Source organism: Novosphingobium gossypii, from assembly GCF_050433305.1.
In the GTDB taxonomy this organism is placed as follows: domain Bacteria; phylum Pseudomonadota; class Alphaproteobacteria; order Sphingomonadales; family Sphingomonadaceae; genus Novosphingobium; species Novosphingobium gossypii.
Genome location: NZ_JBNPXM010000010.1, coordinates 1 through 57,161 on the forward strand (window position 1 = coordinate 1; position 57,161 = coordinate 57,161).

At 66.1% G+C, this 57,161-nt stretch carries 50 protein-coding genes and 1 tRNA gene (1 of these 51 running past the window's edge); 28 read left to right on the plus strand and 23 right to left on the minus strand.

Annotated features, from left to right (window positions below):
• Positions 1-17: 17 nt before the first annotated feature.
• Positions 18-94 (plus strand) — tRNA-Met (locus GGR40_RS16725).
• 102 nt (positions 95-196) lie between these two features.
• Here the strand turns inward: GGR40_RS16725 and GGR40_RS16730 are convergent.
• The 6 genes from GGR40_RS16730 to GGR40_RS16755 are packed head-to-tail and all read right to left on the minus strand — an operon-like array spanning position 197 to position 7,838.
• The gene (locus GGR40_RS16730) at positions 197-2,323 is read right to left on the minus strand and encodes a bifunctional glycosyltransferase/UDP-glucuronate decarboxylase (protein WP_429277390.1); all 2,127 of its coding nucleotides are present in this window, start codon (positions 2,321-2,323) and stop codon (positions 197-199) included.
• Positions 2,320-3,405: a CgeB family protein gene (locus GGR40_RS16735; RefSeq protein ID WP_429277391.1), complete on the minus strand. Its 1,086-nt coding sequence runs from the start codon at positions 3,403-3,405 to the stop codon at positions 2,320-2,322. The genes GGR40_RS16730 and GGR40_RS16735 overlap by 4 nt, the downstream gene beginning before the upstream one ends.
• A complete protein-coding gene (locus GGR40_RS16740) occupies positions 3,402-4,511 on the minus strand; it encodes a CgeB family protein (protein WP_429277392.1) in 1,110 nt (369 codons plus the stop codon). Before GGR40_RS16740 ends, GGR40_RS16735 begins: the two co-directional genes overlap by 4 nt.
• Positions 4,508-5,644, minus strand: coding sequence for a glycosyltransferase family 4 protein (locus GGR40_RS16745; protein ID WP_429277393.1), 1,137 nt, complete (start codon positions 5,642-5,644; stop codon positions 4,508-4,510). The genes GGR40_RS16740 and GGR40_RS16745 overlap by 4 nt, the downstream gene beginning before the upstream one ends.
• Positions 5,644-6,726, minus strand: coding sequence for an SDR family NAD(P)-dependent oxidoreductase (locus tag GGR40_RS16750; protein WP_429277394.1), 1,083 nt, complete (start codon positions 6,724-6,726; stop codon positions 5,644-5,646). Before GGR40_RS16750 ends, GGR40_RS16745 begins: the two co-directional genes overlap by 1 nt.
• Positions 6,723-7,838, minus strand: coding sequence for an NAD-dependent epimerase/dehydratase family protein (locus tag GGR40_RS16755; protein ID WP_429277395.1), 1,116 nt, complete (start codon positions 7,836-7,838; stop codon positions 6,723-6,725). The genes GGR40_RS16750 and GGR40_RS16755 overlap by 4 nt, the downstream gene beginning before the upstream one ends.
• A gap of 211 nt (positions 7,839-8,049) precedes the next feature.
• On the opposite strand from GGR40_RS16755, the gene GGR40_RS16760 reads away from it, so the two are divergent.
• Positions 8,050-8,631: a histidine phosphatase family protein gene (locus GGR40_RS16760; protein ID WP_429277396.1), complete on the plus strand. Its 582-nt coding sequence runs from the start codon at positions 8,050-8,052 to the stop codon at positions 8,629-8,631.
• Here GGR40_RS16760 and GGR40_RS16765 read toward each other — a convergent pair.
• Both GGR40_RS16765 and GGR40_RS16770 read right to left on the minus strand, forming a co-directional pair.
• On the minus strand, positions 8,609-9,031 hold the full coding sequence (locus GGR40_RS16765) for a DUF6165 family protein (RefSeq protein ID WP_429277397.1): 423 nt from the start codon (positions 9,029-9,031) through the stop codon (positions 8,609-8,611). The two genes, GGR40_RS16760 and GGR40_RS16765, sit on opposite strands and share 23 nt — an antisense overlap.
• Before the next feature lie 4 nt (positions 9,032-9,035).
• Positions 9,036-9,926 (minus strand): glycosyltransferase family 9 protein, encoded by an 891-nt coding sequence (locus GGR40_RS16770; protein ID WP_429277398.1) that lies wholly within the window; start codon positions 9,924-9,926, stop codon positions 9,036-9,038.
• A gap of 220 nt (positions 9,927-10,146) precedes the next feature.
• Here GGR40_RS16770 and GGR40_RS16775 point away from each other — a divergent pair, with 220 nt between their 5' ends.
• The 5 genes from GGR40_RS16775 (at position 10,147) to GGR40_RS16795 (ending at position 15,146) form a co-directional block, all read left to right on the plus strand.
• Positions 10,147-10,962, plus strand: coding sequence for a TIGR04290 family methyltransferase (locus tag GGR40_RS16775; protein ID WP_429277399.1), 816 nt, complete (start codon positions 10,147-10,149; stop codon positions 10,960-10,962).
• The gene (locus GGR40_RS16780) at positions 10,959-11,969 is read left to right on the plus strand and encodes a glycosyl hydrolase (RefSeq protein ID WP_429277400.1); all 1,011 of its coding nucleotides are present in this window, start codon (positions 10,959-10,961) and stop codon (positions 11,967-11,969) included. The genes GGR40_RS16775 and GGR40_RS16780 overlap by 4 nt, the downstream gene beginning before the upstream one ends.
• Positions 11,969-13,069 carry an inositol-3-phosphate synthase gene (locus GGR40_RS16785; protein ID WP_429277401.1) on the plus strand — a complete coding sequence of 367 codons (1,101 nt, stop codon included), beginning with the start codon at positions 11,969-11,971 and terminating at the stop codon, positions 13,067-13,069. Before GGR40_RS16780 ends, GGR40_RS16785 begins: the two co-directional genes overlap by 1 nt.
• 89 nt (positions 13,070-13,158) lie before the next feature.
• On the plus strand, positions 13,159-14,115 hold the full coding sequence (locus tag GGR40_RS16790) for an MDR/zinc-dependent alcohol dehydrogenase-like family protein (RefSeq protein ID WP_429277402.1): 957 nt from the start codon (positions 13,159-13,161) through the stop codon (positions 14,113-14,115).
• Positions 14,112-15,146, plus strand: coding sequence for a Gfo/Idh/MocA family protein (locus tag GGR40_RS16795; protein ID WP_429277403.1), 1,035 nt, complete (start codon positions 14,112-14,114; stop codon positions 15,144-15,146). Before GGR40_RS16790 ends, GGR40_RS16795 begins: the two co-directional genes overlap by 4 nt.
• A 49-nt stretch (positions 15,147-15,195) precedes the next feature.
• On the opposite strand, the gene GGR40_RS16800 is transcribed toward GGR40_RS16795, so the two are convergent.
• The 3 genes from GGR40_RS16800 to GGR40_RS16810 form a co-directional block, all read right to left on the minus strand.
• Entirely contained in the window at positions 15,196-16,311 is a 1,116-nt protein-coding gene (locus GGR40_RS16800; protein WP_429277404.1) for an alkaline phosphatase, read from the minus strand.
• 94 nt (positions 16,312-16,405) lie between these two features.
• Positions 16,406-19,327 (minus strand): TonB-dependent receptor, encoded by a 2,922-nt coding sequence (locus tag GGR40_RS16805; protein ID WP_429277405.1) that lies wholly within the window; start codon positions 19,325-19,327, stop codon positions 16,406-16,408.
• A 312-nt stretch (positions 19,328-19,639) separates the two neighbouring features.
• Positions 19,640-20,119 carry a MarR family winged helix-turn-helix transcriptional regulator gene (locus GGR40_RS16810; protein WP_429277406.1) on the minus strand — a complete coding sequence of 160 codons (480 nt, stop codon included), beginning with the start codon at positions 20,117-20,119 and terminating at the stop codon, positions 19,640-19,642.
• Positions 20,120-20,235: 116 nt separating this feature from the next.
• Between GGR40_RS16810 and GGR40_RS16815 the strand changes: the two genes are divergently transcribed.
• Genes GGR40_RS16815 through GGR40_RS16825 form a run of 3 tightly spaced genes read left to right on the plus strand, consistent with a single transcriptional unit; the run spans position 20,236 to position 24,400 of the window.
• Positions 20,236-21,399, plus strand: a complete 1,164-nt coding sequence (locus GGR40_RS16815; RefSeq protein ID WP_429277407.1) for an HlyD family secretion protein — start codon at positions 20,236-20,238, stop codon at positions 21,397-21,399.
• Positions 21,396-22,940: an MDR family MFS transporter gene (locus GGR40_RS16820; RefSeq protein WP_429277408.1), complete on the plus strand. Its 1,545-nt coding sequence runs from the start codon at positions 21,396-21,398 to the stop codon at positions 22,938-22,940. Before GGR40_RS16815 ends, GGR40_RS16820 begins: the two co-directional genes overlap by 4 nt.
• Before the next feature lie 8 nt (positions 22,941-22,948).
• Positions 22,949-24,400 carry an efflux transporter outer membrane subunit gene (locus GGR40_RS16825; RefSeq protein ID WP_429277409.1) on the plus strand — a complete coding sequence of 484 codons (1,452 nt, stop codon included), beginning with the start codon at positions 22,949-22,951 and terminating at the stop codon, positions 24,398-24,400.
• Here GGR40_RS16825 and GGR40_RS16830 read toward each other — a convergent pair.
• Together GGR40_RS16830 and GGR40_RS16835 are read right to left on the minus strand one after the other, a co-directional pair.
• Positions 24,397-25,296: a ribokinase gene (locus GGR40_RS16830; protein WP_429277410.1), complete on the minus strand. Its 900-nt coding sequence runs from the start codon at positions 25,294-25,296 to the stop codon at positions 24,397-24,399. The two genes, GGR40_RS16825 and GGR40_RS16830, sit on opposite strands and share 4 nt — an antisense overlap.
• A 30-nt stretch (positions 25,297-25,326) precedes the next feature.
• The gene (locus GGR40_RS16835) at positions 25,327-27,714 is read right to left on the minus strand and encodes a TonB-dependent receptor (RefSeq protein WP_429277411.1); all 2,388 of its coding nucleotides are present in this window, start codon (positions 27,712-27,714) and stop codon (positions 25,327-25,329) included.
• Positions 27,715-28,176: 462 nt separating this feature from the next.
• Here GGR40_RS16835 and treF point away from each other — a divergent pair, with 462 nt between their 5' ends.
• Positions 28,177-29,874, plus strand: coding sequence for an alpha,alpha-trehalase TreF (gene treF / locus GGR40_RS16840; RefSeq protein WP_429277412.1), 1,698 nt, complete (start codon positions 28,177-28,179; stop codon positions 29,872-29,874).
• On the opposite strand, the gene GGR40_RS16845 is transcribed toward treF, so the two are convergent.
• A complete protein-coding gene (locus tag GGR40_RS16845) occupies positions 29,849-31,477 on the minus strand; it encodes an AMP-binding protein (protein ID WP_429277413.1) in 1,629 nt (542 codons plus the stop codon). The genes treF and GGR40_RS16845 overlap by 26 nt on opposite strands.
• A gap of 153 nt (positions 31,478-31,630) precedes the next feature.
• On the opposite strand from GGR40_RS16845, the gene GGR40_RS16850 reads away from it, so the two are divergent.
• From GGR40_RS16850 to GGR40_RS16860, 3 genes are read left to right on the plus strand one after another with little or no spacing between them, the layout of a single operon-like run.
• The gene (locus GGR40_RS16850) at positions 31,631-32,809 is read left to right on the plus strand and encodes an aromatic ring-hydroxylating oxygenase subunit alpha (protein ID WP_429277414.1); all 1,179 of its coding nucleotides are present in this window, start codon (positions 31,631-31,633) and stop codon (positions 32,807-32,809) included.
• Between the two features lie 8 nt (positions 32,810-32,817).
• Positions 32,818-33,609 carry a sugar phosphate isomerase/epimerase family protein gene (locus GGR40_RS16855; RefSeq protein ID WP_429277415.1) on the plus strand — a complete coding sequence of 264 codons (792 nt, stop codon included), beginning with the start codon at positions 32,818-32,820 and terminating at the stop codon, positions 33,607-33,609.
• Complete coding sequence (locus GGR40_RS16860) at positions 33,606-33,980, plus strand: EthD domain-containing protein (protein ID WP_429277416.1); 375 nt, start codon at positions 33,606-33,608, stop codon at positions 33,978-33,980. The genes GGR40_RS16855 and GGR40_RS16860 overlap by 4 nt, the downstream gene beginning before the upstream one ends.
• Here GGR40_RS16860 and GGR40_RS16865 read toward each other — a convergent pair.
• The 5 genes from GGR40_RS16865 to GGR40_RS16885 form a co-directional block, all read right to left on the minus strand.
• Entirely contained in the window at positions 33,972-34,259 is a 288-nt protein-coding gene (locus tag GGR40_RS16865; protein WP_429277417.1) for a hypothetical protein, read from the minus strand. The two genes, GGR40_RS16860 and GGR40_RS16865, sit on opposite strands and share 9 nt — an antisense overlap.
• Positions 34,260-34,414: 155 nt before the next feature.
• Complete coding sequence (locus tag GGR40_RS16870) at positions 34,415-34,918, minus strand: VOC family protein (RefSeq protein ID WP_429277418.1); 504 nt, start codon at positions 34,916-34,918, stop codon at positions 34,415-34,417.
• A gap of 23 nt (positions 34,919-34,941) precedes the next feature.
• Complete coding sequence (locus GGR40_RS16875) at positions 34,942-35,748, minus strand: SDR family oxidoreductase (protein WP_429277419.1); 807 nt, start codon at positions 35,746-35,748, stop codon at positions 34,942-34,944.
• 37 nt (positions 35,749-35,785) lie between these two features.
• On the minus strand, positions 35,786-36,604 hold the full coding sequence (locus GGR40_RS16880; RefSeq protein WP_429277420.1) for an SDR family oxidoreductase: 819 nt from the start codon (positions 36,602-36,604) through the stop codon (positions 35,786-35,788).
• The gene (locus tag GGR40_RS16885; protein WP_429277421.1) at positions 36,601-37,380 is read right to left on the minus strand and encodes an SDR family NAD(P)-dependent oxidoreductase; all 780 of its coding nucleotides are present in this window, start codon (positions 37,378-37,380) and stop codon (positions 36,601-36,603) included. Before GGR40_RS16885 ends, GGR40_RS16880 begins: the two co-directional genes overlap by 4 nt.
• Before the next feature lie 158 nt (positions 37,381-37,538).
• Here GGR40_RS16885 and GGR40_RS16890 point away from each other — a divergent pair, with 158 nt between their 5' ends.
• On the plus strand, positions 37,539-38,981 hold the full coding sequence (locus GGR40_RS16890; protein WP_429277422.1) for an aromatic ring-hydroxylating oxygenase subunit alpha: 1,443 nt from the start codon (positions 37,539-37,541) through the stop codon (positions 38,979-38,981).
• Complete coding sequence (locus tag GGR40_RS16895) at positions 38,978-39,751, plus strand: ThuA domain-containing protein (RefSeq protein WP_429277423.1); 774 nt, start codon at positions 38,978-38,980, stop codon at positions 39,749-39,751. Before GGR40_RS16890 ends, GGR40_RS16895 begins: the two co-directional genes overlap by 4 nt.
• A gap of 66 nt (positions 39,752-39,817) precedes the next feature.
• On the opposite strand, the gene GGR40_RS16900 is transcribed toward GGR40_RS16895, so the two are convergent.
• Positions 39,818-40,939, minus strand: coding sequence for an acyl-CoA dehydrogenase family protein (locus tag GGR40_RS16900; RefSeq protein WP_429277424.1), 1,122 nt, complete (start codon positions 40,937-40,939; stop codon positions 39,818-39,820).
• 199 nt (positions 40,940-41,138) lie between these two features.
• Here GGR40_RS16900 and GGR40_RS16905 point away from each other — a divergent pair, with 199 nt between their 5' ends.
• Positions 41,139-41,912, plus strand: coding sequence for a helix-turn-helix transcriptional regulator (locus GGR40_RS16905; protein WP_429277425.1), 774 nt, complete (start codon positions 41,139-41,141; stop codon positions 41,910-41,912).
• A 350-nt stretch (positions 41,913-42,262) separates the two neighbouring features.
• Here GGR40_RS16905 and GGR40_RS16910 read toward each other — a convergent pair whose 3' ends face one another.
• Complete coding sequence (locus tag GGR40_RS16910; RefSeq protein WP_429277426.1) at positions 42,263-43,918, minus strand: GMC family oxidoreductase; 1,656 nt, start codon at positions 43,916-43,918, stop codon at positions 42,263-42,265.
• Positions 43,919-44,042: 124 nt separating this feature from the next.
• Here GGR40_RS16910 and GGR40_RS16915 point away from each other — a divergent pair, with 124 nt between their 5' ends.
• From GGR40_RS16915 to GGR40_RS16965, 11 genes are all read left to right on the plus strand, one after another.
• Entirely contained in the window at positions 44,043-44,441 is a 399-nt protein-coding gene (locus GGR40_RS16915) for a Zn-ribbon domain-containing OB-fold protein (RefSeq protein ID WP_429277427.1), read from the plus strand.
• Positions 44,438-45,613 (plus strand): thiolase family protein, encoded by a 1,176-nt coding sequence (locus GGR40_RS16920; RefSeq protein ID WP_429277428.1) that lies wholly within the window; start codon positions 44,438-44,440, stop codon positions 45,611-45,613. Before GGR40_RS16915 ends, GGR40_RS16920 begins: the two co-directional genes overlap by 4 nt.
• A complete protein-coding gene (locus tag GGR40_RS16925; protein ID WP_429277429.1) occupies positions 45,613-46,821 on the plus strand; it encodes an acyl-CoA dehydrogenase family protein in 1,209 nt (402 codons plus the stop codon). Before GGR40_RS16920 ends, GGR40_RS16925 begins: the two co-directional genes overlap by 1 nt.
• Positions 46,822-46,858: 37 nt before the next feature.
• Positions 46,859-47,848: a thiamine pyrophosphate-dependent dehydrogenase E1 component subunit alpha gene (locus tag GGR40_RS16930; RefSeq protein WP_429277430.1), complete on the plus strand. Its 990-nt coding sequence runs from the start codon at positions 46,859-46,861 to the stop codon at positions 47,846-47,848.
• A gap of 16 nt (positions 47,849-47,864) precedes the next feature.
• Positions 47,865-48,878: an alpha-ketoacid dehydrogenase subunit beta gene (locus GGR40_RS16935; protein WP_429277431.1), complete on the plus strand. Its 1,014-nt coding sequence runs from the start codon at positions 47,865-47,867 to the stop codon at positions 48,876-48,878.
• A gap of 12 nt (positions 48,879-48,890) precedes the next feature.
• Entirely contained in the window at positions 48,891-50,318 is a 1,428-nt protein-coding gene (locus GGR40_RS16940) for a 2-oxo acid dehydrogenase subunit E2 (RefSeq protein ID WP_429277432.1), read from the plus strand.
• A gap of 24 nt (positions 50,319-50,342) precedes the next feature.
• Positions 50,343-50,903, plus strand: a complete 561-nt coding sequence (locus GGR40_RS16945; protein ID WP_429277433.1) for a VOC family protein — start codon at positions 50,343-50,345, stop codon at positions 50,901-50,903.
• Complete coding sequence (locus tag GGR40_RS16950) at positions 50,903-52,132, plus strand: acyl-CoA dehydrogenase family protein (protein WP_429277434.1); 1,230 nt, start codon at positions 50,903-50,905, stop codon at positions 52,130-52,132. The genes GGR40_RS16945 and GGR40_RS16950 overlap by 1 nt, the downstream gene beginning before the upstream one ends.
• On the plus strand, positions 52,129-53,208 hold the full coding sequence (locus GGR40_RS16955) for a phosphotransferase (protein WP_429277435.1): 1,080 nt from the start codon (positions 52,129-52,131) through the stop codon (positions 53,206-53,208). Before GGR40_RS16950 ends, GGR40_RS16955 begins: the two co-directional genes overlap by 4 nt.
• Before the next feature lie 180 nt (positions 53,209-53,388).
• Positions 53,389-53,733, plus strand: a complete 345-nt coding sequence (gene rpoZ / locus GGR40_RS16960; RefSeq protein WP_429277436.1) for a DNA-directed RNA polymerase subunit omega — start codon at positions 53,389-53,391, stop codon at positions 53,731-53,733.
• Positions 53,734-53,899: 166 nt separating this feature from the next.
• Positions 53,900-54,625, plus strand: coding sequence for a ParA family protein (locus GGR40_RS16965; RefSeq protein ID WP_429277494.1), 726 nt, complete (start codon positions 53,900-53,902; stop codon positions 54,623-54,625).
• 298 nt (positions 54,626-54,923) lie between these two features.
• Here GGR40_RS16965 and ftsH read toward each other — a convergent pair whose 3' ends face one another.
• Together ftsH and GGR40_RS16975 are read right to left on the minus strand one after the other, a co-directional pair.
• Positions 54,924-56,852 carry an ATP-dependent zinc metalloprotease FtsH gene (gene ftsH, locus GGR40_RS16970; protein ID WP_429277437.1) on the minus strand — a complete coding sequence of 643 codons (1,929 nt, stop codon included), beginning with the start codon at positions 56,850-56,852 and terminating at the stop codon, positions 54,924-54,926.
• A 121-nt stretch (positions 56,853-56,973) separates the two neighbouring features.
• Positions 56,974-57,161, minus strand: partial view of a sensor histidine kinase gene (locus tag GGR40_RS16975; protein WP_429277438.1) — the 3' portion only. The gene runs 859 nt beyond the window's last position; 188 of the gene's 1,047 nt are visible here — the last part of the coding sequence; its start codon lies off the right edge, out of view; the stop codon is at positions 56,974-56,976.

A 57,161-nucleotide genomic window follows, 5' to 3' on the forward strand; every position in this document is an offset into this window, starting at 1 on the left:
AAGACGCAAATCAGTGACGCGGGGTGGAGCAGCCCGGTAGCTCGTCAGGCTCATAACCTGAAGGTCGTAGGTTCAAATCCTACCCCCGCAACCAAGCCAAACAATGATTTAGACGCCAAAAGCCCCAGCGCAGTCGCCAGGGCCATCGGCGCCTTAGACTCAGGACAATCGCCAAGGCGTTGTCCCGAGCCTCATCCTACTCCGCCGCCACCGAAATCGTCGCAGGAACCTGGTCGCCCGGTCCCGCAATCTCTTCGGCAAACCAGGCGCAAGTGCGCGCCAGCCCCTCGGCCAAAGGCATTCTGGGCATCCAATCCAGCAGTGCCTGCGCACGGGTGATGTCCGGGCGGCGACGGCGAGGGTCGTCGATCGGCAAGGGGCGGTGCACCACGCTGGCAGGACGGCCAACGAGATCGAGGATAGCGTCCGCCAGTTCGCTGATCGTGCGTTCTTCCGGATTTCCGAGGTTGATCGGCTCCATCTGGTCGAGATCGCTTTCCATGAGCCGGATCAGCCCGTCCACCATGTCCGAGACGTAGCAGAAGCTGCGCGTCTGGCTGCCGTCTCCGTAGATCGTCACCTCCCGCCCCGAGAGCGCTTGGCAGATCAGGTTGGAGACGACGCGCCCGTCATCGGGGTGCATGTGCGGGCCATAGGTGTTGAAGATGCGGGCGACCCGCACTTCGGCGCGGTTCATGCGGGCAAAGTCAAAAGCCATCGCCTCTGCCGCGCGTTTGCCCTCATCATAGCAGGCGCGCGGGCCGGTGCAGTTGACGAAGCCGCGATAATCCTCGCGCTGGGGGTGCACCTCGGGATCGCCGTAGACTTCGCTGGTGGAAGTCAGCAGAAATCGCGCGTCAGCCATCTCGGCAAGCCGCAGCAGGTTGTCCGTGCCGACCACGCAAGTGAGCATCGTGTGCTCCGGATCGGCCTGGTACTGCGGCGGCGATGCAGCACAGGCGAGGTTGTAGACGCGCTCGAACCTTGCGGCGTGTTCCAGCACGGCGTCCGGCAGGGCGTTGACGATGTCCCCTTCGATGAAGGTGAAGCGCGGGTGCTTTTCCAGCAGTCGCAGGTTGGTGGGCCGCGCCGTCTGGAGGTTGTCGAGGCAGACCACATGCTTGCCGCGCGCCAGCAGTTCAGCACACAGATGGGAGCCGATGAAGCCTGCGCCGCCCGCAACCAGGGTCAAGGGAGCTTGCCCGAAGGAGGGGGGGATGCGCGTGTTTCCGTCTACGATCATCATGCGGTTCCTCTCATCGTGGCCGGGTTTGCGAGCCATCGCTTCGGTCAGGTAGGTTTCGAGTTGGGCCGCACGGTGAGGGGCGGTGTGCGCGGCGAGCACGGCGGCGCGGGCCGCGTCTCCGATCGCCGCGGCGGAGCGGTCCAGCGCGGCGAGGGCGTCCTCGGTGGTGTCGGCAATAAGGATTTCGCGGTCGGGCACGAACAGGTCGTCGATGCCGTCCCAGCGGTCTGACAGGATCGGCGTGCCGCAGGCCCCGGCTTCGAACAGGCGTACAGAGGGCGACCAGCCGGCGGCGATCATGTCGGCGCGGGTGACGTTCAGCGTCATGCGCGATGCGCTGTAGAACGCGGCGTGCCGGTCCGGTGGAAGATGCTCCATGCGCTCGACATTGGCCGGCCAGTCGATGTCGTCGGGGTACTGTGGCCCAGCCACTGCCATGCGCAGGTCCGGGCGGCGGCGTGCGGGTTCCAGCAGCAGCCGTTCCAGCGTGGGCTGCCGGTCAGGGCTGTAGGTGCCGAGATAGGTCAGATCCCAGTCCTTGGGGACCGGCAGCGGCTGATAGGCAGCGTCGTCCACCGAGCAGTAGAGCGCGCGGGCGGCCCGTGCCCCGAACTGCGTCTCCAGCCGCTGAAGGGTGGGTCCGCCGGTGAAAGACAGGTAGACGTCGAAGCCGGGGATGACTTCGGGCGACAGGTATGTGCAGGCGCCGCGTTCCAGCGCCGCGAGGGTGACGGGCGTGTCGATATCGTAGAACGCGGTGACGCCGCGTGCATGGTGCTGAACGAAGCGGCTGACTTCGACGCCGTCCGGCACGTAGGAGCCGACGATGACGGCATCGGCGCCTGCGATCTCTAAACGGTGGGAGCCGAGGTCTTCAAGGTCGCGGTAGTATTGCAGGCGGCAGAATTCGGGGTCGGTCAGATCCCTGTGCGCGCCCGCATACCATGGCACTTCGCGTTCGAGGAACAGCACGTCGTGCCCGCGTGCGGCGTAGGCTTTCAACAGGGCGCGGAAGGTTGTGGCGTGGCCGTTGCCCCATGACGAGCCAAGGCTGAGGCCGAGAACGACGAGCTTCATGCAGGCTCCCTTGCTTGCTGGAATTCCTGGAAGAGGCGATGCACCTGATCGCCGCGCAGGTCGTAAGTGTGTTCGGCGCGGACGCGGCGCAGCGCCGCTTCGCCGATGGCGCGGGCGCGCTCTTCGGTCAGCGCCTCGATGTGGTCGGCCACGTCCTGTCCGTCGCGCGCGACGAGGACTTCCTCATCGGGCTTGAGGAACAGTTCGATCCCCTCCCACGCATCGGTGATGAGGCAGGCGGCGGCACCGGCGGCCTCGAACACGCGGGTGGCGGGGGAGAAGCCGATCTGCGCCATGGAATCGCGCGCCACGTTCAGCACGGCGCGTGGGGTGCAGTTGAAGGCGTTGTGATCGCCGGTGCCGACATGGCCGACTGCGGTGACGTTCGCGGTCATCGGCTTGTCGTGCCAGCCGTTGCCGCCCAGCAGGAACCGGCGGCCCGGCACCTGCGCGGCGGGGCGCAGGAAGAACTCCTCGATCCGCGCTTCCCGGTCCGGCAGGCGGTTGGCAAGCAGCCCCAGATCGGCAGCGAAGCGCGGATCGCGCGGGGCCGGATGGTGCGTGTCGGGGTCGAGGGCGTTGTAGATGGGCGCACATAGCCGGGCGCCAAAGCCGGTATAGGCATCGACCACCGGCGGGCCGCCGCCATACGTCAGCACCATATCCAGATCGGGCAGCGCGGCGAGCACGGGGTGCGATGGATCGCCGCGCATTTCGTCAAGAGTGGCGGCGGCGTCCACGTCCCAGAAGATGCGCAGCGCATCGGGGCGGCTCTGCGCGATCACGCCTTCCAGCAGTTCGCGGTCGAACACGCCGACGCCGTTGGCCTTCACCACTATGTCTGCCCCGCCCGCCTCGGCCAGCACGGTGCGCAGGCCCTCTTCGGTGGCCGGATAGACGATCGAGCGGGCCCATTCGGGCGGCTCTATGTCGCGGTGCTGCTGACGGTCGAAAGCGTCGGGTTCGTAAAATGTGATATCGTACCCGTGCGCGGCCAGCGCCTTCAGGATGCCGCGATAGTATGTGGCCGCGCCGTTCCAGTAGGACGACAGCAGGCTCGATCCGTAGAAGGCGATCTTCATGCGGCATCCTCTTCGAAAGCAGGGTGAAGCGAGGCGACGATGGCCAGCAGTTCGTCGACGCGGTGCGCGCAGGTGTGGCGGGAGCGGATCGCCTCGATGCCGCTGCGGACAAGTGCGGCGCGCAGGTCGGGATCGTCGCGCAGGGCGGCAAGGTGGCGTGTCATCTCTGCGCCGTCGCGCGCGACGAGGTAGTCCAGGCCGGGGCTGAACAGGCGCTCCGCATCGTCCCACGGCGCGGAGACGAGCGGGATGCCGCAGGCCAGCGCCTCGAATACGCGGATCGTCGGGATGCCGGGCAGGATCGTTGCGTAGTAGCGGCGCGGCACATGCACGGTCGCCATATGCCGGGCGAAGATCTGCGGCGCGCGCGCATTGGGTGCCCAGCCGTGATACTGGACGCCATAACGCGCCAGCGTCGCCTTCGCGTCATCCGGATAACGCACGCCATAGATGTCGAGCGGGAGCGCGGCCTGCCGGGCGGGCTGGAACAGGAACCGTTCAAGCTCGTCCGTCCGTTCCCCGTCGCCCCAGTTGCCGATCCATACCAGACCGCTGCGCTCCTCCTCCTGCACCGGCGGGTGGAAGCGGCGGGTGTCGGCGGCTTCGTGCCAGGTCCAGACGCGGCTGTTCCAGCCCCAGCCGCGGTAGACCTCGCTCAGCGCCTCGCCAAAGGCCAGCACGCCGTCGTAGCCGGACAGGTCGTAGGCGCGCATGGCTTCTGGTTCGCTGACCGCGCGGTGATGCGTATCGTGGAACAGCAGCCGGAAAGGGGCGCCCCGGCGGCGCAGGCGGCCCACTTCGGCGACGATCTGCGGGTCGTTCCATTCGTGGACGATGACCAGATCGGCGCCCTCCACCATCGCTTCCACCGCGTCCGAGGGGGCGTAAGTGGAAGAGGAGAGTTCCGGGTAGGCCGTCCGATAGGGGACAAGGCCCGCGTCGCCGTGATCCGTAAGAAGGTTGGACAGGCTCCATGCGCCCTGCGGTTCCCACACGGCCACATCGTGCCCGCGCGCGATCAGCTCGCTCAGGACGCCGCGCAGGAAATGGGCGTTGCCGTGGTTCCAGCACGATGCCAGCGAGTGGGTGAAATAGACGATCTTCACGCTGCGACCTTTCCGCTGGATGATCGGGCGCCGTGTCCAAGGACGTCGGCGTAGATGGCGAGCATCCCGTCGGCCATCGCCTGCGGGGTGAAGCGGCGGGCGCGGGCGCGGGCCTTTTCACCCAGTTCCAGCCGCCAGTCCGGATCGCGCAGCAGCGCGCCGATGGCGTGGACGTAGGCGGCGTCCTTGTCGTGCGGCACGAACAGGGCGGCGTCGTTCCAGAGTTCGCCGAAGGTATCGATGTCGGACAGCACGAGCGCGCAACCCGCCTGCGCCGCTTCCAGCACGGCGAGGCCGAACGGCTCGAACGACGCGGCGGAGACGAAGACGGGGCGGCGCGCCAGATGGCGGCCCAGATCTTCGCCATCCAGTTGCCCCAGTTGGACAAGATGGCCCAGCTGTGCGCGCTCGCCATGCGGCCCGGTGACTGCGCCTGCGGCATCGAAGGGAACGTCAAGCCGGGCGGCCACGCGGTCCAGCAGGTCGGCCTGCTTCACGTGATCCCACAGCCGCCCGACGGTCAGCGCGCGCGGGGTCAGGCGCTCCGCTGAAACGGTGGCGATGGGGCTGCGACCGTTGTGGACGACGCAGGGTTTCGTGCTGAGGTCATAGGCCTGCGCTATCGTGCGCGCATAGCTGGCGGACGGGGCCACCACACGGTCGGCGGCGCGCAGCCCTTCGCCGGTCATGGTGCGATGCCAGCCGAACTGCCGGGCCAGCGGCTCACCGGGCCGGGCGGCGGCCCACCATGTGGAGACGCAGCCGTGCGTCACTGCGACGATCGGCGTCAGCACCGGCATGGCGGCGGCCAGCGTCGGCATGTTGGCCTGCACGATGTCGGCTCTGATGTCCCCGGCGATGCCAGCGACGACCTTTGCCGCCTTCGCGATCGGTTCCGGCCCTTCGCAGAGCCAGTCCAGCGGCAGCCCGGTATCTATCAGGCGGGCGCCGCTGATTGCCTCGGCCTCGGCACGCTGGGCGGCATCGGGCGATGGGCCGAGCACGACCAAGACCGGTTCCGCGCCGCGCGCCGCCAGTCCGCGTGCAAGGTCGAGACCATATTGCCAGACGCCGCCCACGGCATCGACCGTAAGCAGGACTCGCAGGCCCCGTGCAACCGCGCTTCCGGCCATCACAGGGCCGCAGCCCGCGCCGTTGCATCCAGCGCGGTGTCCAGCCCGCGCTCTGCGGCCAGCCAGCGGGCGAGTTGCTCCACCCCGGTGCGCCACGGCGTGGGGGCGGGCAGGCCCAGCGCTTCTGCCGCCGCGCGCGTATCTGCCACGAAATAGCGCTGGTCGCCCGCGCGCCAGTCGTCGAACTGGACGTCCAGCTCGCGCCCGACCAGAGCGCCAAGATAGCCCAGCAGCGTGCGCAGGCTGACCGCGTTGGCCGCACCGCCACCGAGGTTGAAGGCGCGCCCGGCGATAACGTCGATGCGATGCCACGCGGCAAGGTAAGCCTCCACCGCATTGCCGACTTCCAGAATGTCGCGCACCTGATGGCCGTCGCCGTATAGGGTGATTGGCTGGCCTTCCAGCGCGCGGATAAGGAAGTGGGCGACCCAGCCCTGGTCCTCGGTGCCCATCTGCCGCTCGCCGTAGATGCAGCTCATCCGCAGGACCGTGGCGGGAACCCCGAAACTGCGTGCATAGTCCAGCACGTACTGGTCCGCCGCGCCCTTGGAACAGCCGTAGGGCGTGTGGAAGTCCAGCGGGCGGTCCTCGCCGATCCCATGCGCGCGCAAGGTGGCGTCCGCAGGCAGGTAGCCGTCGTCGGTCAGTGCGAAATCGACGTCCGCCAGATCACCGTAGACCTTGTTGGTCGATGCGAAGACTACCGGCACGGGATCGGCCCGCAGTGCCTCCAGCAGGTTGAAGGTGCCGCCGATGTTGATCTCGAAATCCTCCCGCGGGTCGGTCATGCTGGTGGTGACGGCCACTTGCGCCGCCATGTGGAAAACCGCTTTCGCCTCGCGCGCGACTTCGGCCAGCAGCGTGCCGTCGCGCACGTCGCCGCGCACGAAGCGGATACGCTCGCCGTGGCGGGTCTGCAGCCACTCCAGATTGCGCTCCACGCCTGAGCGCGACAGCGCATCGTAGACGATCACGCTTTCTCCCGATGCCGCCAGCCGGTTCGCAAGGTTGGAGCCGATGAACCCGGCCCCGCCGGTGACCAGAACGGGGCGGGCGTCGGCAGCGTCGCTGGCCGCGTTCATGCCACCAGCCCCCGCGCTTCCAGTTCCGCCCGCGCCTGCTGCACGCGGTCTTCCGCCGTCTGCCGGTGAACCCACTCGGCCAGTTCGGCCAGCCCCTGCTCGAAATCCTGCCGGGCGCTGAAGCCCAGCTTTTCCGCCGCCAGGCTGGTGTCGCAGAAGCAGTGGCGAATGTCGCCGATCCGCGCCTTGCCGACGATTTCCGGCTCGATCTCGTTCTTGTTCATCGCGCGGGCCAGCGCCTGCGCCACCTGCGTGACGGAGCGGTCATTGCCGGAGCCGATGTTGAAAGTCTGTCCGGACGCCTGCGGCAGGACCAGCGCATCCGCAAAGGCGCGGGCGACGTCGCTGACATGCACGAAATCGCGGCGCTGCTCGCCATCCTCGAAGATCATCGGCTGCTGGCCGTTGAGCAGCCGCGCCGCGAAGATCGCCAGCACGCCGGTGTAGGGGTTGGACAGAGCCTGTCCCGGACCATAGACGTTGAAGAGGCGCAAGCACACGCTTTCCATACCGTAAGGCGCGCCCATGATGTGCGTGGTGCGTTCCTGCACGTACTTGTTGAGCGCATAGATGGATGCCAGGCTGGGTCGCTTCCATTCGGGCGTGGCGACCGGCGACAGCGGGCGTCCTGCGGCGTCCAGCGGATCCCACACCTTCTGCCCATCGCGAACGGTGCCGCGCTCCGCGTCTTCCACCAGCGCCCCGTCGGCGTCGCGATAAAGCCCTTCGCCATAGATGCTCATCGAGGAGGCGGTGACGACGCGGCGGACGGGATCGTCGATCAGCCGCTCGAACAGGACGGCGGTGCCGACGTCGTTGGTGGAGGTATAGCGCTCCACTTCGTACATCGACTGCCCGACGCCGACTTCCGCGGCAAGGTGGACGACGCTGTCGACACCCTTCAGCGCGCGGCTGACCGCGTCGCCATCGCGGATGTCGGCAACAACCAGTTCGGCTTCGGGGTCCAGTCCTTCGGGGCGACCGGCGCCACCGTGCACCTGGTCGAGCAGGCAATCCAGCACGCGTACCGTGTTGCCGCGACGGAGCAACTCGGCGGTTACCTGCCGCCCGATGAAGCCCGCGCCACCGGTAATCAGAACGTGCTCTGCCATGAACTATCCCCGCATCCAGGTTGTTGCTGAGTGGACCGGGACATGCTTCAAACAGGTGAAGCAAAGTTCCTTGTCCGATGCCGGGGTGAACAGCTACTTGTTCATCTTGTTCCTGAAAGTGCCGTATTCAACATATATCAATGATCGACATTACTATAATCGTTGATTGAAGTATTTTGAGATACGGCGACTAATATAGATTAGGATGGTCATGGCGCTTATTTACCTGGCTCGACATGGGGAGCACGATGAAGTCGGCCACCGGCTAAGCGGTCGCAGCGATATTGGCCTGAATGCGCGGGGCCGCGCGCAGGCGCGGTCGCTGGTCGATCTGCTGGACGGCTGCCCCATCATGGCCATGCACACCAGCCCACGGCAGCGCGCGCGCGAGACGGCCGCACCTTTGGCGAAGGCACTCGGAACGCCGGTGGCGGTGGAGCCAGCGCTGGATGAGATCGACTTCGGATCGTTCACCGGCCGATCCTTTGCGGAACTGGACGCGGCTACCGACTGGCAGCGGTGGAATGCGCAGCGCGATCATGCCCGCTGCCCCGGCGGCGAGACGATGGCCGAAGCGGTGGATCGCGCGCTGGCTTTCCTGTTTTCGCTGGGCGACGGAGCGGTGCTATGCACCACGCATTGCGACGTGATCCGGGGTGTGGTGACGCGGCTGCTGGGCCTGCCGTTTTCGCGGATGTTCATGCTGGATTGCGAACCGGGCTCGGTCACGACGCTGTCGGTCGAGGACGGCGCGGTACGGCTGGTGGGCCTCAACCGGCGCGTTCGGCTATGATCGGCAGGGCAACGTCCGCAGCATAGCTCTTTTCCTCAACCAGTTCGCTGTCCAGCAGCAGGTTGAGTTCGCGCTTGATTGCGGCGCGGGTGTCGTTGGTCTGGTAGACGGAGCGGGCTAGCGCCACGAAGCGGGGACCGAAGCGGGCCTCCGCCTCCTGTTCGCGGATCGCGTCCTCGACGTCCCACAGGGTTTCGTTGACCCGGCGCAGCCGGTCGATGAGCGCAGCCACGCCCGGTGCCTGCAGCGCTTCCCGAGCGCTTGCGACCAGCAGGGTGTGTTCCTTTTCAACATTGGCCAGCCCGACGCCGTTGGATAGGCGCGCGCGCTTGATTTCCAGGATGGTGATCTTGTCGAGCAGTTCGCCCCAGGAAACCGGGACGGAAGGAACTGATGCCATCGCGCTACCTCTTCATGAATTGGCCGGTGCCGGGGGCCAGATCGCGTTCCACGGCCTGGATCACCGGTTCCCAGGCGCCCTGTTCCGGCTGGGTGTAGAGCCGGGCGCCGGGATACCATGGGCTGGTCCTGCTCTTCGGGGACCAGCGCCAGTCGGGCTCGTGCTTCAGCAGTACCCAGACGGGCTTTCCCAGGGCGCCTGCCAGATGCGCGATCATCGTATCGACGGTGATCACCAGATCGGCGGCGGCGACGAGCGCTGCGGTGATTTCCATGTCCATCGGGCAACCGCCGGGGTTGCGCACCGGCAGGGTGGTGGGCTGCGTCACCAGCGTGATGCATGGTCTTAGCGCACACAATCCGGCGAAGTGTTCGGGCGCGATGTCACGCTCCGCATCCCATCCGCCGGAGGTGTGGCACAGGGCGATGGTCCCCTTGGGCACAATCGCGCGCGGGGCCTTGAGATAGGGCGCGGCCACCGCAGGGGGCGGGATTCGCAGCGCAAGGTCGAGTTCGGTGATCTCAAGATCGCAGGCCGATGGCGGCAGGGGCTGCGCGGGATCGAAGGGCACCAGCCGGTCGATGCCGGGAATGCCGGACAGCAGCGGCAGCAGGGCCGGTTGCGCCTCCACCGTGAGCGATGCGGCGCGGCGCGCCAGCGCGGGCAGGTAGCGGGCGAACTGGATCGTGTCGCCAAGGCCGTGATAGCACCGCACCAGCACGTCCACGCCGTCGAACGGCTTTCCGTCCCAGACCCAGCGCTGGTGATAGGGCCGGGTGGGATCGTCACGCGTGGCCGGATCGCGGGCGCGCAGGCTGGCCTCGGCGATGTCCCATGCCTTTTCCCACTGCGCGGCGCGCATCGCCTTTATCCAGAGCTGCAGGGGATCGTTCATGCCGGCGTAAATGCGCAGAGGGCTGGCAGTATCCCGGCAGTATCAAACAAATACAAAACCTGATTCACATCAATACTACGGCATAACATGAATTAGAGTAACGCCGACTTTGTAGATGCTTGGGAACGGTCTGTAAAAACGCACGTTGCGGCGTGGAACCTACATGCCTGCCCATGCCTCCTTTGGCGGACAAGAGCAGTCGTGCCATGCGGAGAACGGCGTGCCCCAGGGCGTAACATCAATTCGGCAGAGCGGCCAGGCGGACCTGCTTCAGCGCATCGACGGGCTGGCGCCATGGTTCCACAACATTGACCTTGGCAATGGCGTGACCACCGCGCCAGATCACTTCCTGGGCGATTACCCCGGCTTCAAGTTCGACACCTTCGCCGACGCCCTGCCCGAAGACCTTACCGGCAAGTCCGTCCTCGACATCGGGTGCAACGCAGGTTTCTACACCGTGGAGATGAAGCGCCGCGGCGCAGAGCGGGTCGTCGGCATAGACAGCGACGATCGCTATCTGGAGCAGGCCCGCTTCGTGGTTGACGAACTGGGGTTCGACGGCATCGAACTGCGCAACCTGTCGGTCTACGACGTCGCGGAACTGGGTGAGCGGTTCGACCTCGTGATCTTCATGGGCGTATTGTACCATCTGCGCCACCCGCTGCTGGCGCTGGACCTGATCCGCGAGCATGTGGCCGGCGACATGATGCTGTTCCAGACGATGCAGCAGGGTTCGGACGACATCCTCGACGTGCCGCAGGACCATCCCTTCTTCATGCCCGGTACGACCGAGCCGCCCACCTATTTCGACGATCCCGGCTATCCCAGGATGCACTTCATAGAGCGCGAGTTCGCGCATGACTGGACCAACTGGTGGGCGCCCAACGCCGCCGGCAGTCAGGCGATGCTGCGCGCCGCCGGCTTCCGGATCGAGGCGCAGGTACAACCCGACGTCTACCTGTGCCGCACCGCAGAGGTGCCTTACGCCGGACTTGGCCCGGCGGCCGTCTATCCGAAGAGAGGGGGAGCGCTGTGATCGAAGCGGCGATGATCTGGAACGAGCCGAACAACAAGTCGCACTGGGATCCGGCGATCGATCCCGACTGGAGCCTGTTCGCGCAGCACGTCATCGCGGCGGGCGATGCCATCCGCGACGTCAATCCGCACATGACGCGGGTGTTGGGCGGCATGTCTCCCATCGATCCGCACTGGCTGCGTCGGATGGAGGACTACGGCGCGCTCGACGCGGTGGACGTAGTGGCCGTGCATGGCTTCCCGCTCGACTGGAACCTGTGGCCGCTGGCTGCATGGCCCGACAAGATCGCCGAGATCAAGGCCGTCACCGATAAGCCGGTATGGGTGACGGAAGTGGGCGTGAGTTCGTTCGGCGCGGAGGAAGTGCAGGCCTTTGGGCTGGAGCGCACCGCGCAACTGCTGAAACCTCATGCAGAGCGTGTGTTCTGGTATTCGCTGTTCGACCTTCCGGTCAGCTGGGGGGCGGAGACGCGCCACCGCGAGGCGGAAGGGTCTTCGTATTACCGCCACTTCTACCTTGGCCTCATTCGCGAGGACGGCACGCCCAAGCCCGCGCTGGACACGTATGCGCAGCACGCGGCGGACATCGGCCTGATGCAGTGGTTCCACTTCGAGGATCCGCGGCTGGACGAAGCGGTGGAATGGATGAAGCGCCTTGGCACGCGCCGCATCCGCACCGGGCTTTCGTGGGCGGACAGCTTCAGGTCCAACGCCGTCGACTGGTTCGACCGGCAGATGGAGGCGCTGGCCGACTTCGACGTGACGGTGACGTTCTGCTTCACGCCGCAGCATCTGGGCGTGGCCCCGCACCATACCAGCCCGGCGCGCGACCCGCAGGGCTTTGCCGATTTCTGCGCATGGATGATCGACCGCTATGCCCCCGCCGCCAGCGGTACACGCATCGCCGCGCCGGTCGTCGATGGCACCGCATTTGCCGCTCCCGCCGAGCTGTCGACGCTCCACTTCGACCGGGACGAACGCCTGAGCGCTGAACGGAGTGTGGCCTGATGCTTTCTCCTGATCGCCATGGCATCAACGTCGCCATCGCCGGCATCGGCAACTGCGCCAGTTCGCTGGTCCAGGGCATCGCGCATTACCGGACCGGCGCAAACGACATGGTCGGCCTGTCCCACTACGACATCGGCGGGTATGCGCCGGGCGACATCCGCGTGGTGGCCGCCTGGGATGTGGACGAACGCAAGGTGGGGCGCGACGTGTCGGAGGCGATCTTCGCCAAGCCCAACTGCACCGCCGTCTTCTGCGACGACGTGGAGCCCAGCGGTGCGCAGGTCCGCATGGGCCGCGTGCTGGACGGCGTGGCGGATCACATGGCCGATTACCCGGACGATCGCACGTTCCGCCCTGCTTCCGCGCCCGAACCGTCAAAGGAGGATGTCGTTGCCGTGCTGCGCGAAACGCAGGCCGACGTGCTGATGAACTACCTGCCGGTCGGATCGCAGAAGGCCACCGAGTTCTATGCCGAATGCGCGCTGGAAGCGGGTGTCGCCTTCGTGAACAACATCCCGGTGTTCATCGCCAGCAACCCGGAATGGGCGGCGCGTTTCGAGGCGGCGGGCGTTCCCATCATCGGTGACGACATCAAGGCGCAGCTGGGCGCCACCATCGTCCATCGCGTGCTGACCGACCTTTTCAAAAAGCGCGGCGTGAAGCTGGACCGCACGTACCAGCTCAACACCGGCGGCAACACCGATTTCCTCAACATGCTCAACCGCACGCGGCTGGCCTCCAAGAAGGAGTCCAAGACCGAGGCGGTGCAGTCCGTCGCGCAGGTGCGGCTGGAGGATGAGAACATCCACGTCGGCCCCAGCGACTATGTGGCATGGCAGAACGACAACAAGGTCTGCTTCCTGCGGATGGAGGGACAGCTGTTCGGCGGCGTGCCGATGAACCTGGAGCTGCGCCTGTCGGTGGAGGACAGCCCGAACAGCGCCGGCGTGGCGATCGACATGATCCGCTGCGCCAAGCTGGCGCGCACGCGCGGGCTTGGCGGGCCGATCCATCCGGCGGCGGCATGGTTCTGCAAGCATCCTCCAATGCAGATGCCCGATGACGAGGCCCATGCCGCGCTCGAAGCGTTCCTGCGGTGACAGAAGTCACAGCACCCGGCTGCACTATTCCTCTTTCTGCTGGTAACGACCATGATGATGACCACCAATCTGCGAATTGCCCGCCCGTGATGCGCGCAGCCATATTGGAAGGCCCCGGCGCCATCCGCATCGCTGAGGTATCCCGCCCCGAACCAGGCGAGGACGAGGTCCGCATCCGGGTGGAAGGCTGCGGTGTCTGCGCGTCCAACCTGGAACCCTGGGCCGGGCAGGAATGGATGACCTACCCCGGCGAGGCGGGCGGGCTTGGCCATGAGGCGTGGGGCCGCATCGACGCAGTAGGTCCGGGCGTGGTGGGGCTAGAGCCGGGAGACCGGGTGGCCGCCTATTCGTTCCGCGCCTTTGCCGAATACGACATCGCCGCCGCTGCCATGACCATCCGTCTACCCCCGCAGCTGGACGGGCAGCCTTTCCCGGGAGAGCCGCTGGGCTGCGCGTTCAACATCTTCCGCCGCAGCGATATCCGGCCCGGCCAGACGGTGGCGATCATCGGCATCGGCTTTCTGGGCGCGGTGCTGACCCGGCTGGCGAGCGATGCCGGCGCGCGCGTCATCGCCATCTCGCGGCGGCAGGAATCGCTGGATCTGGCCCGGCACTACGGGGCGGCGGAGACGATCCCAATGCACGATCACTACGCCATCATCGATCAGGTGAAGCAACTGACCGGAGAAGCGATGTGCGAACGCGTGATCGAATGTGTCGGCAAGCAGTGGCCGCTCGACCTTGCAGGCGAGCTGGTGGCGTTCGGCGGCAGGCTGATGGTGGCGGGTTATCATCAGGACGGGCCTCGACAGGTGTCGATGCAGATGTGGAACTGGAAAGGCATCGACATCATCAACGCCCATGAACGCGATCCTGCCGTGCAGATGCAGGGCCTGCGCGAAGCGGTGGAGGCCGTCGCCTCCGGCAGCTTCGACCCGACGCCGCTCTATACGCACCGCTACACGCTGGACCAGCTGGGCGAAGCGCTGGAAGCGACGCGGGACAAGCCGCAGGGCTTCGTGAAGGCACTGGTGACGTTCGCATGAAGGGTGAGCCGCAGATGGAGCTGGACCTGATCGAACGCAGCGCGCCCACCGGCACGCGCAAACCCCGGATCGGGTTTCTGGGCACCGGCTGGATCGGTCGGCACCGCATGGAGGCGATGCTGGCGACCGGGGCGGTGGAAGCGGCGGTGATCGCCGATCCCTCTGCCGAATGCGCCGAGGCGGCTGCGGCGTTGGCTCCGTCCGCCGCGCGGGTGGAAACGCTGGACCGGATGCTGGCGCAGGACATCGACGCGGTGGTTGTCGCGACCCCCAGTGCGCTGCATGCCGAGCAGGCGATTGCGGCGCTGCAGGCCGGCAAGGCGGTGTTCTGCCAGAAACCGCTGGGCCGTGACGCGGGGGAGGTGCAGTCAGTGATCGACGCCGCGCGCGCCGCCGACAGGCTGCTGGGCGTGGATCTTTCGTATCGGCATACGCAGGCCATGCGCCATATCCGCGAACTGGTGCAGTCGGGCGCGCTGGGAGAGATCTTTGCCGTCGATGTGACGTTCCACAACGCTTACGGGCCGGATAAGAGCTGGTTCTACGATCCTGCGCAGTCGGGCGGCGGATGCGTGGTCGATCTGGGCGTGCACCTTGTCGATCTCGCGCTGTGGACGCTGGGCTTTCCCGAAGTCGCCGATGTCGATGCGCGGCTGCTGAGCGGTGGCAGGCCGATGGCGGCGGGGCAGGTGGAGGACTATGCCACGGCGCAGTTCAGGGCCGGCGACGCGCAAGTGCGCCTTGGCTGCTCATGGCGCCTGAACGCCGGGCGCGACGCGGTGATAGAGGCTGCGTTCTACGGCACCGCAGGGGGTGCGGCGCTGCGCAACGTCGGCGGATCATTCTACGATTTCACCGCCGATCGCTTCGACGGAACCGCCGCCACGCGGCTGGCCGACCCGCCTGACGAATGGGGCGCACGCTCCGCGTCGGTCTGGGCGCGGCAACTGGCGCAATCGCCCGCCTTCGATCCGCAGGCCGAACGCTTCGTCTGCAGCGCGCAGGTGCTGGATCGCATCTACGGACGGTAACGCAGTCCGGGAGGTCGCGGCAGAGCGCCGCGCCCTCCCTCGCCGGGCTTTACTGATCGCGCTTCCAGCCGAACGCCGAAAGCAGGATGTCGAACAGGCGGGTGTTGGGCATGAAGCCATGCACCTTGTCGGCGCCGGGGCCGGTCGCCGCGACCAGCACTTCTTCACCGGTATGGCCGTCCTCGACGCTGATGACGCTGTTCGACGCCGTCGTGACGCCGGGCTTTGCGGCCTCTGCGTCGTACTGCTCGGCCAGCGGCGCGCCGCGCTTGCCGCCACCCATGCGCAGGCCGAAGCTGTGGTCGGCGGTGAACAGGATCAGCGTGTCCTTGCCGGCGATCTCGTGGACGCGGCGGATCATGTCGTCCATTTCCTTGACGTGGCGCAGACCCTTCTTCGGATCGTCGGTGTGCATGTCCCACTCGACCATCAGGAAGTACCCTTTGGGGTTGCGGGCAAGCTGGGCGATCGTCGCTTCCACGGCGGGGATCGGCGCGAAGTCGGCATCGCGAAGCACGGCGGCGCGGCCCGCCTCGCGCACGATCGAAGGATCCTCGCCATAGCGATAACCGGCATCGGCGAAGGCCTTTTCCGCCGTGGTCTGGCGGCCTGCAAAAGATGCGGCGGCATCGGCGCGGCCCTTGCCGATCAGGATGTCCACGCCGTTGCCGAAGCGGGGCTTCAGCATCTGCTGGAAGATCGAATCCTTGTCCTTGCGCGCGGCCACGTGGGCGTAAGTCGCGGCGGGGGTGGCGTCCCAGATCTTCATGTTGGTCATGACGCCGGTGGAAAGGCCGCGCTGCTCGGCGTATTCCAGCAGGGTCTTCACCGGGGTGACCGCGCCATTCGGGCCGGATGGGATGGCGGAAACCATGGAATTGTTGGTCTTGTGCCCGGTCATGATCGCAGTCATCCCGGCGCCCGAGTCCGTGACCCACTGGTTCGCCGAAGAGGTGTCCGACAGAGCGATATAAGGCATCGAGTGGATGAACAGCGACTGGGGCTTGTCGTTCGCCAGAATGCCGCCCGCATTCAGCGTGGGGATGCCGCCCGCATCGCCCAGGAACACGATGACGTTGCGCGCTTCCTGCGCGTGGGACATGCCGGCGGCGCCGGTCAGCAGTACGGCGACCGTCAGGGCTACGGCCTTCTTCGGGATGGGCATTTCCTGTTACTCCTCATTCGAATGACGGGGTGGGGGAGCCTGCCTGCGCAGGTGGGATCGCGCGGGCGTGACGCGCCGCGCGATCCGCCATTGTTCAGAAGTTCACGCGCACGCCGGCAAGGTAGCGGCGCCCGAACGTCTCGTGCTCGATCTGGTGCTGGAAGTCGCCCTGGTAGCGGATGCCCGGCTCGTTCGTCAGGTTGTTGGCATCCACGTACAACTGCACGTTCTCGTTGATGGAATAGCGCATCGAGAAGTCCAGGCGCGCGACATTGGCCCAATAGGTATCGCCAAGGATGTCACCCGAGCCGATCGAATCGAGGTAGGCCTTCTGCCACTGGTAGCTCAGGCGTGCCGAGAAGCCGTAGCGTTCGTAATAGCCTGAAAGGTTGTACATCAGCGGCGAGGAGCCGGGCAGGTCGGTGGTGCGACCGTCCGGCGTCTCGGCCTTGGAGTCGTTGATCGTCAGGTTGGCCTGCAGTCCGAAGCCCTGTGCCCAGTCAGGCAGGCCGATGGAGCGGGCAAGCCCTTCGAGCGGCTGGGAGAACGCGAACTCCACGCCCTTTATGTGTCCGCCGCCGCCGTTGGATACCGTGGAATAGCGGTAGTCGGAACGGTCGATGCCGTCCGAATTGAGCACGTCCGAGCCGAACGTCGTCAGTTCGACGTCGTAGAGGATGTCGTCCAGCTTCTTGTAGTAGGCGCCGACCGAGAAGAACCCGCGAGAAGGCATGTACCACTCGAAGTAGACGTCGACGCCCTTCGCCCGTTCGGGGCGCGCATCGGGGTTGCCGCCCGAGACAACCTGCTCGACGTCGTCATACGAGAAGTTGGGGCGCAACTGGTCGTAGTCGGGCCGCGCGGCGCCGGTGTTGCCCGACAGGCGCAGCTTCATGTCGCGGTTGATGTCCCAGTTGATGTGGATGCTGGGATAAACCGAGGTGAAGCTGCTGGAGACATGGGTGGGCGTCCAGGTGTCGTCGATCATCGACAGCGCCGAGCCGGTGTTCGTCACCTTCTCCACGCGCGCGCCATAGACGATGTTGCCCCAGTCGAAGTACGTGGTGCCCATCAGGTAGCCGGCGATTACTTCCTCGCTCACGCGGTAGTCGTTCTCCTCGCTGGTATCGGCCTGGACCTGCGCTGCGCCTGCCGCCAGATAGCGGTCGAACAGCGCCTCGCCCTTGTCGCTGGCGAAATACTTGAAGCCGTACCCCAGCGGCAGCCTGCCCTTGTAGGGGGTGTCGATGCTGATGTCGGCCTGCGTCGGGTTGGTCAGCCCTGCGGCGGCAAGGGTCGCCGGGGTCACTTCCAGCACGGTGCGGCGCGAGGTCTTGGTGCGCTTGTCATACTCGCCCCCGAACTGCAGCACGGTGTCGGCACCGAACAGCGACAGGTTGTGTTCGACGTCCAGCTTGCCGGTGTAGGCATTGGTCCGGTCGAGCTGGCGGTTGCGGGTCATCGTCAGGAAGTTCAGCTCGGTAGGCGATATGTAGGGGCGCGACGCACCGGCGCTGTACGTGCCATCAGCGTTGCGGACCGTATCGTAGAGCTGGACCTTGGCGAGGTTCGGATCGGTGAAATCGTAAGCCAGTGTCGGGCGCGAGGTGAAGCTGGACGGGCTGGCCCACGACGTTCCGAACGGCGGCTTGGCGCGATCGTCGGCGCGGGTGTAGTTGGCGCGCCACCGGATCTTCCAGGTGTCCATCTCGTGCTCGCCCGCCAGCGTGTTGGTGAAGATGCTCTGGCGCGAGGAGTTGGAGTTCAGTGTGCTTTCGATCTCCGCACCGTAGAGCGTGCCCTTCATCGGCGTGTTGCCGGTGCGTATGTCGGCATAGCCGGTGGTCTTGCCCACCGTGCTGCTGCCGGTCTTCTTGGCGTCCTGATCAAGGTCGAAGACCCATGCGTTGCGCAGTTCGTCGTCGCGGAACTGGCTGTAGATGGAGCTGAGGAACACCTTGTTGGCGCTGTCGGGGCGCCATTCCAGCCGGCCCGAGAACGAGGTGTTGCTGCGCTTCAGGCGATAGAGCTTGTTCTGGGTCTTGGAGTTCCAGATCCGGTTTTCGCCGCCCGCTTCCTGATCTTCCGGGGAGATTTCCCAGCTGTTCTCGAAGTTGTCGGTCACCATGTCGCGCTCGTAGCGCGATGCGCCGACCAGGACGCCCAGGGTGTCGTTGGCGAAGCGGTCGGACAGGAAGCCGCTCAGGTTGTACTGCTTGCCCTGGCCCAGGTCGTTGTAGCCGTAGCCTGCGTCAAGCGCGCCCTTGAGGCCGGGATAGTCGAAGGGGCTGCGGGTGACGATGTTGATGTTGCCGGCCACCGTCTCACCCGGCATGTCGGCGGTCACCGCCTTGCGGATGATCGTCTGGCTGGCGATGGAGGAGGGGATGGTGTCGAACCGCGTCTCACGCCCGGCGGGGCTGATGACGTTGACGCCGTCGAATGCCAGCGTGGTCCAGTTTGCGGGCGCGCCGCGCAGGCTGATGTAGCGTTCCTGCCCCTGATCGCGACCGACGCTGACGCCCGGCAGGCGGCTGACGGCGGCGGCGATGTTCTGGTCGGGGAAACGGCCCACGCTGTCGGCGGCGATGACGTCCACCAGCGAGGTGGAGGAGCGCTTCAGCTGCAGCGCGGCTTCTTCGGATTCGGCAATCGGACGGCTGCCGCTGACGACGATGTCGCCGGACTGGTCCACGGCCCGCTGACGCAACGCGATGCGCAGATCGGCGCCGCTGCCGGTCACTTCGATCGGTTGATGGCTGGTTTCGAAGCCGATGTAGGAAATGCTCAGCTGCTGGGTGCCGGCGGGCACGCGCTGCAGGGTGAAGCGGCCGTCGTTGTCGGTGACCGAGACGATGTCGGACCCTTCGACGCGTACTTCCGCGCCCCGCAGGAAATCGCCGTTGGCATTGACCACCGTGCCGCTGACGCGCCCTTCGGCGCGCGCTGCGCCCGTCGACTGCGCCTGTGCGGGTGCGTGGAGAACTGCGATGCCCGCGACCGCAACAGCGATCATGGCCGTGCGAACACAAAGACGCGACTTGGATATGTTCGAGAATACCGACATGGAAAACTGGCCCCCAATCCGCGACGGATCATCGCGAATTCAAACTGCGCTCATGACGAACGAGGCTGTCGGACCGGAATGCGGGCACGCATCCCCGCTTTGAGAAGTTCGCTGTCGGGAACATCTCAAATCATTGCGGTACAACAACATTATCGATCGTCGCGCAGGCCCCTAGGGACATGCATTGACGGTTCCGTGACAGTGGTCCGCATTACGGAAATTTTAGGATAGGCTTTCCGATAAATCAGTGCCGCGCGCCCGTCAGCGCTTGCACGATCCGGCGTCGGGAAGGGGTTCGGCGAGGCCGTCGGATGCGGCCATGAGGATCACCCGGTCGTCCAGTGCCTTCAGCAGCCTCAGCAGGTCGGCCATGTCCGCTTCGTTCATCGATGCGAACAGTTCGGTGATGAAAGCGTCACGTACCGGCGCCACTTCACGCAAAACGCCCCGGCCTTTCTCCGTCAACGTGATCCGTTTGGCGCGACGATCCTTTGCATCGGGGCTGCGCGCGACAAGGCCGTCACGCTCCAGCCCGTCGATCGCCTCGGTAACCGTGCGGGGCGCCTGTGCCAGCGCCTCCACGATGTCGGCAGATCGCAGCGAACCGGACCGGTCCACCAGCATCAGCACCTTGAACTGCGCAAGCGAAGCGCCGTGGACACGCGCACGCGCGTTGAAGAGACGCTGCATCCGCGCATGCAGTTCACGCATCTGTTCGAGGATCTGGAGCCCGGCCGTCATCGGATAAAATAGTGTGGTACCATATCAAATGGTATTGCCATACATCCGCTTTGGGTTCAAGGCGGCACCTATCGGCGACTGCTGCAATGCAGCGACAGAGGTATGGACAGCGATCAATGGCAATCGACCACAGCAACGCGCACGGCGAAACGGTTGAAGGTGATGCACCGGAAAAGGTTCCCCCTCTCAAGCGGCCCGGTGTGCGTCGCGGTCTGTTGATCGGCGCGGTTGCCGTGGTTGCGGCGGGCGGCCTGTGGCTGGTGAACTACCAGTTGTATGGCAAGTTCATGCAGGACACCAACGATGCCTACATCCAGGCCGATGCGGTCACCATCTCCCCGCGCATTTCCGGTTATGTCGAACAGGTGCTGGTCAGCGACAACCAGGATGTGAAGGCTGGGCAGGCGCTGGTCCGCATCGATGCGCGCGACTACGATGCACAGGCGCAGCAGTATCAGGCGCAGATCGACGTCGCCAAGGCCAACGTGCAGAACGTGCGCGCCACGATGTCGGAACAGGAAGCCGCCATCGCCCAGGCCCGCGCGCAGCTTGCCTCGGCAGAGGAGGACGCCCGCTTTGCCGCGCGTGAAGCGGCGCGCTATGCGCCTCTTGCGGCCACCGGCGCCGAAACCGGGGAGCGGCTGGCCACCTTGCGCAACCAGGCGGCCAAGGCGCGCGCGGCGGCGGATGCCCAGCGCGCCGTGCTGACTTCGGCGCAGCGGCGGATCGGCTCGCTCAATGCGCAGATCCGACAGGCCGAAGCGCAGGGAGAAGCAGCGCGCGCGCAGCTTGCCGCGGCGCACGTCAACGTCGGCTCCACCGTGTTGAAATCCAGCATCGCGGGCCGCGTGGGCGACCGCACCGTGCGCGCGGGCCAGTTCGTGCAGGCGGGAACCCGCCTGATGACGGTGGTGCCGCTGACGAAACTCTACGTCACCGCCAACTTCAAGGAAACGCAGATCGGCATGATGCGTCCGGGCCAGCCCGCGACCATCGAAGTCGACGCGCTGGACGGCACCAAGGTGTCGGGCCATGTCGAAAGCATTTCGCCGGGCACCGGGGCGCAGTTCTCGCTGCTGCCGCCGCAGAACGCGACCGGCAACTTCACCAAGATCGTGCAGCGCGTGCCCGTGCGCATCGCCATCGATGCCGGGCCGGATGCGCGCCGGGTGCTGGTACCGGGCCTGTCGGTCACCGTCACCGTCGACACGAAGTCGGCCAAGGGCGCGCAGGGTGGCATCGCCCGTCAGGAAGAGGCGCGCCGGGACGCCGGCAAGTGACCGCACAAGGCACCGCTCCGCAGGACACGGCCCCAGAGCCGCGCGCCGACGCTGCGGCGTGGCTGGCCGTCGCCGCCGGCACACTGGGCGCGCTGATGGCGACGCTGGACATTTCCATCGTCAACAGCTCGCTTCCCACCATCCAGGGCGAAATCGGCGCCAGCGGCACCGAAGGCACCTGGATCGCAACGGCCTATCTGGTGGCGGAGATCATCGTCATCCCGCTGTCCGGCTGGCTTGAGCGGCTGCTGGGTCTGCGCACGCTGCTGCTGGTGGCGGCCACGCTGTTCACCCTGTTTTCCATTGCCTGCGGCCTTTCCACCACGCTGCCGATGATGATCGTCGGGCGCATCGGGCAGGGCTTCACCGGCGGGGCGCTGATCCCGACGGCCATGACCATCGTCGCCACACGCCTGCCGCGCTCGCAGCAGCCGGTCGGCAATGCTCTGTTCGGCGCCACCGCGCTGCTCGGCCCCGTGGTGGGGCCGGTGCTGGGCGGCTGGCTCACCGAAAACGTCAGCTGGCACTATGCGTTCTTCCTCAACCTGCCGGTGGGCATCGCGCTGCTGACGCTGCTGCTGGTGGCGATCCCGCATCAGCCCGCCAAGCTGCACCTGATCCGCGAAGCCGACTGGTTCGGCATCGTCGGGCTGGCGCTGGGGCTGGGCGCGCTGACCGTGGTGCTGGAGGAAGGCGAGCGCGAACAGTGGTTCGAATCGTCCCTCATCGTCACCCTGACGCTGGTATCGGTGGTAGGATTCGTGCTGCTGGGGCTGGGGCAGATGATCGCGCGCAAGCCGGTTATCCGGCTGCGGCTGCTGCTGAACCGCCAGTTCGGAAGCGTCGTCGCGATGGTGACGGTGGTGGGCATGGTGATCTACGGCACGTCGTATGCCATCCCGCAGTTCCTGTCGGTGATCGCGGGGTACAATTCGCTGCAGGCGGGCAAGGTGGTGATGCTGTCGGGCATTCCGGTCATGCTGATGATGCCGCTGACGCCGTGGCTGCTGCGCAATGTCGATATCCGCCTGTCGGTGGGCTTCGGCCTGTGCGTCCTTGCGTTCAGCGCGTGGCTTGAAACGGGGCTGACGCCCGTGTCGGACAGCGCGGACTTCGTGGACTCGCAGCTTCTGCGCGGCGTGGGCACGGTGTTCTGCATGATGTTCCTGAATCAGGCGGCGATCCGCTCTGTCCCGCCGGAAGAGGCGGGCGACGCGTCGGGCCTCTACAACTCCGCGCGTAACCTTGGCGGTTCCTTCGCGCTGGCGGGTATCGCGATCATCCAGGACCAGCGGCTGTGGCTGCACAGCCGCCGGCTGGAGGAAAGCCTCAGCGCCAACTCGCCCAGCGTGCAGGATTATGTCGCCGGGCAGGGCGGCGGGGCGCTGCGCACGATCGAAGGGATGATCCAGACCCAGGCCCTGACGATGACCTATGCCGACATGTTCTGGATCATGTCGGTCGGGGTCGTGTTCGTCATTCCGCTCGTACTTTTCCTGAGGCCGCTGCCCAAGAACGCCCCGCTGGCGACCGGACATTGAGGAAGACCATGCGCTCCTATTTGCTGCTCCCCCTTACGGCCGCCGTGGCCGCCGGCACTCTGGCCGGTTGCACCGTGGGGCCGAACTATGCCGGGCCACCGAAGTCGGCCTCCGGCACCGTCGCGCCCGGTTTCGTGCGGGCCGACGCCGAAGCCACCACCAGTGCGCCCCCGGTCGCCGAATGGTGGAAGACGCTGGGCGATGCCCGGCTCGACGCGCTCATCGTGCAGGCGCTGGCCGGCAACAACGATGTTCAGGCCAGCGAGGCACGGCTGCGGCAGGCCCGCGCTGCGCTGGGCGAACAGCGTGCGAACCAGGCGCCCAAGGCCAACGTCTCGGCGCTGTATGCCCACGCGCACATTCCCGGCGCCAGTCTGGGGTCCAGCGATGGCGATGGTGGCGGCGACGGAGAGGGCGGAAGCTCGGACAGCGACCTCAACCTCTACAACCTGGGCTTCGACGCCAGCTGGGAAATCGACCTGTTCGGCGGCCAGCGCCGCACCGTCGAAGCGGCGCGCGCTACTGCGGAAGGGGCGGAGGCAAGCCTTGCCGACGTGCAGGTCAGCCTGTCGGCGGAAGTCGCGCAGGCCTATCTCAACCTGCGGGACCGGCAGCAGCGCATCGCCCTTGGCGAACAGGGCATCGGACTGCAGCAGGATGTTCTGGCACTAACCCGGCAGCGGTTCGGCGCCGGTACCGCGACCGCTGCGGAAGTTGCCGATGCCGAAAGCCGATTGGCTGCTACACGCGCGCAGATCGCCCCGCTGGCCGCCCAGCGCGACGCTTATCTCAATGCCCTGGCAGTACTGACCGGGCAGGAGCCGGGCGCGGTGGATGCGGACCTGTTGGCACCCGGCGAAATCCCGCTGCCGCCTGCTTCGGTGCCGATCGGCGATCCGGCTGGCCTGATCGCGCACCGCCCGGACATCCGCGCGGCAGAGCGTACGCTGGCGGCGGAAACCGCCCGGATCGGTCAGGCAGAGGCCGCGCGTTTCCCGCGCCTGTCGTTCATGGGCCTGATCGGCATCGGCGGGACCAAGATCAGCGATTTGGGCAACCTCGACGATTTCGTGGCGATCGGGGCGCCGCAGCTCAGCTGGAGCTTCCTGGACTTCGGGCGGAACAAGGCGCGCGTCGGGCAGGCTGAAGCGAAGCGGGACGAGGCGGAGGCACGTTATCGCGGCACCGTGCTGACGGCGCTGCGCGATGCCGAGGATTCGCTGGCCCGCTTCCGCGAGGGGCGCACCACGGTGGCTGCACTGGCGCGGGTCCGGGACAAGGCGGCGCTGACCGCGCGGCTGGCGCAGGACCGCTATCACGCCGGTACCGCGACGAAGACGGTGGCGCTCGGCGCGCAGAGCGACCTCAACCGCGCCGAGCAGGATCTGGTAACCGCCCGCGCCACGCTGACCGCGGATTATGTCGCGATCCAGAAGGCGCTGGGCCTGGCCTGGCGTTAGAGCGCGAACTCTTCCCGGCGCGGCATCGACGGTGCCGCGCCGGGGCGGGTGACCGATAGCGCCGCTGCGGCGTTGGCCCATTGCAGCGCCGGCTCCATCGCCATGCCCTGATCGATGCAGGCGGCCAGAACGCCGCAGAAGCAGTCCCCGGCGCCGCTGGTGTCCACCACCGTTTCCACCGCAACGGCGGGCACGAAGGCCGTGGCGTCGGCGCTGACCACGGCGGACCCGACCGCGCCCAGCGTCACCACCACCGATTGTCCGGGCCGCGTCAGCAGCCGCTGCGCCACCGCCAGATCGCCCGGCCCCTGCGGCTCGCGGTCCAGCGCCAGATAGTCCGCGAACTCCGTCTGGTTGAAGATCAGCGTGTCGGCCAGCGCGAACAGCCGCGACCCTGACGGAATGGCGGGCGCTGCGTTGAGGATCCTGTGCGTGTAGGCGGCGGCAGGGGCGGCGAACAGCGCGGCGATCTGGTCCGGGTCAGTCTCAAGCTGAGCCAACAGAACGCGGGTGTCGGCATCGATCGCGCCCAGCGCGCGGTGGCTCCCGGCGTCGAGATTGGCGCCGGATTCCACCGCGATCATGTTGTCGCCGCCCGGTTCGATCAGGATCGTCGCCCTGCCGCTGGTCTGCCCCGCCAGAACTTCGACGCAGGCGATGTCGACCCCGTCCGCCTCCAGCGCCTCCAGCAGCGACCGGCCCGCCGGATCGTCTCCCACCGCGCCCGCCATCCGGGTCTTCGATCCGAAGCGGGCGGCGGCCACGGCCTGGTTCAGCCCCTTGCCGCCCACCGCCTGCGTGCTTTCGGATACCAGCAGGGTCTGCCCCCATGCCGCCCGTGCGGGCAGCCGCAGCGCGATGTCGAGATTGAGGGAGCCGAAGACCGTGACGCTCATGCCAATACCCTTACGCCGTCCCGGTCTGCATCAGAACCTGTAGCCGACCGAGACGATCGCCTGCCGGGGCGCGATGTAGGTATCTGAAACCTGCCCGCTGCCGTAAGGGTCGGTGAAGCGCGAATTGATGCCGTTCTTGTCGAACAGGTTGGTCACCGTTGCCGACAGGCTGATCCCGGTGTCCGCGATCGCATAGCTGGCGAACAGGTTCACCTGCGAATAGTCCGGCGTATCGTCCTGCACCGGCGTGTTGAACACGCGCGATTCGAACTTGCCGCGATAGATGTACTGCGCCCGCGCGGTCAGTTCGCCCGGCCCCACGTCGCCCGTCCACGACACCGCCGCCGATCCTTGTACCGAGGGCATCTTGGGGATGCGGTTGCCGTTGATGTTCTCCCGCGCCGCTTCGCGCACCAGCGATGCGGCGTAGAAGTTGCCGAAGAACCCGCCGACCCCGGCATAGCCTGCCGCCGCCTGCGCCGCATCGGCGGACGTGGCATTGAGCGCGTAGTAATCGCGGGTGAACGTGCCGTGCAGCAGCGACAGCGACCCTTCGAACCGCAAGTGCTGCGTGGCATGCCAGTCCATCTCCAGCTCGGCGCCATAGACTTCTGCCCTGGGCGCATTGCTGATGCCTTCGCCGAACAGCACCGCGTCTTCTTCAAGGAACTGCAGATCCTTGTAGAAATAGTAGAATGCCGAGGCGTTGATCTGCAGGCTGTCGCCGAAGAAGCGGTTCTTCGACCCGATCTCGATCGAGTCGAGCGTCTCGGGCTTGTAGGTCGGCTTCACCCCGGTGTCCCACCCGAAGACGAGGAACGAGCTGTTGCCGCTGGCCGCCGCGCTGTTGATGCCGCCCGGCTTGAAGCCGCGCGTGTAGCTGGCGTAGACCATGTTGTCCGGCGTCAGCTGGTAATCCAGCGCGAACTTGCCGGTCAGGCGGCCGGTGCTGGTGCCCAGCGTCGGCATCGGCTGCAGATAGGCGCCCGAGGCGTTGGGGCTGGTCCCGCCCGACATGCTGTCGCTGACGCCCGAGTATTTGTCGTGGTTGTAGCGGATGCCTGCGGTCACCGTCAGCTGGTCGGTCGCTTCAAGGCTGGCCTGCGCGTACCCGGCATAGGCTTCGCGGGTGATGGCGGACAGTTCGGCATACGTGATCGCGCTGACGCCGGGGGCGTTGTACGGCGTGCTCGTGGCCAGCGCTGGGTCAAGCCCGTCGCCGGTGTTGGCGCGGTATTCGTTGATGTAGTTCTGGTTGCGCGAATGCAGGTAGACGCCGCCCACGATCCAGCGGAACGCCGCGTCCGGGTTGGAGGCGATGTTGTATTCCTGCGTCCACGAGGACGTGGCCTGTTGCCATGTGGCAATATGGTCATAACTGGCCACCCCGCCGGTCACTTCCGAGAACAGCGCGCGGTTCAGGCCGTCGCCGTCCCAGGACAGGTCGCTGTGCAGCTTCTGGTAGCTGGTGATGGAACTGAACGTGGCCCCGCCCAGATCGAACCGTACGACGCCGTAGTACAGCTGGGTGCGGATATAGGTCTTGCCGGGGAAGTCCTGCGTCAGTTCGCGCGGATCGGGATTGGGGTCCAGCACGTTCTTCTGCGCGGTGGCGTTCTGGTCGCCCTTGTACTGGATGGTGGAGAGCAGGACGGACACGCGGTCGCCGGGCGTCCACTTGACCGCGACCTTGCCGCCCCATTCGTCGGCGTCGTCCAGTTCGTAGTCGGGATTTCCGGCGACGTCGGTGGCCTTGGCGTACCCGTCGTGGCGCAGCCGCTGGCCGGCGGCGCGGATCGCCAGCGTGTCGGTGATCGGCACGTTGATCGCGGCGTCTGCCTTGAACAGGTCGTAATTGCCGTAGCCGACGTTCGCGGAGCCCGACAGGGCCGAGGCGTCGGGCTGCTTCGATACCACGTTGATGGTGCCGCCGGTCGATCCCTGACCGTACATCGTGCCCTGCGGCCCACGCAGCACTTCAACCTGCGCCACGTCGATGAAGGCGGCGTTGGCGGCGATCGAGTTGAAGATGTAGACGCCGTCGACGTGGAACGAGACGCCCGGCTGGGTCGACGGGTTCTCCGGCGTTTCCGAGCCGATGCCGCGGATCGAGATGTTACGCTCGCCGCCGCCGCTCTTGGCCACGACAAGGCCCGGCACGCTGCCGTTGAGGCCGGTGATCTCGGTGATGTTGGACTGCTTGAGCGTCTCGTCCGTGACGGCGGTGACGGAAAGCGATGCTTTCTGAAGCGTCACGTTGGTGCGTTCCGCCGAAACCACGATCTCGCCCAGCGGGCCGCCTCCGGCTGCGTCCGCATCGGGCGCGGCTGCGGCGTCCGGGGCCGCATCTTCCGCCCACGCGGTTGCCGGCAGGGCGGCTGCAAGCAGTGCCAGGGCAGAGACGCCACCGGCACCCATGAGTCGAGCTTTCGTGATCACACTAACCCCCATCTTCAGGCGCATCGCATGGATGCGCGCGTTAGCACCGCCCTTCGCTTCTGCTGGTCCTCTTCCCCGGATCGGCCTGCCGCCGGTTGACCCGGTGCAGCCTGCGGGTGATGCGCGGCCCTGATCGTGGCCGCTGCGTTCCGCCGGTATCTTCCCTGAACTTTATTTTCTTTTCGACTTCTGCTCTGAAAGCGGCAGGTAGTGCCCATCGCCTCGTTTCGCCACCTCAAGGTTCGGCCAAACGCATTTCGACGCAAGCGCCAACTGGGCCTGTGCGCCTGCAATCAAACGCGGGGGCATCCGCTGCAAAAAGACCTCACGCGTGATGGCGTGCCCAATGCCGGGCAGGTGGCAACCGCTACGGCGCTTGCTCGTTGCTGGACCTGGACGCCCGTGTCATCGGCTCGGGCAACTTCGGTCTATGGGGAGAATATGGTGACGGCACGGGCCACGGGATCGCATCGCAAGCAGCCGAAGCGTGCGAGAAGGGCGGGTCTGCTCCTGCTGGGTGCGGCGCTGCTTTCGTGCCCGGCCGCCGCGCAGGAGGCTTTCGAGGCTCCGTCTGCCGTCCTTGCCGCCCCGGCGCCTTCGCCTGCCGAGCAGTTCGGCGACCTGTTCGTGGCAGTGCAGGAAGGGCGCATCTTCCCCGACGGCAAGACGTTCGTCGATGCCGTGCCGCGCCGGGCAGCCGATGCGATCATGGCGGACTACCTTGCCGCCCGGCCCGCCACCGCCGCCGACCTGCGCGCCTTCGTGCTCGACAACTTCACCGTACCGGGCGTCAACGACCGTGCGCTGCCGCCGTTGCGGGCGCATATCGCAGCGTTGTGGCCGCAACTGGCCCGCCAGCCCGAGACACCCGCGCCCGGAAGCTCTGCCCTTGCCCTGCCGCGCCCTTACGTGGTGCCGGGTGGGCGGTTCCGTGAAATCTACTACTGGGATTCGTACTTCACCATGCTGGGCCTTGCAGCGGACGGGCATGACGATCTGGTCGAAGGCATGATCGACGATTTCACCAGCCTGATCGAGCGCTACGGCCATATCCCCAACGGCACCCGCACGTATTACCTAAGCCGTTCGCAGCCGCCGTTCTTCGCGCTGATGCTGGACCTGTCGAAGCAGTCGGACGGCACCATCCGCGCCCGCCGCCTTGCCGCGCTGCGCCGCGAACATGCCTTCTGGATGGCCGGGGAGCGCTGCGCCAGCCCTGCCGTGAAGTCCTGCGACCGGGTGGTGCGCATGCCCGACGGCAGCGTGCTCAACCGCTACTGGGATGACCGCGACAGCCCGCGCGACGAATCCTTTGCGGAGGACCGCGCCACGGCGGCGAAAGCGAAAGGCCGCCCGGCGCCCGAGGTCTATCGCGATCTGCGGGCCGCGGCGGAAAGCGGCTGGGACTTCAGTTCGCGCTGGCTGGCCGACCCGCAGGATCTGGCGACCATCCGTACCGGCGCGGTGGTGCCGGTGGACCTCAATGCGCTGATGTGGGCCATGGAAAAGCGCATCGAGAGAGGCTGCGGCCAGGCAGGCGACAAGGTCTGCGTGCGCGAATTTGCCGCCCGCGCTGCCGCGCGCAAGGCCGCGATCGTGCGCTATATGTGGCAGCCGCGCGAACAGCGCTTCGCCGACTGGCTGGTGGGTGAAGGAAAACCCAGCCCGGTACGGTCGAGCGCGACGCTGTTCCCGCTTTTCGTGGGCATGGCCACTTCGCAGCAGGCGGCAGCGGTGGCGGCGGACGTGCGCCGCAGCCTGCTGGCAAACGGCGGGCTGCGCACCACGTCGCTGCACACCGGCCAGCAGTGGGACGCGCCGAACGGCTGGGCGCCGTTGCAGTGGGTCGCCATCGATGGCCTGCAGAAGAACGGACAGGCCACGTTGGCGAAGGACATCGCGGCCCGCTGGCTGGGTACGGTGAACTGCACCTATCTGGAAACCGGCAAGATGCTGGAGAAGTACGATGTCGAGGAACGGCGCGCGGGCGGCGGCGGCGAATATCCCACGCAGGACGGCTTCGGCTGGACCAACGGCGTGACGCGCGCAATCCTTGCGCGCTACCCGGCCCTGCAACCCGGCAACACCCTGCGCGCCTGCGCCGCCGTTGACCCTAAGCAGCCTCTACCAGCGCCTTGACGTCTGCGCGCAGCTGGTCCTTGCGCACTTTCCCCGATGCGGTGCGCGGAAAGTCGGTGCGAAACTCGAACCGCTCGGGGATCTTCTGCCGGGCAAGGCCGCTGGCGGCGACGTGGGCGGCAAGATCGGCGGCTGAGGGCGCATCCCCCGCCGCGATGACGTAGGCGCAGACGCCTTCGCCCAGCCTTGTGTGCGGCATCGCCACGACGGCGGCTTCGCGCACGCCGGGATGAGCATGGAGCACGTCCTCGATCTCCTTGGCCGAGATGTTCTCGCCGCCGCGGATGATGAGATCCTTCTTGCGCCCGGTGATGGTGATCGCGCCTTCGGGCGTCCGCACGCCCAGGTCGCCGGTGCGGAAGAAGCCCTGCGCCGTGATCGCCTCGCGCGTCTGGCCTTCGTCTGCATAGCCCAGCATCATGCCGGGGCCGCGCGCCAGGATTTCTCCCTCCCGTCCATCGGGAAGGTCGTTGTCGTGGTCGTCGACGATGCGGACGTCGTAATCGACGATGGCCCCGTCGGTCGTGGCGGCCAACGCTTCTTCGCCGGGCCAGCCGAACGTGACGAGCGGCACTTCGGACGCGCCGAACACGCGGAAGGCACGGCACTGCGCAAACGCGGCGTTGGCGGCGGGGATCAGGTCCGCAGGAACCGCCGCGCCGCCACAGGCGAAGAAGCGCAGGCTGGGCAGGGGATTGCCACTGGCGCGGGCGGCGGCGGCCAGCTCGACAAGGAACGGCGTCGCCGCCACGGTGCCGACACAGCGATGCCTGTCGATCAGCGACAGCGCCTCAGCCGCGTCCCAGCTTTCCATGAGGACCGTGCGCGTGCCGCAGATGAACGGCGCCTCCAGCCCGTTGGCATAGCCCGACACATGCGTGACCGGAGAGGGCATCAGCGTTGCTTCACCGGGCACAAGGCCCCAGTGGTGCCCGCTTTCGCGCAGGATGCGGGCGATGGAAACGTGGCTGTGCAGCACGCCCTTGGGCCTCCCGGTGGTGCCCGATGTATAGAGCACCATCTTCACGCCCAACGCATCGACGGCGGGCGGGTCGAAGCGCAGGTCGCGCCCTTCGGCGACAAGGGCGGCGTAATCGTCAGGACCGTCGCCGCGCACGGTGAAGACGTGGGCCAGATCGGGCAGGGTGGCCGCCAGCCGCCGCGCCATCGCCGCATAGTCGAACTTGCGGAACGAGGACGCGACAAAGAACGCCCGCGCGCGGCTGTCCGCCAGCATCACCGAGACTTCGTGGTCGCGATAGATCGGCACGATCGGGTTGACCACCAGCCCCGACAGCGCGGCGGCCAGGTTGATGACCATCGCCTCGCGCCAGTTCGGCACCTGAAACGCCACCACATCGCCGCGCCGAAGCCCGCGCGCATGAAGCGCGGCGGCCAGCGCCTGTGCGTCGGTGACGGCCTGCGCGCGGGTGACGGCAACGTCATTCTCCAGCAGGACGACGAAATCGGGGTCGTCTTCCGCCAGCGCGATCGCCTGCTGCGCGATGGTGCGTTCGTCCCACAGCCCCGTGCCCGCATAGGCGGCCAGGTGCGCAGGGGGTGTCTCTAGCCATGCCCAGGGCGGGCCGTTCCTCTCCGTCATGCGTCCCTGAGTGCCTCTTCGTGCCTTGTGTGGCCAACTGGTCAAAGTGCCAAGCCGCAGCATCATTCCCAGGGCAGCCTATCACCTTGCGCAGGTTGCCGCCATCGCATCGCTCGCGCAGGATCGGCGCAATAAATCTGACGGGAGACGATCGTGGAACGGGTGAAGCGCATCGGCGACGTGGCCGAGATCATGCTCGACTACGTGGCGAACAAGAAGACGTTCCAGACCGACCGGCCGCTTCGGGTTCCGACCAGCAGCTATACCGACAAGGACCAGTTCCGTGCCGAGATGGAGCTGGTGTTCAAGCGCACGCCGCTGATGCTGGCCTTCACCGCCGAATTGCCCAATCCGGGCGACTACAAGGCGATGGACGCGGTCGGTTGCCCGGTGCTGATCAACCGGGACAAGGCCGGCAAGGTCCGCGCGTTCCTGAACGTGTGTTCCCACCGTGGCGCCCCGGTCGCCCCGGAGGGCCGGGGCAACTGCGCACGGTTCACCTGCAAGTACCATTCATGGACGTTCGGCGCCGACGGCAAGCTGATCGGCATTTCCGAACCGGGCACCTTCGGTCAGGTCGACAAGAGCGAGATGGGCCTGCGCGAGCTGCCGTGCGAGGAGCGCGGCGGCATGATCTTCGTGTGCCTGACCCCCAACGCGCCGATGGACCTGGACCATTACTTCAAGGATTTCCTCGAGGATTTCGACGCGCTGGACTTCGCCAACTGGACCTATCTGGGCAACCGCACGATAGAGGGCGCGAACTGGAAGATCGCGTTCGACGGGTATCTGGAGGGCTATCACTTCAAGTCGCTGCACCCGGAGACGATCTTTCCGCGCACGCCGTCAAACTGCACGCATTACGAAGGTTTCGGCCCTAACATCCGCATCGGCTTCCCGCAGCATTCGATCGCCGAACAGCTGAAGGACGTCCCGCGTGAGGAGTGGGGCAACCGCGAGAATTACGGCTACGATTTCGTGCGGATATTCTTCCCCAACGTCTCGATCTTCATCGCGCCGGAAATCACTCAGGTGGCGCAGCTGTTCCCCGGACCGACGCCGGACCGCAACCGCACCGTGCTCAATTACCTGCGCCGCGATCCGGTGAAGGATGAGGCCGATCGCGAAGCCGCCGAAGCGGCGATGAACTTCTTCCGCGACGTGACCTATGAGGAAGATTACGTCATCGGGCTGGAAATCCAGAAAGGGCTGGAATCGGGCGCGCACGACGAACTGACCTTCGGCAGGAACGAGCGGGGGAACCAGTATTTCCACGAATGGCTGAACTGGTATCTGGCCGATGATGCCTCGCTGCCCGAACCGGTGATGTAGCGGCTCGCGTGGCGCATTGGCTTTCCCTTGCCTCGGGCGTCCTGCCCGAATTCGGGGCTGTGGACGTTATCGAGGCAGGCGCTGCTGCGGGGTTCGATGCGGTGGGCCTGTGGGTCGATCCGCTGCAGTGGACGGCGCAGCATACCCGTGATGCAGACGCAGCGCTGCAGCGCACCGGTGTCCCCGTGCTCGACGTGGAGGTGGTGTGGATCAGGCCGGACACCCGGCTGGACGATCACCGCCGCGTTCTGGACGTCGGGGCGCGGCTGGGCGCCGGCAATGTGCTGTGCGTGTCTTCCCATGAAGAGGGCGAGACGGTGGAGCAGTTGACCGCCCTGTGCCGCCATGCCGAAGGGTCCGGAATGCGCGTGGCGCTGGAATTCGGGATCTTCACCGAAGTGAAGACGCTGGCGCAGGCATTGGGCATCCTTGACAGGGTAGGCCATCCGCTGCGGGCAGTGCTGGTCGATCCGATCCATGTCGATCGGTCGGGCACCACGGTGGACCAGCTTGCGGCGATCGATTCCGCGCTGCTGCCTTATGCCCAGTTCTGCGACGCTCGGGCAGAGCGGCCGGACGTACAGGATTTCGCAGCGATCATCGCCGATGCCGTTGATCTGCGCGAACAGCCCGGCGAGGGCGCGCTGCCGCTTGCCGCCATGCTGCAGGCCCTGCCGCGCAACATTCCGCTTTCGATCGAAATGCGCTCTGCAGCATTGCGCGATGCGTTCGACCATCCGGTGCTGCGGGCCAAGGCGGTTTTGGACGGCACCCGTGCCTGGCTGGACGCACTGGCGTGACGGTTACCGTCATCACGCTGCTTAAGCGGCGCGAGGGGATGAGCGGTGCAGACTTTCGGGCGTGGTATGAAGATCGACACCGGCTCATCGGAGAGGCCGTGCTGGGTGGATATGCCAGCCGATATGTCAGGCGCTATCTGTCACCTGTGCACGAGGCGGAGCAGCCCTTCGACTACGATGTGGTGATGGAGATCGACTTTCCGGACGCCACCACGCGGGACGCCTGTTTCGCGGCAATGCAGGCAAAGGAAACCATGGCGATGATCGTCGCGGATGAAGAGAACCTGTTCGACCGCAGCCGTATCCGCAGTTTTTCCGTGACCGAGGCGGCATCGCAAATGCCGCCTCTGGATGCTGCCCGTTCAGGCTGACTTGCGGCCCGGGCGCTGGTTCAGGCTGGGGCTGAAGCCGATTTCCGCCAGAAGATCGATCAGGCGCTGGCCGTCCATGCGGACGCGATCGCGCCATTCCTTGTGGTCCAGATGGCCCAGCACAGAGCGCTGGAACAGGCCCGCCTCACGCACGGCGTCGCGCAAAAGGCGTGCGTTGAGGGCGTCTGCCTCCACCGGTTTAGGTTCCGCCACCAGCGGCGCAACGACGCGCGGTGCCGGGGTCTTACCATTGTTGCGGTTGAGGGTATTGATATCCACGTCCAAGCTCCCGAAGAAAGCGGCGCGGCGACTGGAGGCCGCTCTGCTCTGACTCCGGGAACACGGCTGGAGGGATTAAGTTTCGGTTCAGCGAACGATTTTGCGCCATGTCGCAAAATTTTTTCCTTGCGTTCAAATGTGAACGCGCTAGTCCGTCAGATAGGGCGGATTTCGGGAGTTTCATGGATCTCCAGAATCTCGAAAACATTCCCGAAAAAGTCCCGGCAGTAGGTACCTGTATACCCATGACGGATGCCGTCTGCATCGGTGGCGATGCCATCCAGCGAAGGTGGCGCATTCACCGGCAGGCCTGCTGCGACGATGCGGTCATGCACGGCGACGATGTCCTTCACCTGCAGCGCGATATGCGTGTAGCCGTATTCATTTACCCCGCGCCGCGCATCCAGCGGCGCCTGCCTGGGCGCGTCGTACTGGAACACTTCGATCTGGACGTTGCCCAGGCGGCAGAAGAACTGGCGAGCGGCGCTGCCCTTCAGCCCGACAATCTCGTCGATATAAGGGTTGTCGGCCCAGCTCAACGGCTCCACCTCCTCCACCGCGCCCAGGATCTCCAGGTAGAACTCCCGCGCCTTTTCAAGGTCGGGCACGGATATGCCGATATGGTGGACGCCGATGATGCCGGGCAGCGTGCGGGTCATGAGCCGTGTCCTTCAAGCTGCGGTCAGATCTGGCTGAAGCCGCCGTCCATCACCAGTTCGTCGCAGGTCATGAAGCTGGATGCGCTGGAGGCCAGGAACACCACGCCGCCCGCCATCTCGTCCGGACGCCCCAGACGACCGATGGGGTGCGCAGCATTGTTCGCAGCATCGGCGGCTTCCCGCGACGGCGCGGCACCCAGTTCGACGTAACGGTCCAGGATGGAGTTCAGCATCGGCGTGTCGATCCCACCGGGATGCACCGAGTTCACGCGGATGTTGTATTTCAGCGCCGCGAACTCTGCCCCCAGGCACTTGCTGAGCATCCTGATCGCCGCCTTGCTGACGCAATAGGCCGAATTGAACGCCGCCCCGCGCAAGCCCCCGACGCTCGACAGGTTGATCACCGAAGCGCCGGATTCGCGCTGCCTGCCGCCCTCCTTCAGAAGGTCCAGCAGCACCTGCGTGCCGATGATCGCGGAATCGACGTTGATCGCGTTGACCTTGTGAAATTCGCCAAGCGCGGTGTCCTCGAACCGGGTGACGATGGAATAGCCGGCGTTGTTCACCAGCGCGTCGAGCCGCCCATGGCGATCGCGCACCAGCGCCTCGACCGCGCGCCAGTCTGCCTCGCTGGTGACGTCGTGGCGCAGGTAGTGGTCGGCGCCTTCGATCTCGCCCCCTTCCATCTCTGAGACGTCCTTCAGGTCTGTGGCGATGACGGTGGCACCTGCCGTCTTCATCGCCTTGACGATCTCGCGCCCGATTCCGCCGGCTGCGCCGGTGACCACGGCGACGACATTGGGAAGGGCGATGGCGGTGCTTGCGGTCATGTCAGTTCTCCCGTTTCTTTTTTGCGAAAGGGACGGCCTATTGCGCCGTCCAGCCCCCGTCGATGACCAGTTCCGCGCCGGTCATGTACGAACTGTCGGCAGAGGCCAGGAAGAACACCGCGCCTGCCAGTTCGGACGGATCGGCAAGCCGGCCAATCGGGGTGCGGCTGGACATGAGGTCCACCAGATCCTGCGCCTTGGACGCCACGCCCTTGTCCACCCAGCGCTGGAAACCTTCCTGCAGCAGCGGGGTCATCACGAAGCCGGGGTGCAGCGAATTGGCGCGCACGGGCAGCTTCTTTTCGGCAAATTCCAGCGCGATTGACTTGGTGAACAGGCGCACTGCGCCCTTGCTGGCGTTGTAGCCGGACACTTCGCTAAGCCCGACAAGGCCCATGATCGAGCTGACGTTGACGATCGAGGAGCCGCCACGCACATCCGCTCCGCTGGCAGCCAGCAGCGGCACGAACGTCCGCACGCCCAGGAACACGCCATCGACGTTGATGCTCATGATCCGGCGCCAGCCCTCCAGCGACGTTTCCGTCACCGGTCCGGTCAGGTCGATGCCGGCATTGTTGACGAGGATGTGCAGCTTGCCGTGCCGCTCCGTAACGGCGGCCAGCACGCGATCCCAGTCATCCTCGCTGGCGACGTTGGCGCTCACGTAGCTGGCGGCCTGACCCAGCCGGGCGAGTGTGGCGGCGGCGTATTCGGTATCGGGCGCCTCCAGATCGGTCAGCACCACTTCCGCGCCTTCGGCCAGGAACCGTTCCACGCAGGCCAGCCCGATGCCACGCAAACCGCCCGACACGAGCGCGACGCGGCCCTTGAGCCGCTGTGATCCAAGGTCGCTCATACCCCGTTCATCCCTGCGGTCGATGCGCCGTCCATGGTGAATTCGCTGCCCGAACAGAACCTTGCCTCGTCGCTGGCGAGCCACGCGACCATGCCCGCGATCTCCTCCACAGAGGCCATGCGCCCCATGGGAGACAGCCCTTCGTAAGCCGCGCGCGTGGCAACCGGGTCGCCAGACTTCTCGATCAGGTTGACGATCAGCGCGGTCTCCACAACCCCCGGCAGCACGGCGTTGACGCGAATATTGTACTTGCGGTTGCCGGCGTGGACCGCAGACGCCTTGACCAGCGCGATCACCGCCGCCTTCGACACCGAATAGGCCACGAAGTTGCCCATCGCGCGATGCGCGTTCATCGACGAATTGACGATGATCGAACCCGTCGGTCCCTCCGGGTTCTTCGCCATGGCACGCATGGCATGCTGCACCGTCAGCATGACCCCGGTCAGGTTGACGCCCATGACGTTGTTCCAGCCGTCGATGGAAATATCCTCGATGCTGCCGTCGCCGCTTTCGGTGCCGGCATTGGCGAACGCGATGTCGAGCCGCCCATGGCCCTCGCGGATCTGCGTCACCAGTCCGTCCCATGCTGCGGCGTCGGTCACGTCGTGGCGGATGAAGGTGGCCCCTGTCTTGGCACATAGCTTCTCCGCTGCCGCCTTGTTGGAGCCGGTGAAGATCACCCGCGCGCCCTCGGCAGTCAGCCGCTGGACGGTTCCGGCGCCGATGCCGGACGTTCCTCCGGTGACGAGCGCCACCTTGCCTTCAAGCCGCTTCACGGCACTCTCCCGTTTTCAAGGTCGGTTTCTCTTGCCTGCCAGCATGGCCCATCCGTCCCGCTCCACAACCTATGATTTTGAGCAAGGTGACTTGGCCGCGCGCAAGGGGCAGACATGGTGCCAAACAGCGAAACGCGCACCTGGGAGACTGAAGGACCATGGCCGACCGAGACCCGGAAATCGCCACGCACCTGGGCGAGGACCGCAGCGAAGGCATCAGCTGGGCGGAACTGATGGCGCAGGATTCGCGCCGCCCGCCCGCCATCCTGACGCAGGAAAGCTACACCTATCGGGGGTCCGATCCGATCCCCGCCGAACGCTATACCAGCGAGGCGTTCGCCCGGCTGGAACGCGAACGGATGTGGCCTTTCGTATGGCAGTTCGTCGCGCGGGAAGAAGACCTGCCCGATCCCGGCGACTTCATCGTCTACGAGAATGCCGGGCGCTCCTACCTCGTCAGCCGGCAGGACGACGGGTCGATCCGGGCGATGCACAACGTCTGTCTCCATCGCGGGCGCAAGCTGCGCACGGAAGAGGGCGCCGCCGACAGGTTCGTGTGCCCGTTCCATGGGTTTGCCTGGAAGAAGGACGGCAGCTTCGATTCCATGCCGTGCCAGTGGGACTTCCCGCACCTGGCGCAGCAGAACCTGGACCTGCCCGAAGCCGAAGTGGGCCGCTGGGCCGGATACGTGTTCCTGCGCGAGGAGAAGGGCGGTCCCAGCCTTGAGGAGTTCCTCGCCCCGCTGCCCGACCACTTCAAGCGCTGGCGGCACGAGGAATGCGCCAGCGTCATGCGCGTCGCCAAGGAAGTGCCCGCCAACTGGAAGGTGGTGATGGAGGCTTTCATGGAGGCGTGGCACACCATCGTCACGCATCCGCAGCTGCTGCCCTTCACCGGCGATTCCAACGCCGCGTACTGGACCTGGGGCGACAACGTGAACGTCAACCTAGTGCCGTTCGGCGTGATGAGCCCGCACATCGCGGAAGGTCAGGGCGAACAGTGGATCGTCGATGAGTTCATCAAGTACAACGGCCGTTCGGGCGACAATTATGAAGGAGAGGCCCACGCCAACCCGATGGCGATCAAGGTGCCCGACGGCATGACCGCCCGCGCTGCCCTCGGCGCGGCGATGCGGCAGGCCTATACCGAAAGCACCGGCTACGACCACGCCGACGCCACCGATGCGGAACTGCTGGATGGGCTGGTCTACAACGTGTTCCCCAACTTCGCGCCCTGGGGCGGATACATGCCGAACATCGTCTACAACTGGCTGCCCGGAAAGACGCCCGACACCTGCATCATGGAAGTGCGTATTCTGGCGCGCATCCCCAAGGGCCAGCCGATCCCGCGCGGCGCCCCGCTCAAGATGCTGCGGCTTGACCAGAAATGGACCGAGGCACCCGAACTGGGCATTCTGGGCGACGTGTTCGAGCAGGACATGGACAACCTGCCCTATGTGCAGGAAGGCCTCCATGCGTCGAAGACCGGCAAGGTGAACCTTGGCAATTATCAGGAAATCCGGATCCGCCAGTTCCAGGACACGATGATGAAATACATCGGCGGTGAACTAGGCGGGGAACCCGGCGGGGCTGGGGCATGAGCGAAACAGAGGCCCATCCCCCACGCATCGACTGCGTGCTGATCTGCGGCGGCGTGTGGCACGACATGGACTTCGCACGGCTGGAACTGCTCAAGCTGCTGGGCGAAGACCCGCGCGTCCGCACCCGTGTGTTCGAGGATTACGAGAACCTCGACGCGCTGCGCGCCGCCGACATCCTGATAACCTACACCTGCGATGTCACCCCGTCGCTGGCGGCGCAGGAAGTGCTGCGTGACTGGCTGACGGCGGGCGGACGCTGGCATGCGCTGCACGGCACCAACTCTGTGCTGCGCCTGCTGGCGGAGGGGCCGGAAAAGGGCCTGTGGGACGCCCCGCGCTGGGCGCCGCTGTTCATGGATCTGGTGGGGTCGCAGTTCCTGACGCACCCGCCGATCGCACCCTATACGGTGACGGTGGCCGATCCCGATCACCCGCTGGTCGCCGGCATCGAGGCCTTCGAGACGACCGACGAACTCTACCACATGGAACTTCACGGCGACCTGCACGTCCTGCTGGAAACCGAATGCACCGTGGAAGGCACCGGCTTCGTCGAGGCCGCCGATGCGCTCGGCACGCACCCGGTGATGTACCTAAAGCAGCACGGCAAGGGCGCGGTGCTCTACAACACGCTGGGGCACTGCCGGGGGCATTACGACCTCCAGCCGATGCTGGACTGGTGGCCCACGGTGGATCGGTGTGCCTGGGACTTGCCTGTCTTTCACGAACTGCTGCGCCGGGGCGTGGACTGGCTGAAACAGCGCGAGGATTGAGGGCATCTTAAAAAAGAAGGGGCGGCGCCATGGCGGGGCCGCCCCTTTCGTCAGGTGGTGGTTCGGTCAGTGCAGCAGATCGGCGTAGCGATCGAGCGCAGCGAGCGGGCCTTCCGGCCAGCGGGACAGCACCAGCAGGCGCTTGTGCCCGCCGCCGATGGCGAGTTCGTCGGTCACGCCCATGCCCCCGTGGAACTGGATCATCTCGTGCCCCAGCGTCACCGATGCTTCGGAAATCCACGCCCGGGCGCCGCGAACGGCCAGCGCGAATTCTGCATCTCCCTGCGCCACGAGCGCCAGATTCAGCAGGGCGCGGCTCTGCTCGATCGCGGCGTACTGTGCGACCATGCGGTGCTGGATCGCCTGGAACGATCCCAGCGCGGCGCCGAACTGGTCGCGGGTGCGCAGATAATCGAGGGTATCGGCGAAGATGCGCTCCATGATACCCAGCGCCTCCGCACTGCGGGCCAGCGCGGCAAGGTCGTCCGCGGCGGCGATGGCGACAAGGCCATCGTCCGACAGCTTGTGATCGGCAGGGACGGAAACCCCGGCCAGCTCCAGCGACGTGGCAACGCTGCCGTCGGCCAGATGCCAGTCGTGCGCTGAGAGGCCAGCCGTCCCAGCGGGCACAAGAAACAGCGCGACACCGTTTGCATCGCCTGCCGCGCCGTCTACCCGCGCCGTCACCAGATAGCCGTCGGCCCCGCCGCATGCCACGCAGTATGGCTTCGCACCCGCAAGCGTCCATCCGCCATCGTGCGGCGTGGCGCTGGTCTCCACCCATGTCGATCCGTCGCGCGCCCCGGCCTCGGCATGGGCCAGCCCCAGCCGCCGGGTGCCGGCCAGGATGTCATCCAGCCAGACGCTGCGCAGCGGTTCGGGCGCGGTCGCGGCGAAGATGCGCCCGGCCACCATCACCGCTTCGGCAAGCGGCTCCACCACCAGCCCGCGCCCCAGCGCCTCGAACACCGTGGCGATGCCGGTGGGGCTTAGGTCAAGGCCGCCCAGTTCTTCGGGAAAGGGCGCCGCGATCAGGCCCAATTCGCCCAGAAGCTGCCAGTTTCGCGTCGAGAATCCCGCCGGTTCGGCCAGAAAGGCGCGGCGGCTGTCGTGATCGTAATGATCGGTGACGAAGCGCTCGGTCAGCGCTTTCAGCATTTCCTCGTCTTCGCTGAGATCGAAGTTCACAATTCACTCCGCCAGCCACTGCGCGGGCCATTCGTGCCGGGGTCGTTCGCTCCGGCATTGGGGTTCATGCCCGGTCTAACACCAAGACCGGGCCGGTTACCGCTGCGCAAAAGACTAGTCATGAAGAGGCGGTAATTCCGGGTGTCAGGCGATTGTGCCTCCGGTTTGTGCAAGCTAAGAAGGCCGCGAGAGGATGCCAATGCAACTGTTGTCACAGGAAAACATCGACGCCGTCCGGGTCACCTCACCCGAAGGCATCCGCCCCGCAGCACAAGCTTTGCACCGCATCGCGATGGAATGCGGAATGCGCGCCGCGCCTGCGCATGACATCGCGGACAAGCGCACGCCCGTCGATGCGGACGGCAACTTGCTGGCGACCACCGTGTTCGGCTGGGAGGATGGCGACAGGGTATGGTGGCGCAATTCGCGGATCGCGCTGGACAGTCCGCTGACCACCGCCTGCCGGTTCGAAAGCCAGCCGTTCTGGGCCAATGCCGAAGGGTTCCGCACGCGTGAGGCGAATGCGTACTTGTCTTCCATCGACATCGCCAATTTCGAGACCCGTGCCCTGACGCGCGCTGCCATCACGGTGCCGGTGCACCTGCCCTTCGGCCAGATCGGCGCGGTCAGCTTCAATCCGCTCGACCGCGACAGGACCGACCTTTCGGAAGATTTCGCCCGCTATTCCGATGCGCTTGGCCTGCACGCCCGCACGTTCATCGCCACCTATGTGCAGGTCATGGGGTCGACCCAGGCGCTGCCCCCCGAATCGCGCCTGTCCAAGCGCGAGGTGGAGTGCCTGCGCTGGGCCGCGATCGGCAAGACCGATCTTGAAATCAGCATGATCATGTCGCGCAGCCGCGCCACCGTGCGATTCCACATCCACAACGCGGCGACCAAGCTGAACGCGGTGAATCGCAGTCAGACCGTCTTCAAGGCGGCGCAACTGGGCTACATTTCACTGCAGAACTGAGCAGACCAGCATCGCGAAAACCCATCACGAGGCTTGACCGGCAGAACCGGCAAGCCTTTATTTTTACATGCAATTCCATAGCTGTTGAAGAAACCGCGCTCAGGACTTCGTCACTTCGAAGTCACGGTGGACGAAGTGTGTCTGCGCTATTTCACAATCCTCTTTCCCAAGCCGAATTTCTTGTTACACTCGGCCTACAAAATAAGAGAGGGATGTCTATGGAACGCAAGATGCACACTGCCGTGCTGTTCAAGCTGCTCGTTATCTTTGCCGCATTCGCCGCGCTGTTTGCGCCAGTGCGTTACTGGATCCTCGATTCCGTAGGTTTTTGAGTTGTCGGGGTCGGAGCATCATCCGGCCCCCTGATCCCGATCCTCCAGCATCAGTTTCGCGCCGCGCAGGCCCAGCGCCATTGCAGGCGCATTGGTGTTGCCGGTGACGTGCCACGGCATCACCGAGCAGTCCGCCACGCGTACGCCCTGCACGCCGTTCACGCGCAGGCGCGGATCGACGACGGCCTGCGGATCGCTGCCCATCCGGCATGACCGGATCGCGTGCAGGCCGCAGCTGGACAGGCGGCGGAACATGGCGAGAATCTCTTCGTCGCTGTCGATGGCGGCACCGGGCACCAGTTCCTCCCCCACCATGGTGTCCAGCGGCGCGGCCCGCACGTAGGCGCGCATGGCGCGGACCAGCGCGATGGCGGATTGCCGGTCATGCTCCGTCGAGAGGAAGTTGTGCAGGATGTCGGGCGCATCCCCTGATGCCGGGCCAGTGGCGCGCACGCTGCTTTCGCTGGTGAGGCGCAGCAACTGGCCATAGATCGTGACGCCCGGTTTCGGGTCGATCTTGTCGAGCGGCACCGGATCCTTGTCGTCACCGACCTTGAAGGTGTAGCCGCCGAGGTAGAACTGCGCGTCGGTGCGTCCGTCGGGATGGGCCACGTTGCAGAAGGCGCCGACCTCGAACGGGCCGGTGGCCAGCACGCCGTCGCCGCGCAGCAAATAGCGCAGCATCGCCAAAGCAGCGCCGATGCCAAAGAAGCTTCGGTTGGTGCCCTTGCCGCGGTCCAGCCGGAACGGGATCGACAGCGACAGGTGCTCTATCATCTTCTCGCCGACGTCGGGCGAATGGGCCACCAGCGGGATCCCCGCCGCAGCAAGGCGTGCAGCATCGCCGATGCCCGATCGTTGCAGCAGCAGCGGACTTTCCATCGCACCGGCGCTGATGATGATCTCGCCTGCGCAGTCGAACCGGCGCGGGCTACCGTTCACCGTCGCTTCGATCCCGGTCGCGCGGGTGCCGTCGAAGACGATCCGTTCCGCCGTCACCCCGGTCAGCACCGTGACGTTGGCCCTCTTGCGGGCAACGGCAAGATAGGTCCGCGCGGACGAATCGCGTTTACCTTTGCGGATGTTGTGGCTGTAATAACCGACGCGCGGGCCGGGCGTGCCGTTGAGGTCGTTCACCCGGCGCAGGCCCTGCGATTCGCCCGCCTCGATCATGCGTTCGGCCAGAGGATACGTGTAGCAGGCCGGGTTCACCCGCACGAGGCCGCCGCTGCCGCGCATCGGTCCGGGGCCGGCGGCGTGGTCTTCCAGTTCAAGGAACGCCTCGGTCATGCTGCGCCCATTCCAGCCGGTGGCCCCGGCCTCGGTTTCCCACGCATCGTAGTCCGCCGGTTCGCCCCGGCTCCAGATCATGCCGTTGATGGAGGACGATCCGCCCAGCCCCTTGCCGCGTATCCAGACCTCTCCGGCGCCGGGATCGTTGGCGCCCGGATCACGCGGCTGGGCGACGTGGTAGGCCCACATGTGTTCCGGCTTCTTGACCAGCTTGGCAACGCCCTTGGGCAGGGTGACCCAGAAGCTGTCGTTCTCGCCGCCGGCTTCCAGCACGAGCACGGTGGAGCGGCCATCGGCGCTGAGCCTCTCGGCCATGACGCATCCCGCGCTGCCAGCGCCGACGATGATGTAGTCCCAGGGGCCGGAATTGTCGTTGTGCATGGTTCGTCTCTCCCGCCCGCATGGGTCGCACGAACTAGCGCAATGGCTATCCTATCGTTTTGGTGAGTCACAAATGCTGCGGCGACCGGCTTAAATCGATTCTGCAATGAGGAGCGGGAGAGAGATGAGAGCGATAGCCGCAGGCCTGTTCACCGAAGAGACGCCGCCGCGTCTGATCGGTGGGACGGACCGGGAAACCGGCCGGATCGTCTTCCCCTGTCCTGCGTCCGATCGGTTCACACCGGTGCCGCTGGCGAGCGAGGGGACGCTGTGGTCCTACACCGTCCAGCGCTTTCGCCCGAAGACGCCGCCCTATGCCGGGCCTGAGGCGTTCGAGCCGTGGGTGGTCGCCTATGTGGAACTGCCGGGACAGGTGATCGTCGAGGCGCGCCTGAACGATGTTGCGTTCGAGGATGTCGCCGTCGGCATGCCGGTGCGTTTCGCGCCTTCTGCGCTGGACCCGCATGACCCCGAAAGCCCGCTGATCCCGGCCTATGTGCCTGCAGCAAGGGGTGCAGCATGAGCGGCGACGTGTGCATCGTGGGCATCGGCATCCACCGCTTCGGGCGCACCGATGGCGCGTCCGGCGTCGATCAGGGCACGTTCGCCGTGCGGCAGGCGCTGGCCGATGCCGGGGTAGAATGGCCGCAGGTCCAGTTTGCCTATGGCAGTTCCGATGCTGCGGGGAATCCCGATACGATGGTGGATCGGCTGGGCCTTACCGGGGTTCAGTTCATCAACGTGCGCAACGGTTGCGCGGCGGGCGGATCGGCGCTGTTCTCGGCACAGATGGCGATCAAGTCGGGTGAGTTCGACCTTGGCATCGCGGTCGGCTTCGACAAGCATCCGCGCGGGGCGTTCAACGCGCTGCCATCGGAATACAACCTGCCCGACTGGTACGGCGAAGTGGGCCAGATGGTCACCACGCAGTTCTTCGCGGCCAAGATCATGCGCTACATGAGCCTGTTCGGCATTTCGCAAAGGACGCTGGGGCTGGTCGCGGAAAAGGCGTTCCGCAACGCCGTCCATGCACCGCATGCATGGCGCCGCCAGCCGGTGCCGCTGGACGAAATCCTCGACGCCCCGCTCATCAGCGATCCCTATACCAAGTACATGTTCTGCTCTCCGGCGGAGGGCGGCGTGGCGCTGGTGCTGGCCAGCGAGAAGAAGGCGCGCGAACTGGGCAAACCGCTGATCCGGCTGAAGGCCGCGACCATGCGCACCCGCCCGCCGCATAGCTTCGAGGTGTTCGCGCCCAGCGTGGACGTGATGGCCGACGACACCGGGCCGCGCCCCACCGCATCGCGCATCGCGTCCGCCGATGCCTTTCGCCTTGCGGGCATCGGGCCGGACGACATCGACGTCGCGCAGCTTCAGGACACCGAGGCGGGCGCGGAGATCATGCACATGGCCGAGAACGGGTTCTGCGCCGATGGCGAGCAGGAGCAGTGGCTGGCCGAAGGGCGCACGCAGATCGACGGCGCCTTGCCGGTGAACACCGATGGCGGCTGCCTTGCCTGCGGAGAGCCGATCGGCGCTTCGGGCCTGCGGCAGGTCTACGAGAACGTCGTGCAATTGCGGGGCGACGGCGGCGGGCGGCAGGTGCCCGGCCATGACGGGCGAGGGCCAAGGACGGCCTACAGCCACGTCTACGGTGCCCCCGGCGTCTCCGCCGTCACCATTATGGAACGCTGATGGATATAGACCTTTCCCCTGCAGATGCCGCGTTCCGCGAAGAAGTTCGCAACTTCCTGCGCGATCATCTGCCCGCCGAAGTAAAAGACGGCGCGGCGGCGACCCCGTCGGTCTTCGTCGAGCCGGAGATTGGGCAGGCGTGGAACGCGGTGCTCCATGCCAAGGGCTGGCTGGGCTATCAGTGGCCCGTGGAACATGGCGGCACCGGCTGGACCCCGCTGCAGCGCTACCTGTTCGAGAAGGAGTGCGCTGCGGCAGGCGCGCCGAACCTGACCGTGCTGGGCCTGAAGCTGCTGGCCCCGGTCATCTACAACTTCGGCACCGAGGCGCAGAAGGCGCAAGTACTGCCGCGCATCCTTTCGGGCGAGGATTACTGGTGTCAGGGCTTTTCCGAGCCGGGCGCCGGGTCCGACCTTGCCAGCCTGAAGACCCGCGCCGTGCGGGAGGGCGACCACTACCGCGTAACTGGCTCCAAGATCTGGACCACTCACGCGCATCACGCCAACCGCATGTTCACACTGGTCCGCACGAATACGGAGGTGAAGAAGCAGGCCGGCATCTCGTTCCTGCTGATCGACCTTGCCAGCCCGGGCGTGTCGGTGCGCCCGATCCTGACCAATGCGGGCGACCATGAAGTCAACCAGGTGTTCCTGGAGGACGTGCTGGTGCCTGCCGAAAACCTCGTCGGCGGCGAGGGTGACGGCTGGACGATCGCCAAGTTCCTGCTCGAAAACGAACGCGGCGGTTCTTGCCATGCGCCCAAGCTGGGCTACGATCTGGACCAGATCGAGCAGGCGGCACGGCAGGAGAGCGATGGAAAAGGCGGGATTCTTGCCGAACAGATCGACTGGCGCCGCCGGGTGGCGAGGGCGCGGCTGGCAGTCAACGCGCTGGAGATGATCGAACTGAAGATCATCTCCGAAATCGCCAAGGGCCGCAAACCCGGCCCGCAGACTTCGCTGACTAAGCTGCTCGCGTCCAATTTGCGGCAGGAGATCGATCTTCTGGCAGTGGACTTGTACGGCCCCGCCGGGCTGCAGCTTGAAACCGCGCGTCCGCTCTATGGCGACAATGCGCCCACCGCAGTTCATTCGCGCGCAGCGCAGGTGGCCTCGGCGCGCTATCTCAACAGCCGCGCCTGGACGATCTTCGGCGGCACCAACGAAGTGCAGAGCACCATCATCGCCAGATCGGTACTGGGCCTGTGATTGCACATATCAACACCAAACCCGAGAGGAACCCCCGATGCAGCTGAACCGCGAGGCGCTGACCCGCGCCTACCGGCAGATGAAGCTGATCCGCGAATTCGAGGAACGGCTTCACGAGGAAATCCAGACCGGAGAGATCGCGGGCTTCACGCACCTCTACTGCGGGCAGGAAGCAGTGGCGGTGGGCGTGTGCGAACACCTGACCGAACGGGACAAGATCGTCTCCACCCATCGCGGCCACGGGCACTGCCTGGCCAAGGGCTGCGACGTGGAGGGGATGATGAAGGAGATCTGGGGCAGTCAGGAGGGCCTTTGCAACGGCAAGGGCGGCTCCATGCACATCGCCGACATCGACAAGGGCATGCTGGGCGCCAACGGCATCGTCGGCGCGGGCGCGCCGATCGCGGTGGGCGCGGCGATCTCCTCCAAGATCGACGGCCCCGACGCCGACGGCAAGCTGGCCGTCTCCATCGCCTTTTCCGGTGATGGCGCCTGCAACCAGGGCACCACGTTCGAGGCGATGAACCTCGCCGTCGTCACCAAAGCGCCGGCGATCTTCGTGTTCGAGAACAATCACTACTCCGAACACACCGGCGTCGATTACGCGGTCGGCACTGCGCGCGACATCGCCAGCCGTGCCGAGGCGTTCGGGATGAAGGTCTGGCGCGCGGACGGCACCGATTTCTTCGCCGTCTACGATACCTTCCGCGAAGTGCTGGAATATGTCCGCGCCCCCGGCAACGGCCCGGCAGCAGTGGAATTCGATACGGAGCGCTTCTTCGGCCACTTCGAAGGCGACCCGCAGCGCTATCGCGGCGAGGGGGAACTGGATCGCCTGCGCGCCGAGCGGGACTGCATCACAATCTTCCGCAGGAGCGTGACCGGCGCCGCGCTGCTGGACGATGCCGCGCTCGACACGATCGACACGGACGCCCTGAAAGCGATCGAGGATGCCGTGGCGGCTTCACGCGCAGCGGCGCGCCCCGCGCCCGAGAACGTCCTCGACAACGTCTACATCAGCTACTGACGGCAGGAGCGAACCCATGGCAAAGATGATGTATCGCGACGCCATCCGTAACACGATCTTCCAGGAAATGCAGCGCGACAGCCGCGTCGTCGTCCTTGGCGAGGACGTCGCGGGGGGCATGGGCACGGCGGGCGGACCGGAGGCCATCGGCGGCATCTGGTCCACCTCTACCGGGTTCTACGACGCCTTCGGACCCGACCGCGTGATCGACACCCCGATCAGCGAAAGCGCCATCATGGGCGCGGCGGGCGGACTGGCGCTGGCTGGCAAGCGGCCCGTGGCAGAGATCATGTTCGCCGACTTCATCGGCGTGTGCATGGACCAGCTGTGGAACCAGATCGCCAAGTTCCGCTACATGTTCGGCGGCAAGTCGGTTTGCCCGGCGGTGATCCGCATGCCCTGCGGCGCGGGGTACAATGCCGCCGCCCAGCACAGCCAGATGATCAGCCAGTTCGTGACCGGGATGCCGGGGATCAAGGTGGTCATGCCGGCCACCCCCGCCGACGCCTGCGGCCTGCTGCGGCAGGCGATCCGCGACGACGATCCGGTGGTGTTCCTTGAGCACAAGTTCCTGTACGGCATGACCGGCGAAGTGCCTGACGATCCGGATTTCACGATCCCCTTCGGCCACGCCCGCCTAGCGCGCGCCGGGCAGGACGTGACGATCGTGGCCAGCGGCATGATGGTCGGCTATGCCGAAACCGCCGCCGACGATCTGGCGCAGGACGGCATCGGCTGCGACGTGATCGACCTGCGCACCACGTCGCCGCTGGACGAGGAGGCGATCCTCGATTCGGTGGAAGTGACGGGCCGCGCCGTCATCGTCGACGAAGCGCCCCCGCGCTGCTCGCTGGCGACCGACATAGCGGCGCTGGTGGCGCAGAAGGCCTTTGCCAGCCTGCGCGCGCCGATTGAGATGGTCACCCCGCCGCACACCCCCGTGCCGTTCGCCCGCGAACTCGAAAGCGCGTACCTGCCCAGCCCCGCAAAGATCGCGGCGGCCGTGCGCAAGACGCTTTCATACCGGTGAGGAGGCCCTGACATGAGCCGCATCCGCGCCTTCACGATGCCGAAGTGGGGCATCGAAATGACCGAAGGCACCATCGCCGACTGGACCGTGAAGGAGGGCGAGAGCTTCCGCCGCGGCCAGACGCTATGCCTGATCGAAACCGCCAAGATCACCAACGAGGTCGAGGCCGAATACGACGCCACCGTGCGCCGCATCATCGTGCCCGGCGGGTCGGAGGCCGAGCCGGTCGGCGCGCTGCTGGCGGTGTTCGATGAAGGGTCGCACTCCGAGGAAGAGATCGACGCGTTCGTCGCCGCATTCCGCCCCGCCGAGGGTGGGATCGCCAAGGGTGCCGAAAAGACGAAGGCCGCGCCCGAACCCGTCGCCGTCGCTTCGGTCGCCGAGAAGCCTCGCACCCGGATCGACACCAACCGCCCCATCAGCCCCGAGGCCCTGCGTCTTGCCGAGGAAGAGGGCGTGGACGTCGCCGTCATCGAAGGCTCTGGCCGGGGCGGGCGCATCACGCATCAGGACGTGGTCAAGGCTTTGCGCGGAGCGGCCACGGACGCCCCGCGGGGCGCTTTGCCGGTGGAGTTGGAGGATCTCAAGATCTTCGCGTCTCCGCTGGCGCGCCGGATCGCTGCCCTGCATGGCCTGTCGTTGCAGGGCGTGACCGGCACCGGCCCGCGTGGGCGCATATCCAAGGCGGACGTGCTGGCGCTGGTCCCGAAACCCGCAGCCGGCGGCATCGGCGCGCCCGCTTTCGTTGCAGGTGAAAACCGGCCCGAGATCGTGCCCTTCGACCGCATCCGCAAGATCGTGGCGCAGCGGCTGACGCAGGCCAAGCAGGAAATCCCGCACTTCTACCTGCGCACATCGGCCCGCGCCGACGCCCTGCTTGAGATGCGCCGGACAGCGAACCTGGTGCTGGGCAGCAAGGCCTCTGTCAACGACTGGATCGTCAAGGCCAGCGCCGTCGCTCTGGCCCGGCACCCGGACGTGAACGTGCAGGTGCACGGGGCCGAGATTCACCGCTTTCCCCACGCCGACGTTGCCATCGCCGTCGCCAGCCCCAAGGGTCTGGTCACGCCGGTGGTGCGTCAGGCAGACCTTATGCGGATCGACCAGCTGGCAGCAGAAACCCGCCGCCTGATCGACAAGGCGCAGGCCGGCAAGCTGGGCATGGAAGACATGGAGGGCGGCACATTCTCAGTCTCGAACCTTGGCATGTTCGGGATCGAGAACTTCGACGCGATCATCAACCCCCCGCAGGGCGCGATCCTGGCCGTGGGCGCCGCCGCCCGCGTGCCGGTGGAGTGCCCCGGCGGCGTCGCCTTCGAGACACGCCTGTCGCTGACCCTCTCGGTCGATCACCGCGCCATCGACGGGGCTGCGGGCGCGCAGTTCCTGCAAACGCTCAAGGGCCTGATCGAAGCGCCCGAGGGATTGTTCGGGGCCTGACTGGACAAGAAAAAGGATAAGAGAATGACCGCAGAGGCTGCCCAACCCGACCTCAGGCCCGGCCCGCTCAAGCGACTGGGCGACGTGATCCAGCTGGCCTATTTCCCGACCGACTTCGATGCCACGCTGAAATACTGGATCGAGACAGTGGGCGTCGGCCCGTTCTTCGTGCTCAACGACGTGCGGCTGGACGACATGAAATACAAGGGCCAGCCCACCGATGCCACCTTCACCATGGCGATCGGGTACTGGGGCGACATTCAGATAGAGCTGATCCGCACCGACAGCGATGCGCCCTCGCTCTACTCCGGCGAATACGCCGTGCGCGACCGGCTGCACCACGTCTGCGTTTTCGTCGAATCCATCGCGGAGGCCCGCCGCGCCTGCGCCGAAGCGGGCGCCGAGGTGATCGTCGAGGGCAAGGTCGGCGCGGATGGCGAAGTGATCTACGTCGATCCCGGCCAAGGGCCGGGCCATGTCATCGAATACCTTCAGCCGCTGTCCGGCACCGAAGGCCTGTTCCAGATGATGAAGGACGCCGCCCGTGACTGGGACGGTTCCGATCCGATCAGGGTGCTGCAGTGATGACCGAGATTTCCCGATACGCGCGCGACATGGCCGACCGGGTCGAGGCCTTCGTGCGCGAAAAGGTCGTGCCGTTCGAAAGCGACCCGCGCCGCGACCATCATGGCGCGCCGACCGACGAACTGCTGATGGACCTGCGCGCCATGGCCCGCGAAGCCGGCGTGCTGACCCCGCACATCAAGGCGGACGGTTCGCACCTGACCCAGCGTGAGACGGCTGTGGTGCTGATCCGTTCGGGCCTGTCGCCGCTCGGGCCGCTGGCCTGCAACACCATGGCGCCTGACGAGGGCAACATGTACCTCATCGGCCATGTCGGCTCGCCCGCCCTGAAGGAGCGGTTCCTGAAGCCGCTGGTGGAGGGCAGGGGCCGCTCCGCCTTCTTCATGACCGAACCCGCCGAGTGGGGCGGCGCCGGGTCCGACCCCTCGATGATGAAGACCACCTGCCGCAGGGACGGCGACCACTGGGTCATCAACGGGCGCAAGACTTTCATCACCGGCGCGCAGGGGGCGATGGTGGGCATCGTCATGGCGGCGTCGGCAGAGGAGGACACCAAAGGCGGCGCCTGCATGTTCCTGGTGGACCTGCCCGACGACGCCATCCGCATCGACGAGGTTCCCGACACCATCGACAGCTCGATGCCCGGCGGCCACGCCACCCTGACCATCGACAACCTGCGGGTGCCCGCCAGCCAGATGCTGGGCAGCCCCGGAGAAGGGTTCAAGTATGCGCAGGTCCGCCTGTCCCCGGCGCGCCTGTCGCACTGCATGCGCTGGTTGGGCACCTGCATGCGCGCGCACGAAATCGCCAGCGACTATGCCTGCCGCCGCCATGCCTTCGGCAAGCAATTGATAGAGCACGAAGGCGTCGGCTTCATGCTGGCCGAGAACGAAATCCTCATCAAACAGTGCGAACTGATGATCGACTGGTGCGCAGGCGTACTGGATACCGGATCGCTGGGCACGGTCGAAAGCTCGATGGCGAAAGTTTCGGTGTCCGAAGCCCTGATGAAGATCGCCGACAACTGCGTGCAGGTGATGGGCGGCACCGGCGTCACCGAACGGACCATCGTGGAGCAGGCCTTCCGAGAAGTGCGCGCCTTCCGCATCTATGACGGCCCCACCGAAGTCCACAAATGGAGCCTAGCCAAGAAAATCCGCCGCGACTGGCGCAAGGCGCAGGAGGCGAAAGCGCAAACCGGGGCGCAAACGGAAAGCCAGCCGGCATGAGCGACGTTGCCGAGGCCAATTCCGGCACCACCGCCGTGCGCGAAGGCTATGCCTTCGATGAGGCGGCGCTGACGGCATGGCTTGAGGCCAACGTCGCTGGGTTCGCGGGGCCGCTGACGATCGAACAGTTCCGGGGCGGTCAGTCGAACCCGACCTACAAGCTGGTGACCCCGTCGCGCAGTTACGTGCTGCGCCGCAAGCCGCCGGGCCAGTTGCTGAAGGGCGCCCATGCCGTGGAGCGCGAGGCGCGGGTGCTGACCGCTCTGCACGGCGCCGGGTTCCCGGTCGCCCGCGTCCATGCCCTGTGCGAGGATGACAGCGTCATCGGCACATGGTTCTACGTCATGGACATGGTGGAGGGTCGCATCTTCTGGGACGCTGCCGTGCCGGGCGTGTCCCATGCGGAACGCGCCGCCATCTACGATGCGATGAACGCCACGATCGCGCAGCTCCATTCGCTCGATCCGCAGGCGATCGGCCTTGGCGACTACGGGCGGCCCGGCAATTACTTCGCGCGTCAGGTGGGCCGCTGGTCGAAGCAGTATTTCGAGGACGAGGCCGCCGGTCGCAACGACGACATGGACGCCGTGATCGCCTGGCTGGAAGCCGAAATGCCCGCGGACGACGGCGCCTCCAGCGTGATCCACGGCGACTTCCGCATCGACAACATGATATTCCACCCCACGCAGCCGCGCGTGCTGGCGGTGCTGGACTGGGAACTGTCGACGCTGGGTCATCCGTTGGCCGATTTCGCCTACCACGCGATGATGTACCACATGCCGCCGCACATCGTGGCGGGGCTTGGTGGCACCGACATCGCTGCGCTGGGCATCCCGACCGAGCAGGACTACATCGCCGCCTACTGCCGTCGGACCGGGCGCGACGGGCTGCCGGACTATCGTTACACCATGGCGTTCAACTTCTTCCGGCTGGCAGCAATCTTCCACGGCATCAAGGGCCGCGTCATCCGGGGCACTGCCGCCAACGCCCAGGCGAGAGAACGGGCGGAGGCCTTCCCGGAACTGGCCCGGCTTGCCCTGTCCTTTGCGCAGGCCGCTCCGACATCCCGCACCTGATCACGGATTGCCGGCCGTGAACCACTAGTTCGGGGCAAGGCGCGGAGGCTTCGCAAGGGTCTGCGCTGCGCCTGTCGAAGCCCTCGCAGCCGACTGCCTACGCATTTTCTTGACTTTCGCGCTAGTGGAACCTAATTCCCGGCCTTTCCGATCCCTTTAGATTCTTTACCGGGAGTGCCCATGGCGCGCGTTACTGTCGAAGATTGCGTCGACAAGATCCCCAACCGCTTCGACCTCGTCCTCCTCGCCGCCCAGCGCGCGCGTGAGATTTCGGGCGGCGCGGAACTGACCATCGAGCGCGATCGCGACAAGAATCCCGTCGTGGCCCTGCGTGAAATCGCAGAGCAGAGCGTCGTGCCCAAGATCCTCAAGGAAACCCTCGTCACCTCGATGCAGCGCGTGCTGCCGGACGACGACGACGAGATGGACGAAATCGGTTCGCTCAGCCAGTCGGCCGAAGCCCTGCGCATCACTGCCTCGGCTCCGACCCGCAACACTTCGCTGGGCGGCGATTACGACGGTTGACGTCTGGCGTTGACTGTCGCGGCGCGGCAGGCAACGGTAAGGCGTGGCTGCAAAATCGAAACTACCGCGTATTATCGGATTGACCGGAGGGGCGCCCAAGCGGGCCGCCCCTCCGTCTGCGTCTGGAGAAGCTCCCGAACAGGCGCAAAGGCAGTCCGGCGCGACTATCGCGATCTACAGCGTCAAGGGCGGCGTCGGTAAGACGACTTTCGCCGCCAATCTGGCCTGGTGTTCGGCGCAGCAGGCGGGGCACTCCACGCTGCTGTGGGATCTCGACGCGGCGGGTGGTTCGGCCTTCCTCTACGGCCTTGAGCCCAGCGAAACCCGGCTTGCCGAAGAGGTTTTCGCCCGCGAACGATCGCCCGCGCGGCTGATCCAGCCCTCGGGGTTTGATCGACTGGACGTGCTTCCGGCAGATGAATCGATCCGAGCATTGGATGCGCAGCTGGTGCGCCTTGGCAAACGCCGACGGCTGGCGAAGCTGACCGAGGAACTCTCTGCCGACTACGCCCGCATCGTGCTGGACTGCCCGCCCGTCATGAACGAACTATCGGCCCAGGTCGTGCGCGCGGCAGATCTGGTCATCGTGCCGTTGCCTCCTTCGCCCCTGTCCGCCCGTGCCTTCGACCTCGTGGTTCGAGAAATTGCGGGCAACACCAAGCGGCATCCGCCGATCCTGCCCGTGCTCTCGATGCTGGACCTGCGCCGGACGCTGCATCGTCAGGCGCAGGAGGCGAACCCCAACTGGCCGGCGATTCCCTATGCCAGCGCGGTGGAGCAATGCGCCGTCCAGCGCAAGCCGGCAGGCGCCCTTGCGCCGCAAAGCCCGGCCGCGCAGGCGTTCGAACGGCTGTGGGGCGCGATCGACAAGAAGCTGGCCCAGCCGCGCTGAGGGTGTTTCGATGAGATGGTCAGCGCGCCAGGAGGCTGCGCCTGCGGTGACGTCGCTATTCCGCGCTCCTAAGGTTGCCGCCACGACGATTGGCAAGGCGATTCATCTATCGGGCAGTCTCGCGATCGCCGCATGATGCACGCCGTGTGCCCTGACGTTGGCTGCCCCCCACACTTCTTCGGAGGGGCTCCGCCCCCCGATTAAGCGCGGGGAGGAATGCGGGACGCAAAGGGGGCGTCAGACCTGCGCCTGACGCCCCCTCCTGCATTCTCCACTTGGGAGAACTCTTCAGTCCCGTTCAGGCTCCCTGCGGGGCGTGGCCCGAGAAGCGGCGGCCTGCCTTCGGAATGGCAGAGCCCGACAGAGGACGCGGCGCGGACGGGCCGCGGATGTCCGACGGACGATCGATCTTGCCGGTTTCGAGCAGTTGCTTGATCTCGTCGCCCGAGAGCGTCTCGTACTCCAGCATGGCCTGCGCCAAGGCTTCCAGCGCCTCGGCCTGATCCTTCAGAATCTGCGTGGCGCGGGCATGGGCATTGTCCACCAGAGCGCGAATCTCGCTGTCGATCAGCTTGTTCGTTTCGCTGGAACCCATCGTGCGCTGGGTGCCGCCCATGCCGAGGTAGCCTTCCTGACTGTCCTCGTACTGGATCGGCCCAAGCTTGTCGGACATGCCCCACTTGGTAACCATCGAGCGCGCCAGACTGGTGGCGTACTGAATGTCCGAGGAGGCACCGGACGATACCTTGTCGTAGCCGAAGATCAGCTCTTCTGCCACGCGGCCACCCATGGCGACCGAGAGGTTGGCCAGCATCTTGTCGCGGTGGTACGAATAGCTGTCCCGTTCCGGCAGGCGCATGACCATACCCAGCGCGCGACCGCGCGGAATGATGGTGGCCTTGTGGATCGGGTCTGATGCGGCTTCGTTCAGCGAGACGATGGCGTGACCGGCTTCGTGATAGGCGGTCATCTTCTTCTCGTCGTCGGTCATCACCATGGAGCGGCGTTCCGCGCCCATCATGACCTTGTCCTTGGCGTCCTCGAACTCCTGCATGGCGACCAGCCGCTTGTTGCGGCGCGCGGCGAGCAGGGCAGCCTCGTTCACGAGGTTGGCGAGGTCGGCGCCGGAGAAGCCGGGCGTACCGCGCGCGATCACGCGCGGGTTGACGTCAGGCGCCAGCGGCACCTTCTTCATGTGCACGGCCAGGATCTTCTCGCGGCCGTCGATGTCGGGCACGGGCACCACGACCTGGCGGTCGAAGCGGCCGGGACGCAGCAGCGCGGGGTCCAGCACGTCGGGGCGGTTGGTCGCCGCGATGATGATGATGCCCTCGTTCGCCTCGAAGCCGTCCATCTCGACCAGCAGCTGGTTGAGGGTCTGTTCGCGTTCGTCGTTCGAGTTGCCGAGGCCATGGCCGCGATGGCGACCGACGGCATCGATTTCGTCGATGAAGACGATGCACGGCGCGTTCTTCTTCGCCTGTTCGAACATGTCGCGCACACGGCTGGCGCCGACGCCGACGAACATCTCGACGAAGTCGGAGCCCGAGATCGTGAAGAACGGCACGCCCGCCTCGCCGGCGATGGCGCGGGCGAGCAGGGTCTTGCCGGTACCGGGCGAGCCGACCAGCAGCGCGCCCTTGGGAATCTGGCCGCCGAGCTTGGAGAAGCGGCTGGGATCACGCAGGAACTCGACGATTTCCTCCAGCTCCTCACGCGCTTCGTCGATGCCGGCGACATCGTCGAAGGTGACGCGCCCCGACCGTTCGGTCAGCAGCTTGGCCTTCGACTTGCCGAAGCCCATCGCGCCCGAGCCGCCGCCCTTCTGGACCTGCCGCAGCGCGAAGAACGCGATGCCGACGATCAGCACGAAGGGCAGGGTCTGCGCCAGGATGTAGAGCAGCAGGCTGCCCTGTTCGGCTTCCTTGCCGGAATACTTGACGTCGTTCTGCGACAGCAGCTGCGTCAGCGAAGTGTCGCCAGGGACGGGGACGGTCGAGAAACTGTCTCCGTTCTTGAGCTTTCCGTCGATGCGGGTGTCGGCAATCTCCACCGAGGCGACGCTGCCTTCGGCGACCTTTGCGCGGAAGTCCGAATAGGGGATCGCCGGACCGCTAGTGGCGCGCGATCCGAACATCGACACCACCATCAGGAGCGCGAGGAAGATGCCGCCCCATACGAGCAGGCTCTTGACCCAGGGGTTGCCGTTGGGCTGGTCGTCGTTCATTTTGCGGGAATCCGTCCTTTCGCACGTCAATGTAAGCGCATGGGGCTGAATCACAAGCGGGGCGGGCGATCACCGCGATCGTTTTGGCGCGATATTCGACGCAACCGCCCTTGAACGTGCGTCAGTGAATGTCAGACAACCGCGCAAGCGGCAGGCGCAGGGTCATGCAGGCGCCCGATTCGCGACCTTCCAGCGCGATCTCGCCGTCCAACTGGCGGCTCAGTACGCGCGAGATCCGCAGGCCCAGACTGTCCGCCTCAGCCGGGACGAAGCCGGGGGCGAGGCCTGCGCCGTCGTCCTCGACCTGCA

Bases quoted from the DNA above. Each gene is read 5' to 3' on its own strand.
- GGR40_RS16730 (WP_429277390.1), bottom strand. From the start codon at position 2,323: ATGAAGCTCGTCGTTCTCGGCCTCAGCCTTGGCTCGTCATGGGGCAAC.
- GGR40_RS16735 (WP_429277391.1), bottom strand. From the start codon at position 3,405: ATGAAGATCGCCTTCTACGGATCGAGCCTGCTGTCGTCCTACTGGAAC.
- GGR40_RS16745 (WP_429277393.1), bottom strand. From the start codon at position 5,644: ATGGCCGGAAGCGCGGTTGCACGGGGCCTGCGAGTCCTGCTTACGGTC.
- GGR40_RS16750 (WP_429277394.1), bottom strand. From the start codon at position 6,726: ATGAACGCGGCCAGCGACGCTGCCGACGCCCGCCCCGTTCTGGTCACC.
- GGR40_RS16755 (WP_429277395.1), bottom strand. From the start codon at position 7,838: ATGGCAGAGCACGTTCTGATTACCGGTGGCGCGGGCTTCATCGGGCGG.
- GGR40_RS16760 (WP_429277396.1), top strand. From the start codon at position 8,050: ATGGCGCTTATTTACCTGGCTCGACATGGGGAGCACGATGAAGTCGGC.
- GGR40_RS16765 (WP_429277397.1), bottom strand. From the start codon at position 9,031: ATGGCATCAGTTCCTTCCGTCCCGGTTTCCTGGGGCGAACTGCTCGAC.
- GGR40_RS16770 (WP_429277398.1), bottom strand. From the start codon at position 9,926: ATGAACGATCCCCTGCAGCTCTGGATAAAGGCGATGCGCGCCGCGCAG.
- GGR40_RS16785 (WP_429277401.1), top strand. From the start codon at position 11,969: ATGCTTTCTCCTGATCGCCATGGCATCAACGTCGCCATCGCCGGCATC.
- GGR40_RS16790 (WP_429277402.1), top strand. From the start codon at position 13,159: ATGCGCGCAGCCATATTGGAAGGCCCCGGCGCCATCCGCATCGCTGAG.
- GGR40_RS16795 (WP_429277403.1), top strand. From the start codon at position 14,112: ATGAAGGGTGAGCCGCAGATGGAGCTGGACCTGATCGAACGCAGCGCG.
- GGR40_RS16800 (WP_429277404.1), bottom strand. From the start codon at position 16,311: ATGCCCATCCCGAAGAAGGCCGTAGCCCTGACGGTCGCCGTACTGCTG.
- GGR40_RS16805 (WP_429277405.1), bottom strand. From the start codon at position 19,327: ATGATCGCTGTTGCGGTCGCGGGCATCGCAGTTCTCCACGCACCCGCA.
- GGR40_RS16810 (WP_429277406.1), bottom strand. From the start codon at position 20,119: ATGACGGCCGGGCTCCAGATCCTCGAACAGATGCGTGAACTGCATGCG.
- GGR40_RS16815 (WP_429277407.1), top strand. From the start codon at position 20,236: ATGGCAATCGACCACAGCAACGCGCACGGCGAAACGGTTGAAGGTGAT.
- GGR40_RS16825 (WP_429277409.1), top strand. From the start codon at position 22,949: ATGCGCTCCTATTTGCTGCTCCCCCTTACGGCCGCCGTGGCCGCCGGC.
- GGR40_RS16830 (WP_429277410.1), bottom strand. From the start codon at position 25,296: ATGAGCGTCACGGTCTTCGGCTCCCTCAATCTCGACATCGCGCTGCGG.
- GGR40_RS16835 (WP_429277411.1), bottom strand. From the start codon at position 27,714: ATGGGTGCCGGTGGCGTCTCTGCCCTGGCACTGCTTGCAGCCGCCCTG.
- treF (WP_429277412.1), top strand. From the start codon at position 28,177: ATGGTGACGGCACGGGCCACGGGATCGCATCGCAAGCAGCCGAAGCGT.
- GGR40_RS16845 (WP_429277413.1), bottom strand. From the start codon at position 31,477: ATGACGGAGAGGAACGGCCCGCCCTGGGCATGGCTAGAGACACCCCCT.
- GGR40_RS16870 (WP_429277418.1), bottom strand. From the start codon at position 34,918: ATGACCCGCACGCTGCCCGGCATCATCGGCGTCCACCATATCGGCATA.
- GGR40_RS16875 (WP_429277419.1), bottom strand. From the start codon at position 35,748: ATGACCGCAAGCACCGCCATCGCCCTTCCCAATGTCGTCGCCGTGGTC.
- GGR40_RS16880 (WP_429277420.1), bottom strand. From the start codon at position 36,604: ATGAGCGACCTTGGATCACAGCGGCTCAAGGGCCGCGTCGCGCTCGTG.
- GGR40_RS16890 (WP_429277422.1), top strand. From the start codon at position 37,539: ATGGCCGACCGAGACCCGGAAATCGCCACGCACCTGGGCGAGGACCGC.
- GGR40_RS16895 (WP_429277423.1), top strand. From the start codon at position 38,978: ATGAGCGAAACAGAGGCCCATCCCCCACGCATCGACTGCGTGCTGATC.
- GGR40_RS16905 (WP_429277425.1), top strand. From the start codon at position 41,139: ATGCAACTGTTGTCACAGGAAAACATCGACGCCGTCCGGGTCACCTCA.
- GGR40_RS16910 (WP_429277426.1), bottom strand. From the start codon at position 43,918: ATGCACAACGACAATTCCGGCCCCTGGGACTACATCATCGTCGGCGCT.
- GGR40_RS16915 (WP_429277427.1), top strand. From the start codon at position 44,043: ATGAGAGCGATAGCCGCAGGCCTGTTCACCGAAGAGACGCCGCCGCGT.
- GGR40_RS16920 (WP_429277428.1), top strand. From the start codon at position 44,438: ATGAGCGGCGACGTGTGCATCGTGGGCATCGGCATCCACCGCTTCGGG.
- GGR40_RS16925 (WP_429277429.1), top strand. From the start codon at position 45,613: ATGGATATAGACCTTTCCCCTGCAGATGCCGCGTTCCGCGAAGAAGTT.
- GGR40_RS16930 (WP_429277430.1), top strand. From the start codon at position 46,859: ATGCAGCTGAACCGCGAGGCGCTGACCCGCGCCTACCGGCAGATGAAG.
- GGR40_RS16935 (WP_429277431.1), top strand. From the start codon at position 47,865: ATGGCAAAGATGATGTATCGCGACGCCATCCGTAACACGATCTTCCAG.
- GGR40_RS16940 (WP_429277432.1), top strand. From the start codon at position 48,891: ATGAGCCGCATCCGCGCCTTCACGATGCCGAAGTGGGGCATCGAAATG.
- GGR40_RS16945 (WP_429277433.1), top strand. From the start codon at position 50,343: ATGACCGCAGAGGCTGCCCAACCCGACCTCAGGCCCGGCCCGCTCAAG.
- GGR40_RS16950 (WP_429277434.1), top strand. From the start codon at position 50,903: ATGACCGAGATTTCCCGATACGCGCGCGACATGGCCGACCGGGTCGAG.
- GGR40_RS16955 (WP_429277435.1), top strand. From the start codon at position 52,129: ATGAGCGACGTTGCCGAGGCCAATTCCGGCACCACCGCCGTGCGCGAA.
- rpoZ (WP_429277436.1), top strand. From the start codon at position 53,389: ATGGCGCGCGTTACTGTCGAAGATTGCGTCGACAAGATCCCCAACCGC.
- ftsH (WP_429277437.1), bottom strand. From the start codon at position 56,852: ATGAACGACGACCAGCCCAACGGCAACCCCTGGGTCAAGAGCCTGCTC.